Annotated in this window: 44 protein-coding genes; 21 read left to right on the forward strand and 23 right to left on the reverse strand. The window is 63.0% G+C overall.

Annotated elements, in window-relative coordinates; genetic code table 11:
* The 7 genes from ACTIFE_RS19270 to ACTIFE_RS19300 all read right to left on the reverse strand — a co-directional run.
* Positions 1–533 (reverse strand): flagellin N-terminal helical domain-containing protein (locus tag ACTIFE_RS19270; RefSeq protein WP_439530763.1); only part of this gene is annotated, 533 nt, incomplete at its 3' end.
* A gap of 261 nt (positions 534–794) precedes the next feature.
* Positions 795–1,955, reverse strand: coding sequence for a flagellin N-terminal helical domain-containing protein (locus tag ACTIFE_RS19275; protein WP_439530764.1), 1,161 nt, complete (start codon positions 1,953–1,955; stop codon positions 795–797).
* Positions 1,956–2,216: 261 nt separating this feature from the next.
* The gene (locus ACTIFE_RS19280) at positions 2,217–3,377 is read right to left on the reverse strand and encodes a flagellin N-terminal helical domain-containing protein (protein WP_439530765.1); all 1,161 of its coding nucleotides are present in this window, start codon (positions 3,375–3,377) and stop codon (positions 2,217–2,219) included.
* A 295-nt stretch (positions 3,378–3,672) separates the two neighbouring features.
* Positions 3,673–4,062 carry a hypothetical protein gene (locus ACTIFE_RS19285; RefSeq protein WP_439530766.1) on the reverse strand — a complete coding sequence of 130 codons (390 nt, stop codon included), beginning with the start codon at positions 4,060–4,062 and terminating at the stop codon, positions 3,673–3,675.
* A 130-nt stretch (positions 4,063–4,192) separates the two neighbouring features.
* Positions 4,193–4,684: a flagellar protein FlgN gene (locus tag ACTIFE_RS19290; RefSeq protein ID WP_439530767.1), complete on the reverse strand. Its 492-nt coding sequence runs from the start codon at positions 4,682–4,684 to the stop codon at positions 4,193–4,195.
* Positions 4,681–4,995 (reverse strand): rod-binding protein, encoded by a 315-nt coding sequence (locus ACTIFE_RS19295; RefSeq protein ID WP_439530768.1) that lies wholly within the window; start codon positions 4,993–4,995, stop codon positions 4,681–4,683. The genes ACTIFE_RS19290 and ACTIFE_RS19295 overlap by 4 nt, the downstream gene beginning before the upstream one ends.
* A complete protein-coding gene (locus tag ACTIFE_RS19300) occupies positions 4,995–6,119 on the reverse strand; it encodes a flagellar basal body P-ring protein FlgI (protein WP_439530804.1) in 1,125 nt (374 codons plus the stop codon). The genes ACTIFE_RS19295 and ACTIFE_RS19300 overlap by 1 nt, the downstream gene beginning before the upstream one ends.
* Before the next feature lie 282 nt (positions 6,120–6,401).
* Here ACTIFE_RS19300 and ACTIFE_RS19305 point away from each other — a divergent pair, with 282 nt between their 5' ends.
* Both ACTIFE_RS19305 and dksA read left to right on the forward strand, forming a co-directional pair.
* Positions 6,402–6,821, forward strand: coding sequence for a flagellar assembly protein FliX (locus ACTIFE_RS19305; RefSeq protein WP_439530769.1), 420 nt, complete (start codon positions 6,402–6,404; stop codon positions 6,819–6,821).
* Positions 6,822–6,973: 152 nt separating this feature from the next.
* Positions 6,974–7,390: an RNA polymerase-binding protein DksA gene (gene dksA / locus ACTIFE_RS19310; RefSeq protein WP_439530770.1), complete on the forward strand. Its 417-nt coding sequence runs from the start codon at positions 6,974–6,976 to the stop codon at positions 7,388–7,390.
* A 272-nt stretch (positions 7,391–7,662) separates the two neighbouring features.
* On the opposite strand, the gene flgH is transcribed toward dksA, so the two are convergent.
* From flgH to ACTIFE_RS19330, 4 genes are read right to left on the reverse strand one after another with little or no spacing between them, the layout of a single operon-like run.
* A complete protein-coding gene (flgH, locus tag ACTIFE_RS19315) occupies positions 7,663–8,409 on the reverse strand; it encodes a flagellar basal body L-ring protein FlgH (protein WP_439530771.1) in 747 nt (248 codons plus the stop codon).
* Positions 8,406–9,401: a flagellar basal body P-ring formation chaperone FlgA gene (flgA, locus tag ACTIFE_RS19320; RefSeq protein WP_439530772.1), complete on the reverse strand. Its 996-nt coding sequence runs from the start codon at positions 9,399–9,401 to the stop codon at positions 8,406–8,408. The genes flgH and flgA overlap by 4 nt, the downstream gene beginning before the upstream one ends.
* An 11-nt stretch (positions 9,402–9,412) precedes the next feature.
* Positions 9,413–10,192 carry a flagellar basal-body rod protein FlgG gene (flgG, locus tag ACTIFE_RS19325; RefSeq protein WP_439530773.1) on the reverse strand — a complete coding sequence of 260 codons (780 nt, stop codon included), beginning with the start codon at positions 10,190–10,192 and terminating at the stop codon, positions 9,413–9,415.
* A 19-nt stretch (positions 10,193–10,211) separates the two neighbouring features.
* Positions 10,212–10,952, reverse strand: coding sequence for a flagellar hook-basal body complex protein (locus ACTIFE_RS19330; protein WP_439530774.1), 741 nt, complete (start codon positions 10,950–10,952; stop codon positions 10,212–10,214).
* 277 nt (positions 10,953–11,229) lie between these two features.
* On the opposite strand from ACTIFE_RS19330, the gene ACTIFE_RS19335 reads away from it, so the two are divergent.
* The 5 genes from ACTIFE_RS19335 (at position 11,230) to ACTIFE_RS19355 (ending at position 18,639) form a co-directional block, all read left to right on the forward strand.
* A complete protein-coding gene (locus ACTIFE_RS19335; RefSeq protein ID WP_439530775.1) occupies positions 11,230–11,730 on the forward strand; it encodes a flagellar basal body-associated FliL family protein in 501 nt (166 codons plus the stop codon).
* A gap of 9 nt (positions 11,731–11,739) precedes the next feature.
* Positions 11,740–12,969 carry a flagellar motor switch protein FliM gene (gene fliM / locus ACTIFE_RS19340; protein ID WP_439530776.1) on the forward strand — a complete coding sequence of 410 codons (1,230 nt, stop codon included), beginning with the start codon at positions 11,740–11,742 and terminating at the stop codon, positions 12,967–12,969.
* Positions 12,966–13,760, forward strand: a complete 795-nt coding sequence (locus ACTIFE_RS19345; RefSeq protein ID WP_439530777.1) for a DUF6468 domain-containing protein — start codon at positions 12,966–12,968, stop codon at positions 13,758–13,760. Before fliM ends, ACTIFE_RS19345 begins: the two co-directional genes overlap by 4 nt.
* Positions 13,757–14,461 (forward strand): MotE family protein, encoded by a 705-nt coding sequence (locus tag ACTIFE_RS19350; protein ID WP_439530778.1) that lies wholly within the window; start codon positions 13,757–13,759, stop codon positions 14,459–14,461. The genes ACTIFE_RS19345 and ACTIFE_RS19350 overlap by 4 nt, the downstream gene beginning before the upstream one ends.
* Before the next feature lie 182 nt (positions 14,462–14,643).
* Entirely contained in the window at positions 14,644–18,639 is a 3,996-nt protein-coding gene (locus ACTIFE_RS19355; RefSeq protein WP_439530779.1) for a hypothetical protein, read from the forward strand.
* A gap of 17 nt (positions 18,640–18,656) precedes the next feature.
* On the opposite strand, the gene fliP is transcribed toward ACTIFE_RS19355, so the two are convergent.
* Together fliP and ACTIFE_RS19365 are read right to left on the reverse strand one after the other, a co-directional pair.
* The gene (gene fliP, locus ACTIFE_RS19360; protein ID WP_439530780.1) at positions 18,657–19,466 is read right to left on the reverse strand and encodes a flagellar type III secretion system pore protein FliP; all 810 of its coding nucleotides are present in this window, start codon (positions 19,464–19,466) and stop codon (positions 18,657–18,659) included.
* Positions 19,463–21,313, reverse strand: a complete 1,851-nt coding sequence (locus ACTIFE_RS19365; protein ID WP_439530781.1) for a hypothetical protein — start codon at positions 21,311–21,313, stop codon at positions 19,463–19,465. The genes fliP and ACTIFE_RS19365 overlap by 4 nt, the downstream gene beginning before the upstream one ends.
* 493 nt (positions 21,314–21,806) lie before the next feature.
* Here ACTIFE_RS19365 and flgB point away from each other — a divergent pair, with 493 nt between their 5' ends.
* From flgB to ACTIFE_RS19405, 8 genes are all read left to right on the forward strand, one after another.
* Positions 21,807–22,208 carry a flagellar basal body rod protein FlgB gene (gene flgB, locus ACTIFE_RS19370; protein ID WP_439530782.1) on the forward strand — a complete coding sequence of 134 codons (402 nt, stop codon included), beginning with the start codon at positions 21,807–21,809 and terminating at the stop codon, positions 22,206–22,208.
* A gap of 11 nt (positions 22,209–22,219) precedes the next feature.
* Positions 22,220–22,630, forward strand: a complete 411-nt coding sequence (gene flgC / locus ACTIFE_RS19375; RefSeq protein ID WP_439530783.1) for a flagellar basal body rod protein FlgC — start codon at positions 22,220–22,222, stop codon at positions 22,628–22,630.
* Between the two features lie 28 nt (positions 22,631–22,658).
* Complete coding sequence (locus ACTIFE_RS19380; protein WP_106752946.1) at positions 22,659–22,970, forward strand: flagellar hook-basal body complex protein FliE; 312 nt, start codon at positions 22,659–22,661, stop codon at positions 22,968–22,970.
* Positions 22,971–23,005: 35 nt separating this feature from the next.
* Positions 23,006–23,272 (forward strand): flagellar biosynthesis protein FliQ, encoded by a 267-nt coding sequence (gene fliQ, locus ACTIFE_RS19385; RefSeq protein ID WP_439530784.1) that lies wholly within the window; start codon positions 23,006–23,008, stop codon positions 23,270–23,272.
* 13 nt (positions 23,273–23,285) lie between these two features.
* Entirely contained in the window at positions 23,286–24,059 is a 774-nt protein-coding gene (gene fliR, locus ACTIFE_RS19390; RefSeq protein ID WP_439530785.1) for a flagellar biosynthetic protein FliR, read from the forward strand.
* Positions 24,060–24,066: 7 nt separating this feature from the next.
* On the forward strand, positions 24,067–25,146 hold the full coding sequence (gene flhB / locus ACTIFE_RS19395; protein ID WP_439530786.1) for a flagellar biosynthesis protein FlhB: 1,080 nt from the start codon (positions 24,067–24,069) through the stop codon (positions 25,144–25,146).
* A gap of 85 nt (positions 25,147–25,231) precedes the next feature.
* The gene (cckA, locus tag ACTIFE_RS19400; RefSeq protein WP_439530787.1) at positions 25,232–27,781 is read left to right on the forward strand and encodes a cell cycle histidine kinase CckA; all 2,550 of its coding nucleotides are present in this window, start codon (positions 25,232–25,234) and stop codon (positions 27,779–27,781) included.
* Positions 27,782–27,889: 108 nt separating this feature from the next.
* The gene (locus ACTIFE_RS19405; RefSeq protein ID WP_439530788.1) at positions 27,890–28,918 is read left to right on the forward strand and encodes an alpha/beta hydrolase family protein; all 1,029 of its coding nucleotides are present in this window, start codon (positions 27,890–27,892) and stop codon (positions 28,916–28,918) included.
* Positions 28,919–29,431: 513 nt separating this feature from the next.
* On the opposite strand, the gene ACTIFE_RS19410 is transcribed toward ACTIFE_RS19405, so the two are convergent.
* The 8 genes from ACTIFE_RS19410 to ACTIFE_RS19445 form a co-directional block, all read right to left on the reverse strand.
* On the reverse strand, positions 29,432–30,457 hold the full coding sequence (locus ACTIFE_RS19410) for a helix-turn-helix domain-containing protein (RefSeq protein WP_439530805.1): 1,026 nt from the start codon (positions 30,455–30,457) through the stop codon (positions 29,432–29,434).
* A gap of 80 nt (positions 30,458–30,537) precedes the next feature.
* Positions 30,538–31,032, reverse strand: a complete 495-nt coding sequence (locus ACTIFE_RS19415; protein WP_439530789.1) for a hypothetical protein — start codon at positions 31,030–31,032, stop codon at positions 30,538–30,540.
* Between the two features lie 103 nt (positions 31,033–31,135).
* Entirely contained in the window at positions 31,136–31,639 is a 504-nt protein-coding gene (locus tag ACTIFE_RS19420) for a DinB family protein (protein ID WP_439530790.1), read from the reverse strand.
* Positions 31,640–31,684: 45 nt separating this feature from the next.
* The gene (locus ACTIFE_RS19425) at positions 31,685–33,124 is read right to left on the reverse strand and encodes a hypothetical protein (protein ID WP_439530791.1); all 1,440 of its coding nucleotides are present in this window, start codon (positions 33,122–33,124) and stop codon (positions 31,685–31,687) included.
* Positions 33,125–33,155: 31 nt separating this feature from the next.
* Entirely contained in the window at positions 33,156–34,094 is a 939-nt protein-coding gene (locus tag ACTIFE_RS19430) for a DUF6384 family protein (RefSeq protein WP_439530792.1), read from the reverse strand.
* 121 nt (positions 34,095–34,215) lie between these two features.
* The gene (locus tag ACTIFE_RS19435) at positions 34,216–35,385 is read right to left on the reverse strand and encodes a cell surface protein (RefSeq protein ID WP_439530793.1); all 1,170 of its coding nucleotides are present in this window, start codon (positions 35,383–35,385) and stop codon (positions 34,216–34,218) included.
* Between the two features lie 385 nt (positions 35,386–35,770).
* Positions 35,771–36,721: a pseudouridine-5'-phosphate glycosidase gene (locus ACTIFE_RS19440; protein ID WP_439530794.1), complete on the reverse strand. Its 951-nt coding sequence runs from the start codon at positions 36,719–36,721 to the stop codon at positions 35,771–35,773.
* An 82-nt stretch (positions 36,722–36,803) separates the two neighbouring features.
* Positions 36,804–37,718, reverse strand: coding sequence for a PfkB family carbohydrate kinase (locus ACTIFE_RS19445; RefSeq protein WP_439530795.1), 915 nt, complete (start codon positions 37,716–37,718; stop codon positions 36,804–36,806).
* A gap of 349 nt (positions 37,719–38,067) precedes the next feature.
* Here ACTIFE_RS19445 and recA point away from each other — a divergent pair, with 349 nt between their 5' ends.
* The 3 genes from recA (at position 38,068) to ACTIFE_RS19460 (ending at position 43,640) form a co-directional block, all read left to right on the forward strand.
* Positions 38,068–39,138 (forward strand): recombinase RecA, encoded by a 1,071-nt coding sequence (recA, locus tag ACTIFE_RS19450; RefSeq protein WP_439530796.1) that lies wholly within the window; start codon positions 38,068–38,070, stop codon positions 39,136–39,138.
* Positions 39,139–39,371: 233 nt separating this feature from the next.
* Complete coding sequence (alaS, locus tag ACTIFE_RS19455; RefSeq protein ID WP_439530797.1) at positions 39,372–42,035, forward strand: alanine--tRNA ligase; 2,664 nt, start codon at positions 39,372–39,374, stop codon at positions 42,033–42,035.
* 354 nt (positions 42,036–42,389) lie between these two features.
* Positions 42,390–43,640, forward strand: a complete 1,251-nt coding sequence (locus ACTIFE_RS19460) for a cyclic nucleotide-gated ion channel (protein ID WP_439530798.1) — start codon at positions 42,390–42,392, stop codon at positions 43,638–43,640.
* 37 nt (positions 43,641–43,677) lie between these two features.
* Here the strand turns inward: ACTIFE_RS19460 and ACTIFE_RS19465 are convergent, their stop codons facing one another.
* Positions 43,678–44,115: a hypothetical protein gene (locus ACTIFE_RS19465; RefSeq protein ID WP_439530799.1), complete on the reverse strand. Its 438-nt coding sequence runs from the start codon at positions 44,113–44,115 to the stop codon at positions 43,678–43,680.
* Positions 44,116–44,625: 510 nt separating this feature from the next.
* Entirely contained in the window at positions 44,626–45,840 is a 1,215-nt protein-coding gene (locus ACTIFE_RS19470) for an NADP-dependent isocitrate dehydrogenase (protein ID WP_439530800.1), read from the reverse strand.
* Between the two features lie 126 nt (positions 45,841–45,966).
* Between ACTIFE_RS19470 and cutA the strand changes: the two genes are divergently transcribed.
* Genes cutA through ACTIFE_RS19485 form a run of 3 tightly spaced genes read left to right on the forward strand, consistent with a single transcriptional unit; the run spans position 45,967 to position 46,868 of the window.
* Entirely contained in the window at positions 45,967–46,290 is a 324-nt protein-coding gene (gene cutA, locus ACTIFE_RS19475) for a divalent-cation tolerance protein CutA (protein WP_439530801.1), read from the forward strand.
* Between the two features lie 60 nt (positions 46,291–46,350).
* Positions 46,351–46,602: a type II toxin-antitoxin system Phd/YefM family antitoxin gene (locus ACTIFE_RS19480; protein WP_439530802.1), complete on the forward strand. Its 252-nt coding sequence runs from the start codon at positions 46,351–46,353 to the stop codon at positions 46,600–46,602.
* The gene (locus ACTIFE_RS19485; protein ID WP_439530803.1) at positions 46,599–46,868 is read left to right on the forward strand and encodes a Txe/YoeB family addiction module toxin; all 270 of its coding nucleotides are present in this window, start codon (positions 46,599–46,601) and stop codon (positions 46,866–46,868) included. The genes ACTIFE_RS19480 and ACTIFE_RS19485 overlap by 4 nt, the downstream gene beginning before the upstream one ends.
* Positions 46,869–47,152 lie beyond the last annotated feature (284 nt).

The raw sequence follows: 47,152 nt of genomic DNA on the forward strand, positions 1-47,152 counted from the left end.
GTTGCCAGATCGGCAAGGTTCAGACCGGTCGACGAGGTGGTGTCGGTGAAGTCAACGGCGGAGATGTCGAGTTTCGACGAACCGTTTTCGTTGAAGGTCACCTTCAGGTCATTACCCGTGCCGCCGAGCAGGTTCTTGCCCTTGTAGCCGGAGTCCTTGGCAACAGACTCGATCTGAGTCATCAGCTCGTTGAACTCTTTGGCATACTGCGCGCGCTGGGTCTGGCTCGAAGTCTGCGCAGCCTGGTTCGCCTTCGCCTTGGCAGCATCGACGAGGCCGGAGATCGAGGTGATCCCCTTGTCCGCTGCCTTCAGCGTCTGGACGGTCTGTCCCATGTCATCCAGAAGGGTGCCAAGGTCGCTCGACCGGTTTTCCAGGCCCTTCGCGGTGAAGAAAGAATTCGGATTGTCGAGTGCCGAGTTAACTTTCCGGCCCGTGGAGAGTTTCTCCTGGACGCGGCTCATCATTTCAGATGTGGACTGAAGAGCGGAAAGGTTAGCGCGCACGGCGCTCGAAATGGTGATTCCAGCCATCGTTTTATTCCTTCCTGGGAATATGTTTTATTCAAACCCTTTCTGGGCTCGACATGAAAACACTGCGCTCTAATTGCAAATGAGATGTAAAAAGACTTGGTTAGCGTAATTTAACCTTAACGTGGCTTGAAGGGTTGGAAGTAGTGAATTGCAAAATGCTTCTGGCAGAACGGGTTACGGGCGGCGGAAAAGTAAAACGGCGGACCGATGGCCCGCCGTTTTCCGCGTCTTGTTGTCCGACGCTCTCCCTGTGTAACGAAATCAGAACAGACGCAGCACGTTCTGGTCGGCCGATGCGGCCAGCGACAGGGCCGTGGAGGCCAGGGACTGCTGGGTCTGCAGGGCCAGAAGGTTTGCGCCTTCCTGGTTAGTGTCGGCGAGGGTGAGCTTGCCGGCGCCTTCTTCCAGGGTGTTGATCATGGACTTGGTGAAGTCCTGGCGGTTCTGCACGATCGACAGGTTGGTACCGAAGGTCGAGGCCTGCGAGCGCAGGGTGTCCTGTGCACTCTTCAGCTTCTTCAGGGCCGCGTCGATGTCGCTGTCCTTGGCAAAGCCCGATTCGACCGAGTTGTTGGTGGTCCGATCCGCGAAAGAACCAACTTCCGTGGACGAAGACGACAGGGTGAGCTTGAACTCGGACGTCACCGTCATGGTGTTGGTGGCAAGTGCCGCGCTGACGCCTTCGGTGTCATCGAGGAACTTCTCCAGATCGGCGACAGTGGTCGTTGCCGTGATTTCCAGCTTGCCAACTTCCGCGCCGTTGGTGTCGGTCAGGCTGAGGACATCGCCGGCAGCAAACTCGCTGTCTGCGGTCAGCAGGCTGCCGCCGGTCAGGGCCGTGGTGGCCGTGCCATTGGTCAGCGTGATGGTCGCGGTGCCGCTGGTGCCGGTTGCCAGATCGGCAAGGTTCAGACCGGTCGACGAGGTGGTGTCGGTGAAGTCAACGGCGGAGATGTCGAGTTTCGACGAACCGTTTTCGTTGAAGGTCACCTTCAGGTCATTACCCGTGCCGCCGAGCAGGTTCTTGCCCTTGTAGCCGGAGTCCTTGGCAACAGACTCGATCTGAGTCATCAGCTCGTTGAACTCTTTGGCATACTGCGCGCGCTGGGTCTGGCTCGAAGTCTGCGCAGCCTGGTTCGCCTTCGCCTTGGCAGCATCGACGAGGCCGGAGATCGAGGTGATCCCCTTGTCCGCTGCCTTCAGCGTCTGGACGGTCTGTCCCATGTCATCCAGAAGGGTGCCAAGGTCGCTCGACCGGTTTTCCAGGCCCTTCGCGGTGAAGAAAGAATTCGGATTGTCGAGTGCCGAGTTAACTTTCCGGCCCGTGGAGAGTTTCTCCTGGACGCGGCTCATCATTTCAGATGTGGACTGAAGAGCGGAAAGGTTAGCGCGCACGGCGCTCGAAATGGTGATTCCAGCCATCGTTTTATTCCTTCCTGGGAATATGTTTTATTCAAACCCTTTCTGGGCTCGACATGAAAACACTGCGCTCTAATTGCAAATGAGATGTAAAAAGACTTGGTTAGCGTAATTTAACCTTAACGTGGCTTGAAGGGTTGGAAGTAGTGAATTGCAAAATGCTTCTGGCAGAACGGGTTACGGGCGGCGGAAAAGTAAAACGGCGGACCGATGGCCCGCCGTTTTCCGCGTCTTGTTGTCCGACGCTCTCCCTGTGTAACGAAATCAGAACAGACGCAGCACGTTCTGGTCGGCCGATGCGGCCAGCGACAGGGCCGTGGAGGCCAGGGACTGCTGGGTCTGCAGGGCCAGAAGGTTTGCGCCTTCCTGGTTAGTGTCGGCGAGGGTGAGCTTGCCGGCGCCTTCTTCCAGGGTGTTGATCATGGACTTGGTGAAGTCCTGGCGGTTCTGCACGATCGACAGGTTGGTACCGAAGGTCGAGGCCTGCGAGCGCAGGGTGTCCTGTGCACTCTTCAGCTTCTTCAGGGCCGCGTCGATGTCGCTGTCCTTGGCAAAGCCCGATTCGACCGAGTTGTTGGTGGTCCGATCCGCGAAAGAACCAACTTCCGTGGACGAAGACGACAGGGTGAGCTTGAACTCGGACGTCACCGTCATGGTGTTGGTGGCAAGTGCCGCGCTGACGCCTTCGGTGTCATCGAGGAACTTCTCCAGATCGGCGACAGTGGTCGTTGCCGTGATTTCCAGCTTGCCAACTTCCGCGCCGTTGGTGTCGGTCAGGCTGATGACATCGCCGGCAGCAAACTCGCTGTCTGCGGTCAGCAGGCTGCCGCCGGTCAGGGCCGTGGTGGCCGTGCCATTGGTCAGCGTGATGGTCGCGGTGCCGCTGGTGCCGGTTGCCAGATCGGCAAGGTTCAGACCGGTCGACGAGGTGGTGTCGGTGAAGTCAACGGCGGAGATGTCGAGTTTCGAGGTGCCGGTTTCGTTGAAAGTTACCGACAGGTCGTTGCCCGTGCCGCCGAGCAGGTTCTTGCCCTTGTAGCCGGAGTCCTTGGCAACAGACTCGATCTGAGTCATCAGCTCATTGAACTCTTTAGCATACTGCGCACGCTGGGTCTGGCTCGAAGTCTGCGCGGCCTGGTTGGCCTTGGCCTTGGCGGCATCGACGAGGCCGGAGATCGAGGTGATCCCCTTGTCTGCTGCTTTCAGGGTCTGAACGGTCTGGCCCATGTCATCCAGAAGGGTGCCAAGGTCACCGGCGCGGTTGGAAAGGCCCTGCGCGGTAAAGAAAGAATTCGGGTTGTCGAGCGCCGAGTTGACCTTCTTGCCCGTGGAGAGCTTCTCCTGGACCTTGCTCATCATCTGCGACGTGGACTGCAGAGCCGTGAGGTTGTTTCTCACCGCGCTTGAAAGTGTTACTCCTGACATTTTTTTGTTCCTTCTGGTTTGCGCCTGTCATCCTTTCTGAATGACGAAGAAACAATTGCCGGAAAGAACTGTATTACTTGTAAACCAACATGGTTTCTCGAATTTAAGTTTAAATATATGTAAATTGAACTGATTTCTGTACTTTTTATTTACATTAAATTCCTTGGTAAATATTCTATTGCGTGGTGTCGGCGCTTGAGGATTTGCGCCAACTTGCAGGGCGCAGCTGGTAAACGAAAGGCCCTCGCGCCGGGTGGCGGAGGGCCTTTCGTTGAGAGAGCAGGCAGGCGAGGGGTCAGGCGGTCCTGATGACGCTCGCCTTCCTGTCCTGATTTTCCTGATTGTCGGTCGAGATCGCGTAGGCACGCAGCCGGCGCAAGGTCTCGCTGGGCACCTGTGTCACGACCTCGCCAGATTCCCGATCCATGGCAACATAGATCAAGGACTGGCTTTCCGGGTCGAGCTTGTTCTTGCGCACGAGGTCACGCAACTGCTGGCCGCCAACCGGACCCTGGTTGCGTTCTTCCTTCGCCGGACGCTGGGCCGAACTCTCCCCAGACGGGGTTACCGTCTTGGCGACATCATTGTCTGTCTTCGCTGCGGGTTCATTGCGTTGCGGCGCCCGCGTTTCCGGCGTGATTGCCGTGTAGGTCGGCAACGGCGACCGGATCACTCCTGTGTCCATGGCAGCCTCCTCGGGGTGTCTGATTCTGGACCCGATGCTACCTTCTAACGTTACGGCAAGGATGTGAATCCGACGTTAACGGAAAGGTTAGAATTGTCCCGAAGCGGCGTTTTTTCTGATTCGCTTCTGGTCAGAGGGATCGGTTGACGGCGATGCCCTCTGCCGCCCGTGCCGGTGCAGGCGCTGCACCGCCTGGCCCGTAGGTGGTGGTCCGTTGTCTTGCGCCAACCGCGCGGGCGACCGTGTTGACGATGCCGTTGGTCACTTCCCGGGCGGTGGCCAGTACGGCGAGATTGATGCGCAGCACCGGCTGGAACTCGGCGTGCTGCCGGCGCAGGGCCTGCACGGCCACAGGGGCCAGGTTGCCAAGGGCGACCGAGTGCTCCTTCGCATAAAGGACGCCCTGGGTGTAATGGTGGATCAGCACCGCCTTTTCGCCCTGAAGGTCGCCAGCAGCGCGCAGATGGCCCTCGCGAACGAGATCTGTCTCCTGCTCAATCACCTCCAGCAGCCGTTCCATGGTCCGGCGAACGGCATTGCAGAAGTTTTCTGCTTCCTGCCGGCTCGTCGGACGCTCGATGGCGAAGGGCAGGGCAACGGTGGTTTCGGCCTGTTCACTCACTGGGAATTCTCCTGAAGGGCCAGCAGCTCGCGTTCGACGGTCGCGGCAATGCCGATACCGCCGCGCGCTGCGATGTTTTTTGCAAATTCGTCGATAAGGAGGCCTTGCCAGGTTTCAGATCCCTGGCCGCCGCCCCATGCGCCGCCTTCCTCGATGCCGGTGAACATGGACTGCAGCATGGTGTTGAGAAAGACAGCCTCGTAAGACTGGGCGGCTTGTTTCACCTTGGCCTTTGCGGCGTCCTGCGCACCGCCGAGTGTGGAGGCTTGCAGGGAGCGCAGGGTCGGGACGGCGTCATTGGCGGTGAACATTACAGCGCCTCGATTTCTGCCTGCAGGGCACCGGCGGCCTTGATGGCTTGAAGGATGGAGATCATGTCGCGCGGTCCGATCCCGAGCGCATTGAGCCCGTTCACGAGTTCCTGCAGCGTTACGGTTTCTTTCAGGATGGCGAGCTTCTTGTCGGCGTCCGTGTCGACTGCAACGTCGGTGCGTGGCACGACGGCAGTTTCCCCATTGGCGAAGGGCAACGGCTGAACGACCTCCGGGGACTCCGCGATGGTAACCGTGAGGTTGCCCTGTGCGACGGCGACAGTGGAGACCTTGACGTTCTGTCCCATGACAATAATGCCGGAGTTTTCGTCGATGACGACCCGCGCCGGCATGTCCGGTTCGATGATCAGCTGTTCAATGTCAGTCAGGAGATCGACAATATTGCCGTCGTAGTCTCGTGGCAGGTCGATCCGGACAGTTGCCGGATCCATCGGTTCTGCTGTGGGCAAGCCGATCAGTTCGTTGATGGCCAGGGCAATGCGGCGCGATGTGGTCAGGTCCGGGTTGCGCAGGGCCAGGCGCACGGTGGTCAGGCCGGCCAGCTTGAATTCAACTTCCCGCTCGACGAGGGCCCCGTTTGCTATCCGTCCGGAGGTCGGCACGCCGCGCACAACAGCTGCGGCATCGCCCTGCGCCGAGAAGCCGGCAATGGCGACAGATCCTTGCGCAATCGCGTAGACCTCACCGTCGGCGCCCATCAGGGGTGTGACCAGCAAGGTGCCGCCCTGTAAACTGTCGGCATCTCCAAGCGCGCTGACGTTGACATCGATGCGTGTGCCCTGGGTGGAGAATGGCGGCAGGTTGGCCGTCACCATGACCGCAGCGACATTGTTGGTGTTGAGATCGACGCCGCGGGTGTTGACGCCAAGCCGCTCCAGCATTGCCTGCAGGCTTTGCCGGGTGAACGGGGCGTTGCGCAGGGAGTCTCCTGTGCCATTCAGGCCAACCACCAGACCATAACCAATGAGCTGGTTTTCACGGATCCCCTCGAAGTCGGAGATATCCTTGATGCGAGAGGCAGCCGTGGCCGCAGAGGCGAGACACGCCAGCAGGACGAAAACGGCGCCGAAGCGGAACAGGTTGGCAGGCGTCATTCGGGTCAATCCGGACATGAGGTTTTGCCCGTCCTATGCGAGAGCCGTGCCACATTCTGCGCTGTCAGCCGAAAACTGTCTTAAGTCACTGTAAGATTGGGTTAATTTTTCTTTAAGGTTGGCCGGATGCGTCTGGCAGGGGATTGTCAGGCCAGCATGCGACGGCAAAAGTTGCCGGGGCAAGGGGGATGCCGTAGTCTTGCCGGGAAGAAAATGACAGGTGCGCGGGTAACTGAACGCAGCCGACCGGCGGCCAGAGGTCGGCACGCACCTCCGTTGAAGGTCGGCTTCATGCGCATCACAGGCAATCCCCCCATTTCCACGGTGCAAGGCAAGGGCGGCAAGAAGCGCACGGGCAGCAGCGGCGATGGGTTCTTCCTGACCTCGGACACCGAATCGGCGTCGGTATCCACGACGAGTTCTGCATCCGGGCTGGGCGGCATCGATGCCTTGCTGGCGTTGCAGGAAGTTCAGGTCCAGCCTGACAACCGGGACATCGCAGGCAAGCGTGGCCATTCGCTGCTGGATGCACTGGACGCGCTCAAGGCGGATCTGCTCGCCGGATTGGTGCCAGATGGCCGTCTGGAGGACATGGCAAGCACCCTCAAGGACCGGGTTCCAAGCGGTGATGATCAGCTCGACAGCGTCATCGACGAGATCGAACTTCGTGTCCGGGTTGAACTGGCCAAGCTCGGCAAATTCGACGAGTGAGCCGGCAAAGCGAATGCCCGGACCTCGGGTCATTAAGCTTAACTATCTGAAATCAAAATCAAAATCGTTTGAACTTTTTTCAAGGACAGCCGTTGTACGGGCGGTCCGTAAGGAATATATTGCGCCCGTCCTAACGGTAACCGGAGTTTTCGATGACGGTTGAACTTGAGTCTGATTATCGACCTTCCGAGGACGAGCCGTTCATGAATGATCGGCAGCGTGACTATTTCCGCAACAAACTGATTGCCTGGAAAGAGGACATCTTGCGGGAAAGCCGCGAGACGTTGGCGCATCTTCAGGAAGAAAGCACGAACCACCCGGATTTCGCCGACCGGGCCTCCTCGGAGACGGACCGTTCCATCGAACTGCGTGCCCGTGACCGCCAGCGCAAGCTGATCTCCAAGATCGAAGCTGCGCTTGAGCGCATCAATGACGGCAGTTACGGTTACTGCGAGGAAACAGGAGATCCGATCTCGGTGAAGCGTCTCGATGCCCGTCCGATCGCGACCCTGTCCATCGAGGCACAGGAAGCTCACGAGCGCCGCGAGAAGGTCTATCGCGACGATTGACCTGATAATCAGCGATTGAATTTCATGAGGCCCCGGACGTTAAACGTCCGGGGCTTTTTTTGTTTGCAGTCTCGCTGCGCGGGCCGTGGGGAGCGGCCTGTGCTGGATCGGCAGATGAGAACGGGCACGGCGCTCGGGGAGCGAGACGCCGTGCCCGTCGTCAGGCGACCTGAAGCTCGAGTTCTTCAGGTCGCCCGGGGGACTGTGATGTCGGAGGAGGAGAGGAGCGGAACGTGCCAACGCCGGCGCGCTGGCCCGGTGCCGGGCAGTGGTCAGAACGGCAGGATGATATCCATGACCTGGGCGCCGTAGCGTGGCTGCTGAACATCCGTGATCTGGCCACGGCCACCGTATCCGATGCGGGCTTCTGCAATCTTCTCGCTGGCGATGGTGTTGTTGGCCTGGATGTCCTGCGGCCGTACGACACCGGCAACGACCAGTTCGCGAACTTCGAAGTTCACGCGGACTTCCTGGCGGCCTTCGATGACGAGATTGCCGTTGGGCAGGACCTGGGTGACCACGGCAGCGACGGTGGTCTGCAGGGTTTCCTTGCGGTCGATGGTGCCGTTGCCGGAGAAATTTGAAGAACCGTTGAGTGTCGCCAGATTGCTGGCGCTGACACCGGCCGGCAGGAACACCGTATCGATCGCCGTGCCGAGGGCCCCGCCGGCACCGGCGGAATCTGATCCTGTGCGGGAACGTTCGGTCTGGTTGTCGAACTGGGCCCTATCCGAGATCGTCACCATGACCGTCAGCAGATCGCCAACGCGGCTTGCCCGCTGGTCTTCGAAAAAGGCGCGGTTGCCGGATTTCCAGAGCGAATTGGCGTTGTAATGCGCGGGCTGCGGAGCCGGCATCGGCATCTGCACCGGTCGGTAGCCCGGCATCGTCGTCGGGTCCTGGATGGCGTTGAGCGCGGGCTGCTGGCCAACCTGGGACAGCCGGTCGGCAGCTCCGCAGGCAGCAAGGCTCAGGCCGAGGGCCGTCAGGGTGAAGGCGGTGGAGAGGGAGCGGATCACTGGGCGATCTCCTGGGCCGGAGTTCCGTTGAGGGCGGCGACGGTGCGGGGCGGGGTTCCGACCCGAACCTGGCCGCGGCCGAGAACAGTTCCGGTGACGGTCCGGCGGGACTGGATGTTCATGATGTCGATGAGGTCGCCGGCCGCGCCGCTGGCCATGGCCTGGCCTTTGGTCGTCAGGCGCATGGCACCGATTTCATAGACAAGCGTGACCTGGTCGCCCCGGGCAATGAGCTGGGGCCGTTCGAAGTCGGTGCGCGACAGCGGTCGTCCGGGCCGCAGGTTGTTTCTCGCCGCAAGTCCCGCAATGTCTGACACATCGGTCAGCGAGCGGGCAGGCACCCGGCTGCGCGGCAGGCGGAGCGTCGTGACGTCCTCCGGCTTGATCAGTTGTCCCTTGTCCAGCGGTTGCGCCAGGGTCAGGACGGATGCCATTTCGCGGGCGGTGCCCGTCAGGACGAGCTTGCGCGGACCGGACGCGCCCACGAGTTCGACGGTCATGTCGAAACGCCCGTCATTGCGGGACCAGACCATCTGCTCGAGGCGGATCGGGTCAGAGGCGGCCGGGTCGACGTGGGTAGTCTGCGGGTTGCGCATAAACAGGACATCGAGATCGGCGGCGGAGACGTCCGGGTTCTGTGCCGCGATGGCGTCGGCCACCATGGCCGACAGGCGGCCGGCATCCATGACGATCGACTGGCGCTCGACCAGGACATCGCGCAGGCCGTCGGTGCCGGCGCCGGCAAGGCCAGCTGCCCGTGCCCTCTCGGCGACCACACCCGCCTCGACTCGCCCGCTCTGGCCGAGATCGGGGGAGCGGAACAGCGGAACACCGGCCAGCAGCCCGGCATTGGAGTAGAAATCGCCAACGGTGACGACGTCCGAGTTGATGGTGACCTGCGACCGCAGCACGGGAGTGCCAAGCGCGAAGGCAGGCAGTCCGGCGAGGGCCGCGCCCAGGAGAGCGAAGGCCGCGAAGAGGATATGACGCATCAGTCCCTCCCTTACCGGATGTTCGTCGTGGTGGAGTACATGTCGTCCGCAGCCTTGATGACGCGCGAGTTCATCTCGTAGGCGCGCTGGGCGGCGATCAGGTCGGCGATCTCCGACACGGCCTCGACATTGGCCATTTCAAGGAAGTTCTGCTGCAGGCTGCCGTAGCCGTCCGTATCTGGATTGCCGACCTGGGCTGCGCCGCTGGCTTCCGTTTCCAGGAACAGGTTGTCGCCGACGGCTTCAAGGCCGGACTTGTTGACGAAGCGGGCGGTCTGGATCTGGCCAAGCTGCTGAGCCACACCGCCGACAAGGGCCTGGACCGCGCCTTCTGCCGAGATGGTGACATCCCGCGCATCCTGCGGGATCACGATGCCTGGGAGAATGGTGTAGCCGTCGATGGTCACCAGCGTCCCGTTCGCATCGCGCTCGAAGGAGCCATCGCGGGAATAGGCCGTGGTGCCATCGGGCATCTGGACCTGGAAGAAGCCTTCGCCGCGAATGGCGACGTCGAGCTCTTTGCCGGTCTGCTGCAGGTTGCCTTGGCTCATGATGCGGGCAGTGGCGGCGGTCTTCACGCCCGAACCGATCTGCACGCCGGTCGGCACGATGGTGCCATTGGCCGAGGTGTCCGTGCCCATGCGGCGCAGGTTCTGATAGAGCAGATCCTGAAAGTCGGCGCGCTGGCGCTTGTAGCCCGTGGTCCGCATGTTGGCCACGTTGTTGGAGATGACTTCGACGTTCAGCTCCTGGGCCTTCATGCCCGTCGCGGCAATATGGAGTGCTTTCATCAGTCAGTTCTCCTGCCGGTCAGGCCTGGCTCGAGCCGAGGCGTTCGATGGCCTGGCGGGCCAGGTCATCGGTGTCCTTGAGCATCTTGGTCACGGACTCGTATTTGCGGGTGATCTCGATCATGTCGGCGATTTCAACGACGCCCTGGACGTTGGAGTTTTCCAGCCCGCCCTGGATCACGCGCACCCGGCCAACCGGCTGCGGGTTGTCGTAGGTCACGAGGTTATTGCCGATAGCGATGGCGTTCTGTGGCAGGTCCAGCTCGACAAGCCGCAGCCGGCCTCGCGCACCAAGGCGCGTCGAGATGGTGCCGTCATCGGAAATCGTGATGCTTCCATCTTCCGGCGTAAAGCTGATCGGGCCCCCTTCGGTCAGGACCGGGCGCCCTTCGGATGTGACCAGCTGGCCGACATTGTTCAGATGAAAGGCGCCATTGCGCGAATAGGCCTCGGTGCCATCTTCCATCTGGATCGCAAACCAGCCGTCGCCATCGACAGCGATATCGAGCTCGTTGCCGGTGAGCTGGATGCTGCCGGCAAGGAAGTTGGTGACGGTGCGGGAATCCTGAACATAGGACAGTTTCAGGTCGCCCCGCGGAAACGCGGTCGCCTCGGCGACCGGCATGATGAATTCCTCAAAAATCAGACGCTTTGCCTTGAAGCCGGATGTGTTGAGGTTCGCGATGTTGTTCGCGGTCACGTCCATCTGGCGTCGCAGGGTGATCTGACGCGACAGGTTGATTAACTGCGCGTTTTCCATGTTAACGATTCCTTATGCTCCCCGAGGGACGCCAGACCTCCCCAGGCCTGCCGTCCGACCCTATGTAAGCAGGGAACGTGCCAAGTCTAAGATCGTTGAAAAACAACGATATTTTTCTGGCCGACATCGGCGCTCGGCAAATAGGTGAGGAAAAAGTTAACCAGTCGGCAAGAGCTGCCGGGTGATGGGTTAAGGGTTTGGTAACCACTCGTTAACCATTAACCCTTTAGAAACCATTTACGCGCGCGTGACTGGTGCGAGGCAGGCGGGGCATTTTATGGCGGCTGAAGCTGAGGCCGACGGCGAAGACGGCGCAGAAGGCGCGAAGGGCGGCGGCAAGAAGAAACTCATCATCATCGGGGCCGGTGCGCTTGTTGCGCTGCTTGCCATCGGCGGAGGTGCGTATTTCTTCCTGTTCTCCGGTGGTGAAGAGGCCCAGTCCGACCCAGGTGCGCCGCCGGTACAGGCGCAGAAGCCGGTGATGTTCTTCGAACTGCCGGAAATGACCGTGAACCTGTCGACGACCGGGCGGGCCACCTACTTGAAGGTTCGGATCGCGCTGGAAGTTGATGACCAGGGGACGATCGACCGGATCACCCCGTTGCTGCCGCGTATTCTGGATGCCTTCCAGATTTACTTGCGCGAGTTGCGTCCGGCGGATCTCGAGGGATCTGCCGGCCTGTTCCGGCTCAAGGAAGAACTGCTTCGGCGCATCAACATGTCGGTCTATCCGGCAAAGGTGAATGCGGTGCTGTTCAAGGAAATCCTGATTCAGTGATGGTGCGGCATGGCTGACGATGATGATGATCTGAGTGATGCCGATCTGGCGGATGCCTGGGGCGCTGCCCTGGCTGAGCAAGGTGTTGGCGACGACGATGATGACCTGGCATCGGCCTGGGGCGCAGCGCTGGAAGAGCAGGGCGTCGGCAACGCAGACGACATGGCGGCCCAATGGGCTGCGATGATCGATGACAGCGAGCCGGAGCTTGAGAATGCGACGCGCGGTGCCGACCGTGTCCTGAACCAGGAAGAAATCGACAACCTCCTCGGCTTCAACATCGAGGATACGATTGCCGGCGACCAGAGCGGCATCCGCGCCCTGATCAACTCGGCGATGGTGTCCTATGAACGCCTGCCGATGCTGGAAATCGTGTTCGACCGCCTTGTGCGCCTGACCACGACGTCCTTGCGCAACTTCACGTCTGACAACGTTGAAGTCTCGCTGGATTCGATTTCCTCGGTCCGTTTTGGCGACTACCTCAATTCGATTCCGTTGCCGGCAATTCTTGGCGTGTTCAAGGCCGAGGAGTGGGACGGGTTCGGCCTGGTGACCGTCGAGTCGAGCCTGATCTACTCGATCATCGACGTGCTGCTGGGTGGCGGGCGTGGCACCACCGGCATTCGTGTCGAGGGTCGTCCTTACACGACCATCGAGGTGAACCTCGTCCGGCGCATGCTCGAACTGATCCTGGCGGATGCACAGCAAGCCTTTGCGCCGCTGTCCCCGGTTCACTTCAACCTGGAGCGCCTGGAAACCAACCCGCGCTTTGCAACGATCTCGCGCCCGGCCAATGCGGCCATCCTTGTCGAACTTCGCATCGACATGGAGGACCGTGGCGGCACCATCGAGATCATGATGCCCTATTCCACGCTCGAGCCGATCCGCGATCTGCTCCTGCAGATGTTCATGGGTGAGAAGTTTGGCCGGGATCCGATCTGGGAAGGGCACCTTGCCAGCGAAATCCATGCTGCCGAACTCGAGGTCGATGCGGTCCTTTACGAGACATTCCTGCCGCTTGGGCGCGTGCTCAGCTTCGATGTTGGCCAAACCCTCGTTTTCAATGTGGAACCTACCGATCCGATCACCATCAAATGCGGCAATGTGGCGCTCACGGAGGGTACACTCGGGCGGGTCGAGGATTCGATCGCGATTCGGGTCACGCGAAGTCTCAAGCGGCCGAAGATGACGCTTGCTGCCTTTGAACGCGCGATGCAGAAGGAAATGGAAAGCACATGAGCCCCCTGCCAATCGGAATGATCATCGAGAGCCTGGTGGCGGTCCTTCTTGTCGTCACCATCGGCTATTGCTGGATCCTGAATCGTCGGCTGCAGCGGCTTCGCGCTGACGAGGAGACCCTTCGTGCCACGATCTCCGAGCTGATTACTGCTACGGAAATTGCCGAGCGTGCCATTCTCGGCCTCAAGGCTACCGCAAACGAAGCTGACAAGACCCTCGGCTCGCGCCTGTCCCAGGCCGAGCAGATGTCCAAATTGCTGGCCGATCAACTCGGCGAGGGCGAGCAGGTGCTGGCCCGGATCGCGCAGATCGCCGAGGCAGCACGCACGGCGCATACGGCCGAGGCATCACGACGCGTGGCCGAAGATCAGGCTGAAGTTGCCCGCTCTGCTGCGCAGGCCGCCCAGGCTGCTGCTGTCCATGCCACCCGTCCTGTGGCCGGCGGGGCGCACCAGCCCGCCTATGCTCCGGCGCGTGCCGCAACTCAGGGATATGCTGCGCCGCAAGCGCAGCCGCGGCCGACCGCCCCGGCCTATCAACCCTCATCCGGCAGCCAGTTCCGGCAGCCAATGTCCCAGTCTGTCGCCCAGACGGCAGCCCAGCAAACTGGGCAAACGCAGGCCCAGGCTCACGGTCAGCCAGCCGGCGGGCAGGCTCCATCCGTGCAGCCGACAGCGCCGATGGGCCAGCCGCAGGCTGGAGTATCAACACGTGACATCCGGGCTGCTGCAGCTGAAGCTACGGCCCGGCTCGAGCGGTTCCGCAAGAAGTCGGCGGAGGCTGCAGCGTGACACTTCGCCTGCTTCCTATTGTCGGCATTGCAGCCAGCGCTCTGCTGGCTCTGAAGGTGCTCGGGCTTGTGCTCGGGCATCCGACGACAGTCTTGCCGATTCAGGAAGCCCAGGCGCAGGCCCCTGCCGCCAACCAGACACCTCCTCCGGGCGCGGCGCAGCCCCCGGCGGACGGTGCTGCCCCACCCATTGATCCGTCAGCAAGCGCCGTACCGCCGCTGGCGGGGACAGACGAGATGGAAATTGGCGGATCTGCCGCCGAACGGGCCGTTCTTGAAAGTCTTGGCAACCGGCGCCGGGCGCTGTCCGACCAGGAGGGACAACTGGACCTGCGCGAAAAGCTGCTGCAGGCAACAGAGGACCGTGTGCAGCAGCGGGTTGACGAACTGAAGGCGCTTGAACAGAAAATCGAGCAGGTCGTCGAAGAAAAGCGCAAGCAGGAAGAGAGCGAAGTCGCCGGTCTCGTGGTCATGTATGAAAACATGAAGCCAAAGGATGCGGCGCGGATTTTCGACCGGCTGGAACTGGAGATCCTTCTCAAGGTCGTGCGGCAGATGAAGCCGCGCAAGATGGCAGATATTCTGGCGAAGATGAGCCCTGAGTCAGCGGAAAAGCTGACGGTGGCCATTGCCAGCGGCGATCCGAACAAGCCGGCTGATCCGGCCGGCCCTGCCCAGCTTCCGAAGATCGGCTCAAATTGAGGGATTCGGGACGTTACGGTCAGTTTAGGGCTCGCCTGTAAGGCCACGTTAAGGCCGGCGCCCTAGGGTTAGGCGTGATGCCGAGCGAGAGGATAACCCTGACTTTGTTGACATTTATGAGGCAAGCGCGTGAGTTCGCCTCGTCATGGGGCCAAAGGGCCGCCCGGGACCTTCCGGTGCGGATGCGCTTCCTCCTTGCGTTCACATCTTTCCTGCTGCTTCCGGGACTGCTCGTTGGCCCGGCCTTGCTCGGGCATCCGTCCGGTCTGGCCTATGCCCAGAACCTGTCGATCGTGGAGATGCAGGCCAAGGCCGAGAATGGCTATGGCCGCATGATTCTGACCTTCAAGGACAAGACGCTGCTGCCGCATTATGATGCGACGGTTACCAGCGGTGTCCTGCGCATTGCCTTTGAAGAGCCGATCGCGATCAGCGTCGACGATATCCCGCTGCAGCTTGCCGACTATATTGCCATTGCCCGGCGCGACCCGGACGGCAGTGCAATCCGCTTTGCGCTGAAGGACAAGTTCCGCATCAACACGCTGGAAGCGGGCGAAAAACTGTTCGTTGATATCCTTCCTGCCAACTGGCAAGGCCTGCCACCCGGCCTGCCGGATGACGTGGTGCGTGAGCTTGCCAAGCGCGCGGAAGAAGCAATGCGCCAGGTGCGTGCCCTGGAACAGGCGCGGTTGAAAGCGGAGGAGGGGCCTCGGGTCAATCTGCGCGTGGGTGAACATCCGACGTTTACCCGGCTGGTCTTCGACTGGACCGTCCGCTTTGACACCTCTTTCGTCCGCGAGGACGATATCGTCCGGGTGACGTTCAACCAGGCTGCCCAGCTCGATGTCAGTGACCTCAGGGCGCATCTTCCGCCGGGCGTGGTTGATGCAACGTCCTTTCTCGACGGCGGCAAGCTGAAGTTCCTGATGCGGATCGACCCGACCGTCGATATTCGCGCCTTCCGCGAGGAGCAGACCTATGTCATCGACATCACCCCGACAGTCGGACGGGTCGGCGATGCGGTCAATGATGCCATCGGCGCGGCAATGAACGGCCGCCCGGCAGGGGCGCAAGGGTTGATCGTCGCGCCGGGCGAGGGGGCAAATGACCTGCCGCCCCCGCCGGCGTCCGGGCAGGATGCCCCTGGCGGGATGCCGGATGTGCCAAAGGCGGATCCGGAAACGGTTCCCAAGCCCGGGGCCATAGCGCCGGCGGTGGTGCCTCTTCCCGTGTTAGCGGATGCCGGGCCGGCGACGGACCCGGCCTTCGTGCTTCCACGAGCCAAGCCAAGCCCGGGCCCGGTCGTGCTGGCAGGCCTTGACGAACTGGCCGGGCAACCGTTGCCGGACGGGGGGGAGCCTGAGACGGTCGCCTCCGTTTCCTTTGTTCCGCCAACCACTGAGGCCGCCCCGCAGACCGATGCGCCCGGAGAGGTCCGGTCTGCACAGACCATGGCGCCTGCAGATGCCAGCCCGCGCGTGCTAAGCGCCCAGAAAGACTTCGGCGACCGGATCATCAATGCCGTGCCACTTGATCTGATGCCCGGCTCCGGCACGTCTCTGGCACCGGTTGCCGACCAGCCCAGGACGCCGCGTGTCCTCGAGGGCGTACAGATTCCGGCTGCTGTTGACTTGCGCCAGCCGTCCCCGTCGACAGCAACCGATCCCTGGCGGGCCGCCGGTGGTGCACAGGGCAGTGAAACACAGTCGCCGCAGCCGCCGGCGGAGCAACCCTCGCCCGAAAGCCTGCCGGCCAACGCGGCCGATGCCGTGCGCAACTATGTTGCCGCCGAGGCGCGGCGGATTGGCAACACCGTCCGGGTGGTGTTTCCTTTCCGTGAACAGGTGTCGACTGCGGTGTTCCGTCGGAACGATTCCATCTGGATGGTGTTCGATACCAGCGTCACCATCGACGTGCGGGCGATCAAGTCGGCCCTGCAGGATGTTGCCAGTGCCATCGACATGCGTGAATTCGGCGACTATCAGGTGTTGCGCGTCGATGTGACTTCAGCCGCTCTGGCGACGGTCGGAGCCGATGGCAATGCCTGGAATCTTGTCGTCGGGGACATGATTGTCGAGCCCTCCCGCCCTCTTTCGATCGAGCGCAACGTCCGGTCTGACGGTGGCAGCGTTCTGCGCATTCCGTTCCAGAAGCCGCAGAACGTGCGCACCCTGACGGATCCATTCGTCGGAGATACAATCGTTGCCGTGACCGGGTTCGGACCGGCGCGGGGTCTTTTGAAGCCACAGCGCTTTGTGGATCTGGACACGCTGGCCTCGGCGCATGGCGTTGCCATCGTCCCGCAGACGGATGGTGTAAAGCCGGAACTGGCGGGTGACGATGTCATCCTGCAGCGTGAACAGGGGCTGACCTTGTCGACCGGCAATCTGCGCGGCTCACGCGTGCTCAACACGATCATCGATCCGAACCAGCCCAACTATGTCGACTTCACCAGCCTGGCGACCAAGGACCAGGGCGAGTTCATGCAGCGCCGGATGGAACTCGAAGCCGTCCTGACCAATGCACCGCAGGACCGGCGGAGCGGGCCGCGCATGGATCTGGCGCGGTTCTTTCTCGCGCATCTGCTGCCCTATGAAGCGTTGGGGATGATGCAACTGGCGCTGGAGGAAGACCCGGCGCTGGCGGGAGAAAGTGCCTTCAACCTGATGATGGGGGCGGCGCAGACGCTGGCGGCGCGACCGGAGCAGGCCTATCCGCATCTCAATCGTCCCGACCTCAAGAACAGTCCCGATGCGGCCGTCTGGCAGACCATTGTCGAGGTCGCACTCAACAACTGGCCGGGGGCACGCATTTCCATGCCGCGCGGCCGGGCGGTGATCGGCAACTATCCGGTGCGGATCCAGGCCGAGTTCAACATCGCCGCAGCGCAGGCGATGGTCGAGCTGAATGATTTCGGCATGGCCAACGCGATCCTGGCGGAAATCGAGCCCAGCCTTATTTCATCGGTCCAGGCGGCTCGTTATGACCTGTTGCGCGGCCGGGTGGCCGATGCGTCCGGGCGTTCGCTTGAAGCCTTGACCGCGTTTGACCTCGTGGCGCGGACGGATGATCGCCCCAGGGCGGCCGAGGCGACCTATCGCGCGCTGCGCATCCGTCACCGCGACGGGGAACTGACCACGGACCAGACGGTCGAGGAACTGGCTGCGCTGGCGACCTGGTGGCGCGGCGACGAGGTCGAACTGAAGACCCTGCGCTTCCTGGCCCAGTTGCAGGCGGAACGTGGCAATTACCGGGAAGCCTTCGAGGCCATGAAGCTGGCGGTGCAGTCGGATTCGGAATCCGAAACCACGCGGCTGCTGCAGGAGGAAATGAACGCGCTGTTCGCGCTGCTGTTCCTCGATGGCAAGGCCAATGAAATGCCGCCGGTGAAGGCGCTGGCGCTGTTCTATGACTTCCGCGAGATGACGCCACCCGGGCGCCAGGGCGATGAAATGGTGCGTGGCCTTGCCAAGCGGCTGGTGGAGGTCGAACTGCTCGACCAGGCCAGTGCACTGTTGCAGCATCAGGTCGACAACCGGCTCAAGGGGGCAGCCAGGGCGCAGATCGCGGCCGATCTGGCCGCCATCTATCTGATGGATCGAAAGCCCGAGCGGGCATTGTCGGTCCTGAACCGGACGCGGCAGGCGAACCTGCCCTCGACGCTCGAACGCCAGCGCAATGTGGTCGAAGCCCGCGCTTTGACCGAGAGCGGCCGGCCGGATCTGGCGCTGGAACTGGTGCGCAACATGCGTGGTGGCGAGGTGGACCGGTTGCGGGCCGACACGTTCTGGGCGGCGCAAAGCTGGCGGGAAGCCGGCGAACAACTTGAGGCAATGTATGGGTCGCGCTGGTCTGACAGCATTCCGCTGGAGCAGATCGAGCGCAACGATGTGCTGAAGGCTGGAATCGCCTATTCTCTCGCCGGCGACCAGCTCAGCCTGGACCGGTTGCGGACAAAATATTCCGCCAAGATGTCCGACAGCCCGGAATCCTTCGCCTTTGACGTCGTGACGCGGCCCATTGAGGCGCAAGGCGTCGAGTTTCTTGAAGTTGCCCGCGGGGTGGCCTCCATCGACACGCTCACCACGTTCATGGATGAGTACCGCCGCCAGTACATGACACCGAATGACAGCACAGGCGGCGGGGCAATGGCGAACGCCCAGTCCTCGAACGGCTAAGGTGAACTGAGCCTCGCTTAGCCGCCGGTGCCGAAACTTCGCACAAGACTGCCGGCAACCAGGTTCCAGCCATCCACCAGCACGAAGAAGATCAGCTTGAACGGCAGCGAGATCACGACTGGCGGCAGCATCATCATGCCCATCGACATCAGGATGGAGGCAATGACCAGGTCGATGATGAGGAATGGCAGATAAAGCAGGAAGCCGATTTCAAAGGCCCGGCGCAACTCGCTGATCATGAAGGCCGGGATCAGGACCTGGAAGGACAGGTCCTGCGGCGTCTCCGGTGTGGTCTGTCCTGACAGTTCCTGGAACAGCGCCAGATCCTTCTCGCGCACCTGGGACAGCATGAAGGCATGGAACGGTTCGGACCCGCGCTCGAACGCCTGTTCGAACTCGATTGTTCCCTCCACCAGCGGCTTGACGCCCTCTTCATAGGCCAATTGCAAGGTCGGGGCCATGATGAATGCCGACAGGAACAGCGCAAGGGAGATCATCACCGAGTTCGGCGGTGCGGTCTGGAGGCCGATGGCCGAGCGCAGCAGGGACAGAACCACGACAATTCGCGTGAAGCAGGTCACCATGATCAGGATGGAGGGGGCAAGACTGAGGATGGTCAGCAGCGCGACCATCTGCACGGCCCGCTCGGTCACACTGGTGCCCTCGCCAAAGCCGATCGTGATTTCCTGGGCTTCGGCGGCACCGAGACCCAGGAACGGCAGCGCCAAAAGGCCGAGGAGGCCGGTCAGGACAAGGAAAGCGGGCTGGGCCAGGGAGGCCGGGCGGCTTCTGCCAGCCCGGGCTCCTACCAGGGGCAGGCCCGTCATTTCCGCCCTTGCACGCCAATCTCGGAGAGAAGGCGCGCCATCTCTTCCTCGATTGCATTGACACCGGCAACGTCACGGTTGCCAGCCTGAACTTCGACTTTCGGGGCTTCAACCGCCGGGGCCTCAACTGCCGGGACCTCGACAACAGCTTCGGAAACCGGAGCGACGGCCGGCGCGACAGCAACCGGGGAAGCGACAGGGACCGAAGAGGCTTGCGTGGGAACGACCAGATCGGCCGCCGTCAGTTTGATTTCCGGAATGACACCGGCGACCGGCTGGTGGGGACCGGAAGCCGGGCTGACCGCCGTCTCGCTGCCAACGGTTAGCGATGCGAGCGTGGCTGCGGCGGCAACGGTCTCGGTCGAGGCCTGCATTGGCTCGGGCCGGACTTCCAGTTCGAAGATGTCATCTCCCGCCGGCGCTGCTTCCTGGGGCGCCTTCTCCTCTGCCTGCACCTGCTCCTTCGCGGCGGCGCTGGTTGCCTGGGGAACTGGCGGTGTCAGCCGGACTTCGGAAGACATCGGAGCAACGGGCCGAGCGGTGGTGCCCGCTACTGGCCCACCCAGCCGGACGTCGGCCATGGCCGGTTCGCGCTTCGCTGGCGGAGTGACAAAGGGCGTTACTTCAGTGGCAACCGGAGCCGCTGCGGGTTCTGGCTGCTTGCGCGGGGGAATCGGGAAGCCACCGAACATCTTGGTGCCCGTTGCAGCTGGAGCTGCGGCGGGGGCAGGGGGTAGCGATGGCTTCTCGGCCTCTGTCACGACAGCTGGCGCAGCTGCAGCCTGTTGCGCGGCCAGGGGATTGGGGAATGCGGTCCGGGCACGGGCGGCAGGTCCCGAGGAGGGCGGTGTCAGCTGCCGTTTTACTTCCGGCTCGGGCGCAGGTCCCGTGCGCTCGGAGGATCTGGACAGGCTCCGGGCAAGGTCAGCGACGGCAGCTCCCGCTGCAGCCACCGATGCGCCGGCCTTTGACGTCAGGGTTGAGGCGGCTGCAGCAATGGCCTCGGTCGGGCGCGCAGGCTGCTGCGACAAGGCAGGCTGGACCTTGGCGGTGTCCGGATTGATGGCTCCGGCATGGGCTGCGGGCGCAGCCGGGGCACCCGTCTCAGGAGCCCGGCGCAGCGGTTCGCTCAGTGCGGCAATGCGCGGGCGCAGCGACTTGACGTTGGTCTCGTCCTCGCTGTCAGGCGCTGCGGCCTCGACGCGCGGTGTCGTGTTGCGGCTGCGCAGGGCAGCTAGGGCGGCTTCCTGTGCGGTCTGGCGGAGGGAAGAGGGGCGCGGTGCGGCGGGCGCCGGCGCGACCTGTTCCCTTACCTGTGCCCGCGAAGGGGCTTCAGGTACAGCGGCCGCCGGTTGCGGCGCCGCGGCGGCAGCCATAGTCACGGGGGCAACAGGGGCGTGTGCAGCCGAAGGGGCCGGGGCGACAGGCCAGGATGCAGGGGCTGCAGCATAGGGTTCCGGCTCGCCCTCAAACGGGGCCGATCCGTATTGCGGCGCCGGTTGCCCGGAAACCTGTCCGGTTCGCGGATAGGCCGCGGCAACGGGCGCGCCACGGACAATGGCTTGCTCTACGACGACATCGGTCGGTCCGCCCACGAGGATCAGGTGCTCAACATTGTCGCGGCGGACCAGCAGCAGACGACGGCGCGGGTCAATGTGCATGGCATCCATCACCGCGATGCGTGGTTGCCGGTTGCGGCCCGTGCTGATGCGGTTGCCGGTCAGTCGCCGCAGGACGAACAGGACGAGACCGATCAGGCCGAACACAATGGCGAGGGCGATGATGAAAGACATCACCCGGGCGATTCCGTCTCCCACGCCAAACGTTTCCGCGATCCATTCGTACATGCGAACCTCTTGAAGCCTAGACCATCAGGTGCAACGGTAAACCGCACGCTAGATGCTCTAACACATTTAGATCGATCGGCTTTTCAGCACTCACCGTTGCAGGTTGAATGCTTGCTGATCTCGTGATGGCCTGAAGCTATTCCGGCAGCCGGACACACTGTCCAGCGACCATTGGCCGTTTCTGGTGGTGTGCAGATATCATCTGAAGCCGATCAGGTATACTGTTGCGTCATTGTGCGGAGCTTGCCGGACCCTGACCCGGGTCCCCGACCAGCCTGTCGCGGTGATTCTTTCCAGTCATTAGGAAAGATTAACATCGCGCGGCAAAATTTGCCGAGTCCGGACGGGCGTGTCCGATTGCGTTTCCCGCAGAAATCCATGATTTCCACTGAAATGCGGCGCTAGTTTGAAATTGCAATAGGCTCAAGCTTAACCATTCGTTAACCATTTGACCGGCAACACTTGCCTAATCCGTTAACAAATGGTGACTCGCATGGCCTTGTCGGATCTTTCGATGTTCCGGGCGTTGAAGTCCAAGATGCACTGGCACCAGTCGCGTCAGGGCGTTCTGTCGGAGAATGTTGCGAATGCCGACACGCCCGGTTACCGCGCCCGGGACATGAAGGCCTTCGACCTCGACAAGCTGGACAACACCGGCAGCGCCGGCCTGTCCACCGCGATCACCCAGAAGAATCATCTGGCCGGTTTCATGACGGCGTCGTCGAACAAGAACACGAAGGTGGATTCCTTCGAGATCACGCCGGACGGCAACAGCGTGTCGCTGGAAGAGCAGATGATGATGGTGACGGCCAACCAGATGGACTACCAGGCCGCGACCAGTCTCTACACCAAGAGCATCGGGCTCATCCGCATCGCCCTCGGCAAGTCGGCGTAAGGAGCACTGTCATGGATCTTGTCAAATCCCTGTTCGTTTCGGCCTCCGGCCTCAAGGCGCAGAATGGTCGTATCCGCGTGATCGCGGAGAACATCGCCAACGCCGATTCCACCGGAAAGACCCCGGAGGAAGACCCGTATCGCCGCAAGATCCCGACCTTCAAGAACCAGTTCGACCGGGCATTGCAGGCCGAAACGGTGGCCCTTGGCCGCATCGAGGAAGACAGGTCGCAGTTTCCCACCCGCTACGAGCCGGGCCACCCGGCAGCAGATGCCAATGGCAATGTGCGGATGCCGAATGTGAATTCACTGGTGGAGAGCGTCGACATGCGCGAGGCGCAGCGCTCCTACGAAGCAAACCTGAACGTCATCGAAGCCACCCGCCGCATGTTGCAGCGGACCATCGATATCCTGCGCGGCTGATCGCCGGCACGCTGAGGAGCCTTGAGCCATGTCCATTCCCTCGATCGCGGCGAATGCCTACCAGAACATGTCACGGCTGACGAAGCCGATTGCGGCAGAAGCCGAGATGGCTCCAGCCGGCGGGGCGGACTTCGGCGGCCTGGTGCGGGATGCCGTGAACAACGTCGTGCAGGGCGGCCGCGAGGCCGACAAGATGGCGCTGGGTCTGGTCCAGGGCAAGGCGGACGTGGTTGACGTGGTGACCGCCATTGCCGAGACCGAGGTTGCGCTGGAAACCATGGTCACCGTGCGTGACCGGGTCATCGCAGCCTATGAGGAAATCATGCGCATGCCGATCTGATCGGCTTTTGCGCAGCGCTGAAAGCGGGGACAGGCATGACCGGACCTGAAGTCATGGACGTGGCACGCGAGAGTATCTGGACTCTCGTGCTTCTGGCTGCGCCAACGATGGTCGTCGGGCTCGTGGTCGGCGTGATCATCGCCCTGTTCCAGGCGCTGACGCAGATCCAGGAAATGACGCTGGTTTTCGTGCCGAAAATCCTGGCCATCTTCGTCACCATGGTTCTGACACTGCCGTTCATGGGCAGCTTGATGAGCACGTTCATGGCGCGCATTACCGACCTCATCCTGGCAACCGGCTGAAAGGGGACGGGCGGTGACGCTGGAACTGTCCTTCCTGCCGGCGATGGCTGCCATGTTCATGCTGATGTTCGCAAGGCTCGGCACCATGGTTATGCTGCTGCCGGCACTCGGGGAAAGTTCGATCCCGGGGCGGATGCGCCTGACCATCGCCCTGGCCGTGACCCTTGTGCTCTATCCGATGGCGTCACGCAGCTATCCGGCTGATCTCACCACGAACCTGCCGCAACTTGGGGTGCTGCTCGCCGGCGAGTTCCTGATCGGCTTTGCCATTGGATTGTCGGCGCGCATGATCACGGCGGCGTTGCAGATCGCCGGGACGATTATTGCCAGCCAGATTGGCCTTGCCTTCGCGATGGGCTCGGATCTGACCAATTCCGGCCAGCAAGGGGCCCTGATCGGAAACTACCTCTCGATCCTGGCGGTGACGCTGGTGTTCGTCACGGACGCGCATTTTCTGATCATCGCGGCGCTGCATGACAGTTTCACCCTGTTTCCTCCTGGCGACCTGATGCCGGTCGGCGACTTTACCAAAGTGGCCGTCGATACGTTTGCCCATGTCTTTTCGATAGCGGTGCGCATGAGCGCGCCCTTCATCGTTGTGGGGCTTGTGTTCTATTTTGGTCTCGGCTTGCTCAACAAGCTGATGCCACAGATGCAGATTTTCTTTATCTCGATGCCGGTGAACATCACGCTCGGCATCGTGCTCCTTCTGGTCCTGATCGGGACGATCATGTCCTGGTATCTCACCCATTTCGCCGAGCAGATCGGCCGATATACGGCGGGGTAGGAGCGCTATGGCTGAAAGCGGCGACGACGCCGAGAAAACCGAGGACCCCACGCAAAAACGCCTCACGGAGGCGATGCAGCGCGGGGATGTCGCAAAGTCCCAGGAAGTCTCGACGTGGTTCCTGATGGCGGGAACCGCGATGGTGGTTGCCTTTTTCGCGCCGACGGCGACGCGAGATCTCGGCGCGCATCTGAAGTGGTATCTCGAACAGGCGGCAACGATCCAGGCGGATGGCAATGCGCTGACGGATCTGCTGTGGGACGTCGGCTTTGTCATGGGGGCAGTGCTGGGCCTGCCGTTCCTGCTTCTGCTGCTGATGGCCGTGGCCGGCAACATGGTGCAGCACAGCCTCATCTTCAGTGCCGAGGCGCTGAAGCCGAAACTGTCCAAGGTTTCCCCTCTGTCCGGCTTCAAGCGGCTGTTTTCGGCCGACAGTCTGATCAATTTCGCAAAGGGGATCGTGAAGATCACGGTGGTCTCGATCCTGATGATTGCGGTGTTGTGGCCGCAGCGGGACCGGGCCGAAACCATCATTTTTGCGCCGGAACTGGTGATGCTGGAGGAAACACGCCAGATCATCCTGCAACTGATCGGGGCGATCCTGGCGGTCATGACCATCGTTGCGGCCGGCGACTACCTGTGGCAACGGCGCAAGTGGTTCGAAAAGCAGAAGATGAGCCAGCGTGAGGTCAAGGAAGAGTACAAGCAGACGGAAGGTGACCCGCTCATCAAGGGCAAGATCCGGCAGTTGCGCATGGAGCGCAGCCGTCGCCGCATGATGGCCGCCGTGCCGCAGGCAACCGTGGTCGTGACCAACCCGACGCACTATGCCGTCGCGCTCAAATACGATGAGGCGATGGGCGCGCCACAGTGTATTGCAAAGGGCACGGATGCGGTGGCGCTGAAGATCCGGGAAGTCGCCAAGGGGGCAAATGTACCGGTGATCGAGAATCCGCCACTGGCCCGTGCGCTTTATGCCAGTGTTGAAATCGACCAGTTCATTCCGGAAGAACACTATAAGGCGGTCGCGGAAGTCATCGGATTCGTTTACCGGATGCGGAAAACCCGGAGCTGGCGCGCGAATTAGCGCGACGCGAGTTGAATTTCGCCGCCGCCCGCAGAATGCTGGCGCAGGTGCCGAATCCCGCCGGGCGGGAGGGAGATGGTCAGGAATGAGCGACAGGGACGGGGAGCCGGCAGCGCCGGTAGTCGATCGGGGCGAGCGAACCGGCAATATTGCCGTGCTGCTTGTGCTGGCGCTTGCCCTGGTGGGCGCGGCAACAGCCTTTGCCGTCATGGGGCAGGAGGCGTCCGAACCCTATGTTCTCGGGCTTCTCGGCATCCTGGCGGTGGTCGGGGTATTTTCATTGTTTGCCGGGGCTATCGGACTGCTGCGGTTTGCGCCGCGTGCCCCGGTCAACCCGCTCGGGGCAGCGTTTCTCGACAGTCTGGATGATGGGGCGATCGTTACCGACTCTGATGGCCGGATGATCTACGCCAACCAGGCCTATGCGCAGCTGACCGGTGCCGAATCGGCTGCTGACGTGCGCACCGTCGAACGCGTATTTTCCTCTGATCCCGATGCCGCCGACGTGATCTTCCGTCTGTCGCAGGCCATGCGCGAGGGGCGCCGGGTGCAGGAAGAGGTTCGGCTGCCCTATGCGCTGGATGGCAGCGATGGCGGTGCGCGCTGGTACCGGGTGCTGGTGCGGCCGTTGGCTGTTGCGCGCAAGGAAGGCGGCTCCGGCCGCCGCATGACCGTCTGGCAGCTGGCCGACATCACCCGCGACCGCAGCGACCAGGAAAGCTCGTTCCAGGAACTGCAGCGCGTGATCAATTTTCTCGATCATGCGCCGGCGGGGTTCTTCTCTTGCGATGCGCGGGGCAAGCTCGTCTATCTCAATGCCACCCTCGCGGATTGGCTCGGCTATGACCTTGCCCAGTTCCAGGCGGGTGAAGTGGCATTGTCGCAGATCATCCATGGCGACGGGGCTGAACTGGTCCGCTCTGTGCGTGGCACGGCCGGCGAGGTGAAGAGCGAGACCTTCGATCTGGATCTTGTGACCCGGAACGGCCGTGGTGTTCCAGTTCGCCTGCTGCACCGGGTGCCCTTCGGGGCTGATGGCATCGCCGGCGACAGCCGCACGCTGGTGCTGAACCGGTCGCGCGGCGAGGAAGTGGCCGAAGCGCTGCGGGCGGCGGAAGTCCGCTTCGCCCGGTTCTTCAACAACACGCCGATCGCCATTGCCTCGCTCGATGCTGAGGGCCGGGTGTTGCGCACCAACGCCCCGTTCCTGCGCCTGTTCGGTGCCGCTGACCCGACATCGGATGGCACACGGCTGCAGGACTTCGTCACCGGACCGGGCCGCGAGGAACTGACCAAGTCGCTGGCCGCTGCCTCCAAGGGCATCGGCGCCATCGCCCCGCTGGATCTGCCGCTGGCCAAGTCCTCCGACGGCCGCTCGGCAACGTTCTATGTCTCGGCCGTGCAGGACGGGGCAGGGGATGGCGAGGTGGCCATTGTCTACGCTCTCGAGACGACGCAGCAGCGTGCGCTGGAAGCGCAGTTCGCCCAGAGCCAGAAGATGCAGGCCATTGGCCAGCTTGCAGGTGGCGTGGCGCATGACTTCAACAACGTCCTGACCGCGATCATCGGCTTCTCCGACCTGTTGCTTGCCAGCCACCGGCCGACCGATCCGTCGTTCCAGGACATCATGAACATCAAGCAGAACGCCAACCGGGCGGCGGGCCTTGTCCGCCAGCTGCTGGCCTTCTCGCGCCGCCAGACGCTCCGGCCGCAGCAACTGGCGCTCAATGATGTGCTCGCCGACCTGACCGTGCTGCTTGACCGGCTCTTGGGCGAAACCATCGAGCTGAAGATGGTGCATGGCCGCGACTTGTGGCCGGTGATGGCGGACGTCAACCAGCTGGAACAGGTCATCATGAACCTGGCGGTGAACGCGCGCGATGCCATGGCGGAGGGCGGGTTGCTCACCATCCGCACCGGAAATGTGAGCGAGCAGGAGTCCACCCGCTTCGACAACACCCGCGGCATGCCGCCGGGCGAGTACACCATGATCGAGGTGGTCGATACCGGCACGGGCATGTCGCCGGAGATCATGGAAAAGATCTTCGAGCCGTTCTTCTCGACCAAGGAAGTGGGCAAGGGCACCGGCCTTGGCCTGTCCACGGTCTATGGCATTGTCAAGCAGACCGGCGGCTACATCTTCTGCACCTCGGAAGTCGGCTCCGGCACCACCTTCCGCATCTTCTTCCCGCGCCACATCCCCAAGGAAGTGCCCGTCGTCGAGAAGAAGCAGGTCGAGGAGCCGGAAAAGGTCAAGGATCTCACCGGCTCGGCGACCATTCTTCTTGTCGAGGACGAGGAAGCCGTGCGGGCCTTCGCCGCCCGCGCGCTCGCCTCGCGCGGCTACACCGTGCACGAGGCGTCCTCTGGCACCGAGGCGCTGGAGGTGATGGAAGAGACCGGCGGTACCATCGATCTGGTGGTGTCTGACGTGGTCATGCCGGAAATGGATGGCCCGACGCTGCTGGTCGAACTGCGCAAGACCCGGCCGGACCTCAAGATCATCTTCGTGTCGGGTTACGCTGAGGATGCCTTCGAGGAAAACCTGCCGGCGCATGAGAAGTTCTTCTTCCTCGCCAAGCCCTTCACGCTGAAGCAGCTGGCGACGACCGTGAAGGACGTGCTGTCGAGCTGAGGAACAGGCGTCCGGACGTCCTGGTGCGACGTCCTTGATCGTGTTTCAGGTCTCCGGGGCTGGAGAGGTCGGGCAGTAAAGGCCCGTTCAACCAACCCGGAGACATTGATGTCCACCTCCTCCTTCCTCGTCGGTGCCACGCTTGTGCTTGTGGCCGCCTCGCCCGCTTTGGCCGCCAGTATTGGCTTCCGCGAAACCGAAACCGGATCCGGCGGCGACCGTCCGCTGCATGTCAGCCTCTGGTATCCCGCCAGGGGCGGCGGTACGCTTGGTATTGTTGGCGAGAACCGGGTCTTTCATGGCATTGAAGCGGTTCGTGATGCGGTGCCTGATGGTCAGGACCATCCGCTTGTCGTCCTGTCGCATGGCTATGGCGGCAGCTGGCGCAATCTTAACTGGCTTGCCGGCGAGCTGGTGGCGCAAGGCTATGTTGTTGCCGCGCCTGATCACCCCGGCACCACGACCTTCAACCGGGACCCGGCATTCGCGGCTGAGATCTGGGAACGGCCGAAGGACCTGTCCCGAGTCATCGATGCCGTGCTGGCTGATCCGGCCCTGGCCGGTGACGTGGATGCCAGCCGGATCGCAGCCATCGGGCACTCGCTGGGCGGCTGGACCGTCACCGCGGCGGCAGGGGCAAGGTTCGATACACGGCGCTTTGCCGAAGACTGCGCAAAAGGGCACAGCCCGCGCGCCTGCGGCCTGTTGCAGGAACTGGGGCTCGACAATCCGCGCGTTGAAGCGGACCTCAAGGATCCACGCATCGGTGCCTTCGTCTCGCTCGACCTCGGGTTGGCGCGCGGCTTCACTCCTGAGAGCCTGAACCAGCTGGGCGTCCCGGCGCTGATCTTCGGTGCAGGCGTGGACATCGGCGATCTGCCGGCGCGGCTGGAGTCCGGTTATCTTGCCGAGCATCTGCCCGCTGTAACGTCAACCTATGTCGAGATGCCCGACGCAATGCATTTCAGTTTCATGCAGTTGTGCAAGCCAGGCGCGGTCGAACTGATCGAAGAAGAAACGCCCGGCGACGGCATCGTCTGCAAGGATGGTCGCGGACGCAGCCGCGAGGACCTGCATTCCGTTATCTCAGCTGAGGTCATCGACTTCCTCGGCAAGGCGCTCGCAAAACCGCGATAAACGTGGGCTCAAGGTGCTTCTGGGCTCTCTGATGTCACCCCGGCCGAGCAACGTGAGAGCCGGGGCCTACTCGCTTCCAGATCGGCGAGGAGAGTTTCGCAGCGCCACGGCAGGCATTCTGCAGCTTATCGGAATTTGTGGCGCAGCCCTGTCACAGTTTGCCGCTCTGCAAACGAGTAGGCCCCGGGTCTGCGCTGCGCTCCGCCCGGGGTGACACGTGGAGGGATGCGGGCAAAACTGGGAGGCTGGTTGCCTTGGGCGGAGCGGCGGTCGTCGCTGGTCTCGGGGGCGTATCTACCCTCTGCCGTCACCCCGGCCGAGCGGAGCAAGAGCCGGGGCCTACTCGCTTCCAGAGCGGTGCGGCGAGCGCCGCAGCGCTGCGACAGCTCGGCAGCCTTTGGCGCACCCCTGCCAGTCTCCGCTTCTCTGCAAACGAGTAGGCCCCGGGTCTGCGCTGCGCTCCGCCCGGGGTGACACAGGGAGGCGTGCGGGAGAAACGGGGTGCCGGTTGCCTTAGGCGGAGCGGCGGTAGTCGCTCGGGGTCATGCCGGTGACGCGGGCGAACTCGCGGTTGAAGTTGGACTTGGTCTGGAAGCCGCAGTCGAACATGATTGTGGTCACCGGCTGATCCGTTTCCTTCAGCAGGCGCTGGGCCTCGGCAATGCGGTACTCGTTGACCACCTGCGATACGTTGCGTCCGTGAGCCCTGTTTATGGCACCTGAAATCTGGCGCGCCGGCAGTCCGGCGCGGCGGGCAAGGCGGGTCAATGTCAGGTCCGGATCCCGGTAGAGCTTCTGCTCATGCATCAGGCGCTCGATGCGCGACAGTGTGCGGGCGTCTTCGTCTGGATCTGGCAGCGCCTGTGGCGATGATGCCGGTTCAGCGGCAGCGGGTGCTCCCGGCTCGATGGCCCCTGGCTGGCTGCGGCCGATGACCATGATGGCATAGGCAATTACCGGCAAGGTCAGCATGTTGGCGATGCTGACGATTGAAGCCGCATGCCGGCCGCCGAAGAGATCGAAGTCGGCAGCGATCGCCAGGTCCACGACGCCTGAACCAACCAGCACGACACCGGCGAACACCACCGCCCGGCGCGCGTCCGGCGCATCGCTCAGCCTTGCATCGACGAGTTGGTCTGCCCCGGCCGCCGCCTGCCGCAACAGGGCAGCGCCATAGCCGAAGAACAGCCCCGCCAGCACGAGGTCGACAGGCGGGTGCCACTGGTTCCAGGTCGCGCTGAGGATCAGGACCAGCGCTGGACCGGCCGCGTGGTGCCATGCATGGCGGAGGGGCTGGCGCGCAAGGCTGGTGAAGGAAAGCCAGGCGAAGGGCGGCAGCAGGGACGCGACAATCGGCTGCAGCATCCGCAGCGCGGGCAGGTCAACCGTCCAGCGCAACCCGACGACGGCTGTCAGGAGCATGCAGCCGCCGATGAACACGGTCGCGGCCGTCGGGCGAAAGCCGCTCCGCTGCAGGCTCTGCACCAGCAGGATCAGCAACAGCAGCGCCAGCACAAAGGGGAGCGGGATGGCCGGCATCACGGTGGATTGGCTTCCATTGGCAGCGACAGCACCGCCTTCTGATGCGGCGCGTCAGGCAGGAGTGCCGGGCAGGCGCATCAGACTGCCGGGCAGCCGGAAGACTGTTCGGCGCGGGACTTGAGGCCCTTCAGGCTGTCCATGGTGTTGGCGTTGCCGGGCAGGACGAAGCTCTGCTCCAGGGCGGTGCGGGCGTTGTTGATCACCGCCAGGTCCTGCACCGCGAGGGTGCTGCAGGGCGCCCCGGTGAAGCGGACACGTACGCGGATGACCCGGTCGCCATTGTCGGAGGGGCCGAACTCGGCATCGAGCGCCGGGTTGGCATCCGTCATCTTGCGCTCGATCACCACCATGTTGGCATCCTGTTGCACCACCGGTGTGCCGCGCTGGGATGCGCTTTCGACCAGTGCCGCGCGCACCTGTTCCGGGCTGGCTGCGATGGTCAGCGACTGGGCGCCGGCGGGCACGGACAGGGCGGGCTGGGCTGGAAGGGCAGGGGCCGTCGGCATTGGCCGCGAGGACTGGCAGGCGGCAAGAGTGGCGGCGAGTGCGACGACGGTGAGCGACTGGCGCATGGCGCGATCCTTGGGCTTGGCCGGTTCGGTCGGCAACCGGGGCGTCGGTGCAACCTGTGCTAACCGGCGCCCTGTTTCAGAAACGTTCTAGGACAATGGTTCATCACATAACCAGATCCGGCATGAAAGGAAGGTCTGTCACGCCGATATCCACCCCCAACTGTGACAGGAGTGTGGTGATCTGCCCACGATGATGGGTTTGGTGATTGAACATGTGGCTGACCAGAAGCCAGCGAGGGCGGGTGCTGATGCGGCTGCCGTCGGTGCTGGTCCAGGTGAGATCGCCGGCCAGCCACTGCGGCGTCAGGTCCAGCGTCCAGTCAAGGATGCGGCCGCAATGCTCCAGATGCGCCTGGCGCAGGTCGTCAAAATCATCGTGGATATCAACGCCCATGCCGCGATGGGCAGCGGGTGCGCCGGTGAAACGGCCCATCCAGACGAGGTCACCAAACAGGATGTGGTTGAGGGTCGAGTGGATCGAGCGGAAATACGCGCCGCGATCCGCCTTGCGCGCTGCATCGTCAAGGTCAGCTGCGGCGCCGTAGAGTTTCGAGGTCATCCAGGAATTGTAGGCGGCGAACCGCTGGTAGAGCGCTGGATCGGACATGACCTAACCTTGCTGTTCGTGGACGCATTTCGCGTCCCTCGAGGATCAGAATGTTTCCCCGGTGCGGAAGCCGTCGCCGCCGGAGGAACTGCCACCGGATCCGCTCCGGGAGCCGCCGCCAGATCCGCCACCGAGCCCCCCTGGGAAGCCGCCGCCGATACCGCCGCCGAACCCTCCGGGCAGGCCGGCCTGGCGCCGGTTGGACGGTTTGCGGCTGTGCGAGCGCTTGGCCCGGGCCCAGTAGTCGGCGCCTGTTATGGCGCCCTTGACCAGTTCGCCGAGCAGCACCGTGGTCAGGTTGTCGTCCTTGAAGGTGGAGTCCCAACCATCAAAGCCGCTCTGTCGGAACTGGCCGGCAACCTTGGTCAGTTCCTCGCGCCGGCGCGACAGGTCGCGCTGCAACTCCTTGTCCTGACGTACTTCGCGGGTCAGGTCATCCACCTGCGCCTCGATGTCCTGCAACTGGCGGACCAGTTTCTCGTCCTCAGGTGAGGGCGTATCCAGCGCGGCACGGAACAGGTCCGTGAGATCGGTCATCTTCAGGGCTTCGGCCAGTTTGCCTTCGGCTGCCTTGTAGGTGTCGTCCTCGCCGCTGGCATAGCGCTGCAACTCGGCACTCAGCGCTGCGATTTCCCGCTCAAGCTCTTCGAGCGCCTGATCCTGCGCCACGATGGCGGCTGCCTTCTGCTCGACGACGGCGTTGAGATCCTGGCCGGCAAGCTCAGCTGCTGCCTTGCGCTGTGCCTGTTGCAACCTGTCCAGAGCCTCGGCTGCCTCCACCTCGACACGGGTGGCATGGGCGGCCAGCCGCTCGGGGATTTCGGTCAGCATGACATAGTTGGGACGCGCGGCTTCGAATTGGATGAGACGGGCCACCCAGCGATCAAGACTGCGGATCAGGCCGGTCGAGGCATAGGACGAGGTGCCGAACCCGCGTTGCAGCAGATACAGGAACAGCGGGTCGTTCTCATAGGCCTTGCCCTTTTCCGCCTTGTCGGCGGCTGCGGTCGCGGCCTTCGACATTGCGGCCTCGGCCATTGTCTGCGCCGTCTCGGCGGCCTGTTTCAGGGCCTGATAGGCGCTGTCGGCGGCAAGTTGTTCGCCGAGCTTACCGGAGAGCTGTTCCAGCTGATCCTCGGCACTATCGCGCGCGTCCGCCAGCTTTTCCCGTTCGCGCTGCAGTTCTGCCCGTCGGGCCTCCTTGACGCGAAGGCGCTCGTTCAGGGCTGCAATCTCCTTGGACCGTGTTTCAAGCAGCAGGCGCGCGCCCTTTGATGCGCCGCCCAGCCGGTTGTCGATGTCATCGGCCTTGCCCGTGTCGAGACGGAAGCGGGCAAGCGCAGCGAACACGTCGCCCTGCTGCGCGTGCAGGTCGGAGACCGAGCGGGTGGCCCGTTCGATCCGGTGGTTGAGTTCGGCTTCCTCGCGGCGCAGGTCGGCCAGCGCCTGTTCGATGGAGCCGAGGGTCTGGCGTCCGCTCAGCATCTGGCCTTGCTCCTCGTGTTCGCCCGCACCGTTACCATTGTGTGATCGCTCCGTTTTCGACCTTCATAGCCCAGTCGATGGCGAGCTTGCCACGGGCCTTGGTTCCGAGCACGGCGTCCTGGACAATGCCGTCCTTGGCCTTGTCGTCGCGGATCCGGTTGAAGACGGCTTCCGGGACGCGCTGGCCCCAGATGGTGACGGTCTTGGGCTTGCGATCTTCTTCCGACACGATGGTCCGTGGTAATGCCTTGCCGTCCGGGCCGATGGCCTCGACCACGAGATAGAAGTTCCGCGTTGCGCGGTTGACGTCCGGGATGCGGGTGACGCCGGTCGGTGTCCCGGGCCGCGAGACGATGCGCACCTCGAAACGGGTGCTCAGCTCCGCCTCCAGCGCGGCGAGATCCGCGACCGCCTTGCGGGCGGCCGTCAGATCCTTGGCCTCAATGGCGCGGTCAGCGTCGGTGGCAAGGGTGACAGCCTGGGTCAGTGCCGCCGGATCCTGGCTCAGCCGGTCGATGGCTCCGGTGAGCCGGGCGACCTCGGCGGGAATGTCGGTGGTCAGTTCCTGTGCCAGTGCCGCCGCAGCCCGCTCCCGGGGCGCAACGACAAGGGTTTGCCAGCCGATGACGGCGGCGACGATCAGCGCCAGGGCAATCCCGCCGAACTTTGCAATCACGCCCCGGCGAATATACGCAAGCGCCAGCGTCCGTGACAGACCGGCAGCAGGTGGTGCATAGACGAAACGGTCCTGTTTCAGCCCGCTGACGCCCTGTTCGAGGATATGGTCGGGAACCGATATTCCCTGCGAGGCATAGATTTCGCGCAGCCGCGCAATCAGCGCTGCATCGCTCGTGTCCTTGCCGAGTTCCCTCTGGACCAGGGCGTCATCGTGGCGGAGCGTGTCCACCACATCCATCGCCATCATCAGGTCGTCGAGGGGCGGCTGCCCTGCATTCGCCGTATCGGCCATCGAGATCCTCCAACCCGCATATGGGTCCGTGGAGTGCGCTTGAAAAGAGCTGCTGCAGCCACACCGAAGTTGCCGGGGGCCATGCCCCTGGCCCCGTCAGTGTGGCCGCCGGCGCATGGGGTCAGCGCAGGGCCGCACCTTCGGCGGTCAGCTTGGCGAGGCGGCGCTTGCCGTCTTCCACTGCCACGCGGATTTCCTCCGAGTTCTTCGTCGACATCTCGCGCATCTCGTTGATGATCTGGCGGGAATTTTCCTGGAAGGAAATCACGCTGTCGACGAGCTTCTTCACCGAGGCTGCCTGGACGGTCGGGCCATAACCGGCCTTGATCGCCGCTTCCTGCACCGCGCCGCCGATCTCGGCGAGGGTCTCCAGGCTCTTGTTGACCCCGTCCTTCATGGCGTTCAGCGTCTCGGTCGATTCATGCAGGCCCTGCAGGCCGGTGAAGGACGCGTTCAGCGCGGTCAGCACGGACTCGTTGGTGGAGAAGAAGCTGACCGACTGGGCGTAGACGCGTTCCTTGGCGTTGGTGGTCTGCAGCAGGCGGACCATGATCACTTCGGAGGTGTTGTAGCCGATGGTCAGGTTGTCGGCGAGATCCTTGGCGACCTGGTAGCGCTTTTCCTCGTCCTGCATCAGGCGCATCTGCTCGTCCCGTGCCAGTTCAAGGCGGGCCTTGGCGGCGGCATCCGTCCCGGTGTAGGCGGAGACTTCCGCCGAGGCGGCTTCAAGGGCGGCCTTTGCCGCGTCAAGCTTGGCGGTCGCCGTGTTGAGCACTTCCAGCGCCAGTACCTCGGCCTGCTTCAGCGCACCGCGATAGTCGCGGTAGGCGTTGAGGATGACCTGTTCGCGCTGGATCTGGTCCTTGGTCGCCTTGGCAACCTCGATATAGGTCTTGCGGATGTCGTCGAAGCGGTCGGAAATCGAGCCGCGACGCATGTCGCGCCAGCGATTGGACAGGTTCTCCATGAAGGAGATTTTGCCGTCGGCGAGCTGGTCGACCAGCGCCTTGGCATCGTCACGGATCGAGTTGAAGGCTTCGGTGATGGTCTCGTAGCGCTCGCCGATCGACATCGCCTGGATCTGCGTGCGGACAACCTCGTTGAAGGTCGATGCCTGACCGAGAGTGCGGGTGATGACCGCGATCTTGTCGGGCGACAGATCGGAGATCTGCTCCAGCAGCGCATTGATCGGCGCATCCGCCTGGGTTTCGGGCATCAGGCCCATGTCGCGCAGGGCGCCCACGGCCTTGTCGAGGTACTGGAGGGGAGAAAGCGCAGTCGTATCGGTCATTTGCCGCTCCTTGTTCATGGACGGGAGGCAGGCTCCCGCCATGGCATCCGCCGGCCGTTCGGCCGTTGTTGTCAAGCCTTTCGGCCTGTTTTGCGGACGCCGGCCAGCTGTTCTGCCCGAAAGCTGCCGCTGCGTCCCGTTCCTGCCCCTTTGGCGCCCGCGCGGCGGACGATGAGAGCATCACCACCCTGGAGATGCCTTCATCCCGGCCACTCGCATGGCGCAGTGCACCAAGTAGGTCAGCCCGGTGCGATGAAGTCAACGCCTTGGCAGGTCAGGTCAATCATATCCGTGCAGCCTGTAACCGGAACGTGACACTGCGTCATGTACCCCGTGGGAGGCCAAACGCAGATATCAGACCTCCACGCGGCCCGGCTCGGAAGCGTCAGCTTGTGGTCAGGGCCACGGCGATGGCGGCGGCCAGGCGGGCGTTGTTCCGCACCAGGGCAATGTTGGTCACCAGGCTGCGGCCCTTGGTGAGTTCAAAGATTAGCGCCAGAACGAAAGGCGTGACAGCCTTGCCGCGAATGCCGCGGCGGTCCGCCTCGGCAATGGCGGCGTCGATGAAGCCGGCCATCTCGGTCTGCGGGATTTCGGCGTCCGCCGGCACCGGGTTGGCCACGAGCACACCGCCGTGGTCGCCGAAGATCTGACGGGCCCGGATCAGCCGGGCCAGGTCTTCCGCGCTGTCCATCCGGTACGGGGAGGGCAGGCCGCTGGTGCGCGACCAGAAAGCCGGCACTTCGTCCACGCCATAGGAGACAACCGGCACGCCGCGCGTTTCCAGGACTTCCAGTGTCTTCGGGATGTCGAGCAGGGCCTTGGCGCCTGCACAGACGACGCAGACCGGGGTGCGCGAGAGTTCGTCAAGGTCGGCAGAGACGTCAAAGCTCGTCTCCGCGCCCTTGTGCACGCCGCCGATGCCTCCCGTGGCGAACACCGCAATACCGGCCACATGCGCTGCCATCATCGTGGCGGCAACCGTGGTGGAGCCGGGGCGTCCGGTGGCGACCGCGATGGCAAGATCGGCGCGCGAGCACTTCATCACGCCGGTGGCCTGGCCAAGACGGTCGAGATCGACGTCATCGAGGCCAATGCGGATGCGGCCGTCGAGAACGGCGATCGTCGCCGGCACGGCGCCTGCCGCGCGGATGTCCGCTTCCACCTGGCGGGCGGTCTCGACATTCTGCGGGAATGGCATGCCATGGGTGATGATGGTGGATTCCAGCGCGACCAGCGGCAGGCCCTTCGAGCGTGCCTCGGCAACTTCGCGGGAGAACTGCAGCAGGCTGCTGGCATCGGCCGGCAGGGCAGGGGAAAGCGGGGTGGCGGACATGGCGTGTTCCTTGTGGCGTTGGATCGGGTTCAGCCGTCGCGGCTGGTGGCAAATGAGGGCGTGCGGACAAAAGACGCGCGGATCATCTGGCCAGAACAGGGCAGATGTTGTCCCAGGCAAGGCTCGGCGCAACCGCGCCCGTTGTCTCCAGCGTCAACCGGGCGGCGACCAGCCCGGCATGGGCGGCGTCCTCCAGCGGCAGGCCTCGGGCGAGCCCGGCCAGGGTTCCCGCGATCAGGGCGTCGCCGGCCCCGGTGACATCGATGATCTCGACTGCGCCCGGCTCGATCTGCAGCGGCCTGCCGTCCTCGACAATCGTCAACAGTCCGGCCCCGTCGCTCAGCATGACTTGTCGCGGACCAAGGGCGGCAACAGCCAGGGCCAGCGGAACAGCCGGAGTGGCTTCGGCAAAGCCGGTCCAGGCGGCAGCTTCCGCCCGGTTCAGAAACACAAGGTCGAGCCGTCCGGCGAGGGCGGCAAGGCGCGGCGCCTTGGCACTGGAGACGGCATCGGCAACCAGAAGCCGCTTGCCAGCCCGTTCGGCCAGTTCTGCCAGTGCGTCATCGGGCAGGTTGGCCTCGGCGAACCAGATCGGGCATGCGTCAAGAAGTCCGGCGGCATGGGCAATGAACCCCGCGTCGAGGCTGTCCGTGATGGTGGTGTCGCAGATTGCGCCTGCAAGGCTGCCATCCGGATCATGCAGGGCGACATAGCGGCCAGTCGGCAGGTCTGCTCGCGCCAGTGCGGACAGGTCGATCCCGTCTTCCGACAAAAGCCGGTGAAGGCTGGTCCCGTCGCTGTCCGTTCCCACGGCGCCGGCGAGACGAACCGGAACGCTAAGCCGGGCAAGGGCGCGGGCCACATTGGTGGCCACGCCGCCGGGGGTCATGGCAATCGCGCCCGGCGTCGAGGTCTCGCGCAGGACGGGTCTTGCGCCATGGGCGATGAGATCGGCATGGACAGCGCCGAAGCAGGCGATGGCGCGGGGGTTCATCATGGACAACCTGTGGCCGGGACCTGGGTGAAGTTAGGGCCCCTCCTTGCAATCCGATGTCAGGCGGTGCCGGACGCCTTGACGGAAAACTTTAAGGGACAAGCGGGCGGCGTATCAGGACCGGCTTGCGCGAGCAAGCCAGCTGATTCCCGGGGTCTTGCGAATTTCGTTTTGCAGGCTGCAAATTTACGTTGCGGAATTTTTGTGCGAATGAGCGCGAACATACACGGAACGAATTGATTTTTCAGATGAAAAATCAATTGTGTAAATGGGCTTGGCAAGTGAGAACAAAAAAGGTACAAAAGCTGAGTTTGAAACAGCGGGTCCATCGTGGAATAAGGAGCCTCGCACCATGTCGCAAAGTTCACTTCGCCTTGTAGAGAGCAGCCAGATGGACAAGACCAAAGCGCTCGATGCCGCGCTGTCACAGATTGAACGGGCCTTTGGCAAGGGATCCATCATGCGGATGGGGGCCGGCCAGGTGGTCGAGGTCCAGACGGTTTCGACCGGTTCGCTCGGGCTTGATATCGCGCTGGGCATCGGCGGCCTGCCGCGAGGCCGTATCGTCGAGATCTATGGCCCCGAATCCTCGGGCAAGACCACGCTGGCCCTGCATACGATTGCCGAAGCCCAGAAGGCGGGCGGCATCTGTGCCTTCGTCGATGCGGAACATGCTCTGGATCCGATCTATGCCCGCAAGCTTGGCGTCAATCTCGATGACCTGCTGATCTCGCAGCCCGATGCCGGCGAACAGGCGCTCGAGATCGCCGACACGCTGGTCCGCTCCGGCGCGATCGAAGTTCTGGTCATCGATTCCGTTGCCGCCTTGACGCCGAAGGCGGAACTTGAAGGTGAGATGGGCGACAGCCTGCCCGGCCTGCAGGCGCGCCTGATGAGCCAGGCGCTGCGCAAGCTGACGGCGTCGATTTCCAAGTCGCATACCATGGTGATCTTCATCAACCAGATCCGCATGAAGATCGGCGTGATGTTTGGCTCGCCCGAGACCACCACCGGTGGCAACGCGCTGAAATTCTATGCCTCCGTCCGTCTCGACATTCGCCGCATTGGCTCGATCAAGGACCGCGAGGAAGTTGTCGGCAACCAGACCCGCGTCAAGGTGGTCAAGAACAAGCTCGCCCCGCCGTTCCGCCAGGTCGAGTTCGACATCATCTACGGCGAAGGTGTGTCGAAGTCGGGCGAACTGGTCGATCTCGGTGTCAAGGCCGGCATCGTCGAGAAGTCCGGCGCCTGGTTCTCCTACAACAGCCAGCGGCTCGGTCAGGGCCGTGAAAACGCCAAGCAATTCCTGCGCGACAATCCGGCCATATCCGATGAGATCGAGCTGGCGATCCGCCAGAATGCCGGTCTTCTGGCCGATGCGATCATCGCCGATGACAGCAGCGGCGACGACACCGACGACTAAGCTCGGCCTCCAGCCGATGTGGCTGATGCGATCTTGCTGACTTTCAAAGCCCCGGGGCCTCCTCCGGGGCTTTTGCTTTGCCGGCCGCCGCCAGGGCCTCGCCGCTGGACACACAATGGGGCGAAAGATAAAAGGCTTTGAATTGCTTGGGCGGATTGACCCGGTGCAGCGTCCGCTGTGATGCGCGCCCGGAGTTGCCTGCCGAGCCCGGGACAGACAAGAGCGAGACCCAGATGAGCGGCGTAAACGAGATCAGATCAGCGTTTCTGGACTACTTTGCCAAGAATGATCACCAGGTCGTGGACTCCAGCCCGCTGGTGCCGCGCAATGATCCGACGCTGATGTTCACCAATGCCGGCATGGTGCAGTTCAAGAATGTCTTCACCGGCCTTGAAAAGCGCGATTACGCCCGCGCGGTGACGTCGCAGAAGGTGGTGCGGGCCGGCGGCAAGCACAATGACCTCGACAATGTCGGCTACACCGCCCGTCACCACACCTTCTTCGAAATGCTCGGCAACTTCTCCTTCGGCGACTATTTCAAGGAGCGGGCCATTGAACTGGCCTGGAACCTGATCACCAAGGAATATGGCCTGCCGCAGCACCGCCTGACCGTCACCGTCTATTCCGAAGACGACGAGGCGCATGGGCTGTGGAAGAAGATTGCCGGCCTCAGCGACGACAAGATCATCCGCATCCCGACCGCCGACAATTTCTGGAGCATGGGTGACACCGGCCCCTGCGGCCCGTGCTCGGAAATCTTCTATGACCATGGCGACCACATCTGGGGCGGTCCTCCGGGATCGCCGGAGGAAAACGGTGATCGCTTCATCGAGATCTGGAACCTCGTGTTCATGCAATACGAGCAGACGCCGGACGGCCGTCTGGCGTTGCCGCGTCCCTCGATCGACACCGGCATGGGCCTCGAGCGCATCGCCGCCGTGCTGCAGGGCGTGCACGACAATTACGACATCGACCTGTTCCGGGCGCTGATTTCCGCCTCGGTCAATGCCACGGGCGTCGAGGCCGAAGGCGCGGCCCGGTCCAGTCACCGGGTCATCGCCGATCACCTGCGCTCCTCCTGTTTCCTGATTGCCGATGGCGTGCTGCCGTCCAACGAAGGCCGTGGCTATGTGCTGCGCCGCATCATGCGCCGTGGCATGCGCCATGCGCATTTGCTGGGCGCGCGCGATCCGCTGTTGTGGAAGCTGGTGCCGGCGCTGATCCGCGAGATGGGCCGGGCCTATCCGGAACTGGTGCGCGCCGAGGCGCTGATCACCGAAACGCTCCGGCTGGAGGAAACCCGTTTCCGCAAGACGCTGGAGCGCGGGCTTGGCCTGCTCGACACAGCAACGGCGGATCTGATCGAAGGCGGCGAACTGGATGGTGAGACGGCCTTCAAGCTCTATGACACCTTCGGCTTCCCGCTCGACCTGACCCAGGACGCCCTGCGCGCGCGCGGCATCGCGGTCGATACCGCCGGCTTTGCCACCGCCATGGAGCGGCAGAAGGCCGAGGCGCGTGCGGCTTGGTCCGGCTCGGGCGAGGCTGCCACGGACACGGTCTGGTTTGCGCTGAAGGAAAAATGCGGTGCGACCGAATTCCTCGGCTATGAGACCGAGCAGGCGGAAGGTGCGATCCAGGCGCTCGTCAGCGAGGGCAAGGAAGTTGCCGGGCTCGGCGCGGGGCAGAGCGGTTTCGTTATCGTCAACCAGACGCCGTTTTATGGCGAGTCCGGTGGGCAGGTTGGCGACACCGGTCTTCTGAAGGCCACCGGCATTCTTGCCCGGGTCACCGATACGATGAAAAAGGCCGATGGCCTGTTCATCCACGCGGTCACCGTCGAGGAAGGCACCCTGACCGTTGGCCTCGCCGTCGATCTCATCGTCGACCACGGCCGCCGCTCGCACATCCGGGCCAATCATTCCGCCACGCATCTCATTCATGAGGCGCTGCGCGAGGTTCTTGGCACGCATGTGGCGCAGAAGGGCTCGATGGTCACGTCCGAGCGCCTGCGGTTTGACTTCTCGCATCCCAAGCCGATGTCCGACGACGAACTGAAGGTCGTGGAGACCTACGTCAACGAGATCGTGTTGCAGAACGCCGCCGTCGACACCCGTCTTATGGCGGTCGATGATGCCATCGAGAGCGGTGCCATGGCGCTGTTTGGCGAGAAATACGGCGATGAAGTGCGCGTCGTCACCATGGGCACCGCGCTGCATGGGGCCAAGGCCGGCAAGTCCTACTCGGTCGAACTTTGCGGCGGCACCCATGTGAAGCGTACCGGTGACATCGGCCTCGTCCGGCTGGTGGCCGAGGGCGCCGTGGCCGCCGGCGTGCGCCGCATCGAGGCGCTGACCGGATCTGCGGCGCGGGCCTATCTCGACGAGCAGGACCAGCGCGTGCGCGATATTGCCGGCCTGTTGAAGGTCGGCCCGGGCGAGATCACTGCCCGCGTGGCGCAGCTGGTGGAAGACCGCCGCCGCATGGAGAAGGAACTGGCCGAAGCCAAGAAGCGTCTCGCCATGGGCGGTGCTGGCGGCGAAGGGGCAACTCCGGCCATCCGCAGTGTAGGCAGCTTCCAGCTTCTGGCGCGGATCGTCGATGGCATCAACCCGAAGGACCTGAAAGGTCTGGCCGATGAGTCCATGGCGCAAGTCGGCTCGGGCGTCGTCGTCCTGATCAGCCGCGCCGAAGACGGCAAGGCTGCCATCGTGACGGCTGTGGCCAAGGATCTGACCGACCGGCTTAGCGCGGTTGATCTCGTTCGCATCGGTTCGGAAGCGATGGGTGGCAAGGGCGGCGGTGGCCGTCCGGACATGGCCCAGGCCGGCGGCCCAGACGGGTCCCAGGCCGACGCCGCCATTGCCGCGATCGAGACACATCTGGCCGCACTCTGAGGCTGGCCTACGCCTGGCAGAACATATTGAAGCCGCCGGATTAATCCGGCGGTTGAGGTTGATTGCAAACCTCGACCTCAACCGCCGTCATCCCGGCCTAGCGTAGCGCCGAGCCAGGACCGGAGAGACGATGCCTCAATATTTCAATGAGTGAATACCGGAGAGACCTTGGCTCTCCGGTCCCGGATCTCCGCTTCGCTGCATCCGGGATGACCATAGAGGGTTTGTCAGCAGTCTCAGCCGCCGGTCATTCCGGCGGCTTTCTGGTGTCAGGAGCCCGGTCGTCATCTTTTGCAACCGTTTGCAGGTTCAGGGGCTAGTTCGTATAAGGATTGAACCTGCCGGAGCATCGTGATGACATCGTTCAAGAAGCGCCTTTACCGTCTGCTCGAGGAGGGACGGGAGAGCGATCATGCGGCGCGGCGCGTCACCCGCGTGCTGGTTGCTCTGGTGTTGATAACGGTTGCGATTTCCGTGCTGGAAACAGTTCCCGCCATCCAGGCATCCTGGGGTCGGCGTTTGTCGGATGTTCAGCTGGGTCTGGGCCTTGTTTTCCTCGCCGAATATCTCTGCCGGCTCCTGGTCGCGGACCTGCATCCGCCGCTGCGCCGCTATGGTCCGGTCGGCTCCCGGTTGCGCTATGCCATGCAGCCGATGGCGATCATCGACCTGCTGGCGATCCTGCCCCTGCTGCTGGTGTTCGTCCTGCCGGTGACGGCCTTGCCGGCGCTAGCGGTTCTGCGGCTGCTGCGCTTTCTCAAGCTGCTGCGCTATTCGCCCGCGCTGCGCTCGCTGGCCGCTGCCATGGTGGGGGAGAAGCGTGCCTTGGCCGCCAGTTTCCTCATTGTCTGCGGTGTCATTCTGGTGGCCTCGACCCTGATGTATCTCGTCGAGCATGACGAGCAGCCGGATGTCTTCGGCAGCATTCCCCTGGCCGCCTGGTGGGCCGTCACGACGGCGACGACCACTGGCTATGGCGATGTTGTTCCCTCGACAGCGCTTGGCAAGATGATTGCTGGTCTCGTCATGCTGACCGGCTATGCCCTGCTGGCGCTTCCTGTCGGCATCATCGCATCCGCTTTTGCCCGCGAGGTGCACAGCCGTGATTTCGTGGTCACATGGTCGATGGTTTCGCGCGTTCCGCTGTTCGAGGACCTGAAGGCAGGGGAAGTCGCTGAAGTTGCCAAACTGCTGCGGTCCCATGTCGTGACGGCCGGAGAGCTGATTGCCGAGCGCGGCGAGATTGCGCATTGCATGTATTTCGTCGCCTCGGGTGAGGTGGAGGTGACCATGCCTTCCGGAATCGTCCAACTGGGGGAGGGGGCTTATTTCGGCGAACTGGCGCTGTTGCGGCAGCGCCGGCACCTGGCAACAGTGCGGGCGGTCGAACGGACCCAGCTTCTCGTGCTGGATGCCGCCTCGCTCAAGCATCTCATGCTACGGAACCCTGAGCTTGCCCGCCGGATCCAGAGCGAGGCCGAGGCCCGTGAGGCCTGGGCGCGGCAAGGGGGCGTTGACCTGATCGAGGAGGAATTGCACCAGCCCGAAGCGCTGGATCTTCCTTCTGGCCACACTGGTCGGGCCAGAGATGAGGGACCGGCCTGAACCGGTCCATTCGATTTACCGACGCGGTCAGGCGCAGTTACTGCGGCACCAGACCGGCGGGCAGCTGTTCATACAGCGGCTGGCCGTACCAGAACGCATCCGTCGGTCCGATGGCGAAGTCGATGATGTTCCAGCGGCCATTCGCCTCGCGCAGCAATGCATAGAGGCTGGCATCGCCGCTGATCTCGGCGAGATCCGCCAGCATCGTCTGGCTGAGGTCGATCGCCTTGCCGCCCGGGCGCTGCGGCAGCAGGATGACAAAGGCCCAGCCATTGGCGACCTGCATCCGTTCCACGACGAATTCGACCGGTGCGCCGAGCCGAGCTTCCATCATCGGCCGGACGGCATCGTTGATCGCGGCCCGCTCGGCGCTGCCACGCGGGGGTTCATAGGCGCCTGCGGCAAGAGACGGCTGGACGAAGGCAAGGGTCAGCGCAAGGCTTGCTGCGGCAATCAGGCTGGTCTTCCGGAACATGGGAAACCTCGAATCAGGCTGAGACACTGGCTGTGACGATAGCCCGTGTGTGCTTATTTCGGAATGTCGGTTCGGCGCAGGGGCGCGAAACATGCCGGGTGGAGTTAGGGGGCTTCAAGAGAGGACTAGTGGCGAGCCGTTTCTTCGTGCAGCCGCCGCAAGCTCTCCCTCTCCGCTCCCCTCCCCCTCGTCGGGAGGGGGGTGGGGGTGGGGGAACAGACTTAGATCCAGGGTTTTTACGTTCCTGACCAGACTTACTGCAAACGCTTTGCGATCGGACGGTCGCTCGTGCCCCCCACCCCTTACCCCTCCCCACGAGGGGGAGGGGAGCGGAGAGGTTTCGAAAACCGTCCGGCTATATATGCGATAGCCTTGCCCTCAAGGGGGAGAGGGGTGTTTGCGGGATCGCCTTGGCAGAGCCCTGCACGCTGAAGACAAACAAGCAAAAGGCGCGGCCGGGGCCGCGCCTTGGGATGTGTCGTTGGAAGGCTGGCGGCTCTCAGTCCGTCCTCAGGCGCCCATGGCCTTCTTCAGGTTCTCGTCGATCTTGTCGAGGAAGCCGGTGGTGGTCATCCAGCCCTGATCCGGACCGACCAGGAGGGCAAGGTCCTTGGTCATGAAGCCGGATTCAACCGTGTCGATGCAGACTTTTTCCAGCGTCAGCGCGAAGTTCAGCAGCGCGTCGTTGCTGTCCAGCTTGGCGCGGTGGGCCAGACCGCGCGTCCAGGCGAAGATCGAGGCGATCGGGTTGGTCGAGGTCTGTTCGCCGCGCTGGTGCTGGCGGTAGTGGCGGGTGACGGTGCCATGGGCGGCTTCCGCCTCGACGGTCTGGCCGTCCGGCGTCATCAGCACCGAGGTCATGAGACCGAGCGACCCGAAGCCCTGCGCGACGATGTCCGACTGCACGTCGCCATCGTAGTTCTTGCAGGCCCAGACATAGCCGCCCGACCATTTGATCGCCGAGGCGACCATGTCGTCGATCAGGCGGTGTTCGTACCAGATCTTCTTTTCGTCGTAAGCCGCCTTGAATTCCTTGTCGAAAATCTCCTGGAACAGGTCCTTGAAGCGGCCGTCATAGGCCTTGAGGATGGTGTTCTTGGTCGACAGATAGCAGGGCACGCCGCGCTGCAGGGCGTAGTTGAACGAGGCCCGGGCGAAGTCGGCGATGCTGGCATCGAGGTTGTACATCGCCATGGCGACGCCGGCGGACGGCGCGTCATAGACGTCATGCTCGATCACGGTGCCGTCGTCGCCGACGAACTTGATGGTCAGCTTGCCCTTGCCCGGGAACTTGAAGTCGGTGGCGCGGTACTGGTCACCGAAGGCATGGCGGCCGACGATGATCGGCTGGGTCCAGCCCGGCACCAGACGGGGCACGTTGCTCATGATGATCGGCTCGCGGAAGATCACGCCGCCGAGGATGTTGCGGATGGTGCCGTTCGGGCTCTTCCACATCTTCTTCAGGCCGAACTCGGCCACCCGCGCCTCATCGGGAGTGATGGTCGCGCATTTGACGCCAACACCGTGCTTCTCGATCGCATTGGCCGCGTCGATAGTGATCTGGTCATCCGTCTCGTCGCGCTTCTGGATCGACAGGTCGTAATAGTCGAGGGTCAGGTCCAGATAGGGAAAGATCAGCTTGTCCTTGATGAACTGCCAGATGATGCGGGTCATCTCGTCGCCGTCGATATCGACGACCGGGTTCGCTACCTTGATCTTTGCCATGGGGACTTCGCCTCGTGTGGTTGGAACGAATTGTGTGCGACTGTATACGATTTTACCATCCATCAGGCAAGGCCCGCCGGACGTCGCGATTTTGCCGGAGTTTCGAGCTTCAGAGAAGGGTAGGGCATGAACATGACGCTTGCCGTCTGCACCACGACCGAAAGTCGTGAAGAAGCGCAAAAAATTGCCCGGGCCTGTGTCGAGGCGCGGCTTGCGGCCTGCGTCCACATTGACGAGATCGCCAGTGTCTATGTCTGGCAGGGCGATGTGCAGGAGGGTTTCGAGTTCCGCCTGACGCTGAAGACGACGGCTGAGGCCTATCCCGCGCTCGAAACCCTGATCCGGCAGCTGCATTCCTATGATGTGCCGGCGATCTATGCCTTCGAGGTGGTTCGGGGCAATGAGGACTATCTGGATTGGGTGCGGGGTGAAGTTGATCCCAAAAAGTGATGGGTTGTTGAGTTGTACAGAATTCTGTGCATATAATTCAGCCCAATGAGGAGCCTTGTCATGGACGTCATCACCTATACCGATGCCCGCGCGTCCTTGAAGGATGTCATGGACCGGGTCATTCATGACCGCGTCGAGGTGATCGTCACCCGCAAGAAGCGGGAGGCCGTCGTGATCATGTCGCTCGATGAGTTCAATGCGATCCAGGAAACGCTGCATCTGCAGAAGAGCCCGCAGAACGCGCGGCGGCTGCAGGCATCGATTGCCCAGCTGACAGCCGGTGAGGGCAAGGAGCACGAGATCGACCTGTGAAGCTCGTCTTCTCCGACCATGCCTGGGACGATTATCTCTGGTGGCAGTCACCCGGACGGGAAAAGGGGCTTGAGCGGGTCAACATCCTGATCCTTTCAACGCGCAGGCAACCCTTTTCCGGCATCGGCAAGCCCGAAGCGCTCAAGGGCGACCTCACGGGCTGGTGGTCGCGCCGCATCACGGATGATCACCGCTTCGTCTATCGGGTCAGCGGCAAGGACATCACCCAAAGCCTCGAGATCGCGCAGCTGCGCTATCACTATTGAGGGTGCTTCCCTTTTTCTGCAGCCCCTCCCACGTCGTCCCGGCCTTGAGCCGGGACCCGTTGATCCTGCAACGTCCATAACAGGTCCCGGCTCAAGGCTGGGACAGCGCGGAGAGGGGGAGGCGGTGTTCAAAGGTGGCCGCTCGCTGTCTTGCGATTGTGGTCGTAGGACGCAAGAGCACGCATCACGACCTTGCCGCATGCGCCCTCTCCCCCCTTGAGGGCCTGTTGCGCAACAACGGCTTTGCTGGGCGCGGGAGTTTGGAACGGGGTTTTTTGCCCCTT

The sequence above is a fragment of the Pannonibacter sp. genome (assembly GCF_051860505.1).
Lineage (GTDB): Bacteria > Pseudomonadota > Alphaproteobacteria > Rhizobiales > Stappiaceae > Pannonibacter.

Bases quoted from the DNA above. Each gene is read 5' to 3' on its own strand.
- ACTIFE_RS19275 (WP_439530764.1), bottom strand. From the start codon at position 1,955: ATGGCTGGAATCACCATTTCGAGCGCCGTGCGCGCTAACCTTTCCGCT.
- ACTIFE_RS19280 (WP_439530765.1), bottom strand. From the start codon at position 3,377: ATGTCAGGAGTAACACTTTCAAGCGCGGTGAGAAACAACCTCACGGCT.
- ACTIFE_RS19285 (WP_439530766.1), bottom strand. From the start codon at position 4,062: ATGGACACAGGAGTGATCCGGTCGCCGTTGCCGACCTACACGGCAATC.
- ACTIFE_RS19295 (WP_439530768.1), bottom strand. From the start codon at position 4,995: ATGTTCACCGCCAATGACGCCGTCCCGACCCTGCGCTCCCTGCAAGCC.
- ACTIFE_RS19305 (WP_439530769.1), top strand. From the start codon at position 6,402: ATGCGCATCACAGGCAATCCCCCCATTTCCACGGTGCAAGGCAAGGGC.
- dksA (WP_439530770.1), top strand. From the start codon at position 6,974: ATGACGGTTGAACTTGAGTCTGATTATCGACCTTCCGAGGACGAGCCG.
- flgA (WP_439530772.1), bottom strand. From the start codon at position 9,401: ATGCGTCATATCCTCTTCGCGGCCTTCGCTCTCCTGGGCGCGGCCCTC.
- flgG (WP_439530773.1), bottom strand. From the start codon at position 10,192: ATGAAAGCACTCCATATTGCCGCGACGGGCATGAAGGCCCAGGAGCTG.
- ACTIFE_RS19330 (WP_439530774.1), bottom strand. From the start codon at position 10,952: ATGGAAAACGCGCAGTTAATCAACCTGTCGCGTCAGATCACCCTGCGA.
- ACTIFE_RS19335 (WP_439530775.1), top strand. From the start codon at position 11,230: ATGGCGGCTGAAGCTGAGGCCGACGGCGAAGACGGCGCAGAAGGCGCG.
- fliM (WP_439530776.1), top strand. From the start codon at position 11,740: ATGGCTGACGATGATGATGATCTGAGTGATGCCGATCTGGCGGATGCC.
- ACTIFE_RS19345 (WP_439530777.1), top strand. From the start codon at position 12,966: ATGAGCCCCCTGCCAATCGGAATGATCATCGAGAGCCTGGTGGCGGTC.
- ACTIFE_RS19355 (WP_439530779.1), top strand. From the start codon at position 14,644: ATGCGCTTCCTCCTTGCGTTCACATCTTTCCTGCTGCTTCCGGGACTG.
- fliP (WP_439530780.1), bottom strand. From the start codon at position 19,466: ATGACGGGCCTGCCCCTGGTAGGAGCCCGGGCTGGCAGAAGCCGCCCG.
- ACTIFE_RS19365 (WP_439530781.1), bottom strand. From the start codon at position 21,313: ATGTACGAATGGATCGCGGAAACGTTTGGCGTGGGAGACGGAATCGCC.
- flgB (WP_439530782.1), top strand. From the start codon at position 21,807: ATGGCCTTGTCGGATCTTTCGATGTTCCGGGCGTTGAAGTCCAAGATG.
- flgC (WP_439530783.1), top strand. From the start codon at position 22,220: ATGGATCTTGTCAAATCCCTGTTCGTTTCGGCCTCCGGCCTCAAGGCG.
- ACTIFE_RS19380 (WP_106752946.1), top strand. From the start codon at position 22,659: ATGTCCATTCCCTCGATCGCGGCGAATGCCTACCAGAACATGTCACGG.
- fliQ (WP_439530784.1), top strand. From the start codon at position 23,006: ATGACCGGACCTGAAGTCATGGACGTGGCACGCGAGAGTATCTGGACT.
- flhB (WP_439530786.1), top strand. From the start codon at position 24,067: ATGGCTGAAAGCGGCGACGACGCCGAGAAAACCGAGGACCCCACGCAA.
- cckA (WP_439530787.1), top strand. From the start codon at position 25,232: ATGAGCGACAGGGACGGGGAGCCGGCAGCGCCGGTAGTCGATCGGGGC.
- ACTIFE_RS19405 (WP_439530788.1), top strand. From the start codon at position 27,890: ATGTCCACCTCCTCCTTCCTCGTCGGTGCCACGCTTGTGCTTGTGGCC.
- ACTIFE_RS19410 (WP_439530805.1), bottom strand. From the start codon at position 30,457: ATGCCGGCCATCCCGCTCCCCTTTGTGCTGGCGCTGCTGTTGCTGATC.
- ACTIFE_RS19415 (WP_439530789.1), bottom strand. From the start codon at position 31,032: ATGCGCCAGTCGCTCACCGTCGTCGCACTCGCCGCCACTCTTGCCGCC.
- ACTIFE_RS19420 (WP_439530790.1), bottom strand. From the start codon at position 31,639: ATGTCCGATCCAGCGCTCTACCAGCGGTTCGCCGCCTACAATTCCTGG.
- ACTIFE_RS19425 (WP_439530791.1), bottom strand. From the start codon at position 33,124: ATGCTGAGCGGACGCCAGACCCTCGGCTCCATCGAACAGGCGCTGGCC.
- ACTIFE_RS19430 (WP_439530792.1), bottom strand. From the start codon at position 34,094: ATGGCCGATACGGCGAATGCAGGGCAGCCGCCCCTCGACGACCTGATG.
- ACTIFE_RS19435 (WP_439530793.1), bottom strand. From the start codon at position 35,385: ATGACCGATACGACTGCGCTTTCTCCCCTCCAGTACCTCGACAAGGCC.
- ACTIFE_RS19440 (WP_439530794.1), bottom strand. From the start codon at position 36,721: ATGTCCGCCACCCCGCTTTCCCCTGCCCTGCCGGCCGATGCCAGCAGC.
- ACTIFE_RS19445 (WP_439530795.1), bottom strand. From the start codon at position 37,718: ATGATGAACCCCCGCGCCATCGCCTGCTTCGGCGCTGTCCATGCCGAT.
- recA (WP_439530796.1), top strand. From the start codon at position 38,068: ATGTCGCAAAGTTCACTTCGCCTTGTAGAGAGCAGCCAGATGGACAAG.
- alaS (WP_439530797.1), top strand. From the start codon at position 39,372: ATGAGCGGCGTAAACGAGATCAGATCAGCGTTTCTGGACTACTTTGCC.
- ACTIFE_RS19460 (WP_439530798.1), top strand. From the start codon at position 42,390: ATGACATCGTTCAAGAAGCGCCTTTACCGTCTGCTCGAGGAGGGACGG.
- ACTIFE_RS19465 (WP_439530799.1), bottom strand. From the start codon at position 44,115: ATGTTCCGGAAGACCAGCCTGATTGCCGCAGCAAGCCTTGCGCTGACC.
- ACTIFE_RS19470 (WP_439530800.1), bottom strand. From the start codon at position 45,840: ATGGCAAAGATCAAGGTAGCGAACCCGGTCGTCGATATCGACGGCGAC.
- cutA (WP_439530801.1), top strand. From the start codon at position 45,967: ATGAACATGACGCTTGCCGTCTGCACCACGACCGAAAGTCGTGAAGAA.
- ACTIFE_RS19480 (WP_439530802.1), top strand. From the start codon at position 46,351: ATGGACGTCATCACCTATACCGATGCCCGCGCGTCCTTGAAGGATGTC.